The organism is uncultured Chloroflexus sp., assembly GCF_938091255.1.
Lineage (GTDB): Bacteria > Chloroflexota > Chloroflexia > Chloroflexales > Chloroflexaceae > Chloroflexus.
In genome coordinates this window covers 1-56,347 of the sequence record NZ_CALLJH010000059.1, presented here as the reverse complement: position 1 = coordinate 56,347, position 56,347 = coordinate 1, and the positions used below count along the sequence as shown (strand labels likewise).

Sequence of the window (56,347 nt, the reverse complement as noted above, 5' to 3'; positions counted from 1 at the left end):
GCGGAGCAGGCAAGATGCGCTGCGCCGGATGACGACGGGCCATTTGGTGCGGAGCGTGCCACGTGGGCCGTCCTCCGTGTCAACCGCGATGCGATTGACGATGGGGAGTATAGCAACTCTTGCCCGATTTGTCAAGCGGCTCGAGTCGCCGGAGATGCGTAGCCCTTTTTTGCTTTTCTAGTCAGCGAAAACGCTTTTGTTTCACTCGTGTTTCGGTCCAGTACGATCACGCAATGTTAATGAGATCTCGCAGGTACACCCTCTTTGCAGCTCATGCTATAATATATGGCAATAACGCCACTGTGAATAAAATCACCAGCAGACGCGCGCATATGCGCCAAGTGAAAGCGTAGGGAACAGTGAAAGAGTTCTTCCGCCTCAGCCGAAAAGGGTTTACCGGGCCCGATGATCAAGACAATGCCCAAATCCCGGACGATCTGTGGGTAAAGTGCAGCGAATGTCGCGAGCTGATTTACAAGAAACAGCTCAACGACAATCTCAAAGTCTGCCCGAAGTGCGGTCATCATATGCGCCTCAGCGCCCACGAGTGGCTCGGTCTGCTCGATGTCGGATCGTTTCGCGAGATGGATGCCAACCTGTTGCCGACCGACCCGCTCGGTTTTGTCGCTGCTGATGAAAGCTATGCCGCCAAATTGGCCAAAGCCCAGCAACGTACTGGTATGGCTGATGCCGTGATTTCTGGTGTCGGTGCGATCAGTGGTGTGCAACTGTGTGTCGCCGTAGGTGATTTCTCGTTTATGGGAGCGTCGATGGGCAGCGTCTACGGCGAGAAGATGGCCCGCGCCGCCGAGCGCGCCGCTGAGCTGGGGGTGCCGTTGTTGACGATTAATACGTCAGGCGGCGCGCGCCAGCAAGAGGGTGTGATCGGCTTGATGCAGATGGCTAAGGTGACGATGGCGTTGACCCGCTTGGCGGCTGCCGGCCAACCTCATATCGCTCTGTTGGTTGACCCATGCTACGGTGGTGTGACCGCTTCCTATCCGTCGGTGGCCGATGTTATTATCGCTGAACCGGGCGCTAATATCGGTTTTGCTGGCAAACGCCTGATCGAGCAGATTATGCGCCAGAAGTTGCCTGCTGGTTTCCAGACGGCTGAGTTTATGCTCGAACACGGGATGATTGATATGGTGGTGCCGCGCAGTGAGATGCGCGATATGCTGGCTCGCCTGCTTAAGCTCTACCAACAGCGGCCAGCTCCGGCAGCTAGGACCGATCAGCTCGCGGCGCGCCGCGCTACTCTCCCGCAGCCGATTATGTAAGATCACGCGAGGCACGGTATGGAAGAGACTCCTCCACAACAAACGATGACTCCGTGGGATCGCGTGCAGTTGGCGCGCCATCCTCAGCGTCCGCATACCCTCGATTATATCGCTGCTCTCTGCGAGGATTTTGTCGAATTGCACGGCGATCGGCGGTTCGGTGATGATCCGGCGATGGTCGGCGGGATGGCAACGTTTGCCGGCCAGACGGTGATGGTGATCGGCCACCAGAAGGGTAACGATACCCGCGAGAATATGCGGCGCAATTTCGGTATGCCTCACCCAGAAGGCTACCGCAAGGCGCAGCGGTTGATGCGCCACGCTGAGAAGTTTGGTTTGCCGGTGATTTGTTTTGTTGATACCCCCGCCGCCGATCCGACCAAGAGTTCGGAAGAGCGCGGGCAAGCCAATGCGATTGCCGAAAGCATTATGCTGATGACGACGTTGCGCGTGCCGAGCGTGGCCGTCGTCATTGGCGAGGGCGGCAGTGGTGGCGCGTTGGCGATCAGTGTCGCCGATCGCATTCTGATGCAAGAGAATTCGATCTATTCTGTTGCCCCACCCGAAGCGGCCGCTTCCATCCTCTGGCGCGATGCCGCAAAGGCGCCTGAGGCTGCCAAGGCCCTTAAGCTGACTGCCGCCGATCTCTTCGAGTTGCGCATTATCGATGAGGTGATTCCCGAACCTCCCGGCGGTGCTCATACTGACCGTCTTGCTGCTATCGCTGCGGTTGGTGAGCGGCTCCGCTTCCATCTGGCCGATCTGCAGCAGCGTGATCTTGATACGCTGCTGCGTGAACGGTACCAAAAGTATCGCTCAATGGGCCAGTATCAAGAGCAGCAGATGGATTTCTTTGCCCGCCGATCATGACCCTGAGGACAGCTTCGGCTCGTCTGCCTAACGATCGGGGCAGGGACAACGCAGCACGTTGTCCCTGCACTCTTTCCCCACGCGATCGGGTGCCGTTATCCGGCTTCCCCAATCAGCTCATCTGCTGCCGCCAACAATTGCGCGATCCGTTGTGGCGGCGTATTCTTGCTTTTGAGGTACAGTTCGAGCGCTTGCCGTGGCGTCAATCCCTCTCGCAACGCTTCCGCAACCCCGGCAAAGCGTTGGCGCACCGGTCGTTCCACATCAAATACAATGGCGGCAATTACGGCTGCGCCGGCTTCATGGAGCCACGTCCGCACTTGCTCTTCGCGGAGCAGTGGGGTCTGCTCGCGCCCAAGCTGCACTTCGACGCGCACCACCGCATCACGCACATCGTGACGCTCGATCGCCGTCCGTAATGCTGCCGCCGGATCACTGCTCCGACGAAGATCACGTTCAATGCTGACAAACGGACGCGCGTTTAACGGCACAAAGCGCCAGCGCGCTTGGCCCGGCGCTAATTCCACGAAGACACAGCCTTTTGGTTCGTCGCGCTCGCCAAAATCGATCCGTTCGATACTGCCGGGATAGACGATCGGCGGCTGTTCACCTAACGCTTGATGGCGGTGAATATGGCCCAACGCGACATAATCGACGCCGGGATGGGTTAACGCCGAGCGCGGCAGGCTTAGATCACGGCCAAGAAGCATAGCTCGTTCTGAACCCAACTGGGCGCCTTCCACCGTTCCGTGAAAGGCAATGATGGTAGGCAGGTTGGGGTCGCGTTGAGCTACCGCATGCTCAATAAAATCGGCCAACCGGCGGCTCAATTCGTCCTCGATCGTTGCAAACGACGCACCGGCCATTTCTTCGCGGGCCAGCAACATTTGGCGCGTTACCCACGGCACGGCAATCAATTGCACCTCGCCGTTGCGGGTGATAATCCGGTGTCGGCGCAGCCGGTCGGCTACCGTCACCCCGTCGAGCGCCAGCGTGGCAAAGATCTCGACCGAGTGCGCTTTGCCTTGCGCTGGCGAAATATCATGGTTACCGGTGAGAATGACCACCGCGACACCTGCCTCGCGCAATCGCCGGATGCGGGTGGCAAATTCGCGTTGGACTGTCGGGTTGGGGGTGCGGTTTTTGTAGATATCTCCCGCAATGAGGCAGAGATCGATCTGGTGATCGAGGCCTATACTTATCGCTTCATCAAGCCGGTCGAGATAGTCGATTAGGCGCGAGTGCAGCCCGCGGCGCGGATCAAGTGCGCCGTAGTTTTCGACGCCGAGGTGCAGATCGGCGAGATGGAGCATGCGGATCATCGTGATCACTCCATGCGTTGGGTGAGAGTGACTCACTGCGTCGTTCCTGACATTGTGCTCTGACCTGTCGCTACCCTCTAAAACTGGCCAGCGAAATGGCAGGCGACCCAGTGGCCTTTGCGCTTCTCTTCAAACGCCGGCTCCTGCTCTTTGCAGATGCTCTTGGCGATCCAGCAGCGCGGGTGAAAGCGGCAGCCGCTTGGCGGATTGATCGGGCTCGGCACATCTCCCTGCAACACGATCCGCTCGCGCTTCACCATCGGATTGGGATGCGGGATCGCCGAGATGAGCGCTTTGGTATAGGGGTGTAGCGGCTCGCGGAACAGTTCGGCGCTGGTCGTTAATTCGACCACTTTCCCCAGATACATCACCCCTACCCGATCAGAGATGTGCTCAACCACGGCCAGATTGTGGGCGATGAAGAGGTACGTCAGGCCGAACTCACGCTGGAGGGAGCGCAGCAAATTGAGCACCTGCGATTGGATCGATACATCGAGGGCCGAAACCGGTTCATCACAGACGATCAGCTTTGGTTCCATGATCAGCGCGCGGGCAATGCCGATGCGCTGGCGCTGGCCACCCGAAAATTCGTGGGGGAAGCGGGTCATATGCGAGGCGCTCAAACCGACTTTCGCCAGCACTTCCCGCACGCGCTCGCGCCGTTCAGCCGGTGTGCCGATGCCGTGAATGACCAACCCTTCGGCCACACTCTCGCCAATCGTAATGCGCGGGTCAAGCGAAGCGTAAGGGTCTTGGAAGATAATCTGCATATCGCGGCGCAGCGCTTTCATCGTTCGACCGTTAGCCCGCATCACATCTTGGCCTTCAAAGATGACCTCACCCGCCGTTGCTCGTTCGAGCCGCAACACCGTGCGCCCAGTAGTTGTCTTGCCACAGCCGCTCTCACCCACCAGCCCGAGCGTTTCGCCGCGCTTGACGGTAAAGCTGACATCATCAACTGCGCGCACCTCAGCGATGGTGCGGCGCAAAAAACCGCCTTTGATCGGGAAGTATTTCTTGAGATTACGCACCTCAAGCAGGATATCATCTGCCGGTTGCACCACCGGAGTAGTCATGGTCTCGCTCCATCGTATCGTCATAACCAAGACGTTGTGCTGGACGGCGTCTTGGCGTCAATCTTTATACAGCCAGCACCGCACGCGCCGGTTTGCGCCTAGCTCGATCATCGGCGGCGGCTGGTCGCATTTCTCAAACCGTTTGCTGCACCGCGATGCGAAACGGCACCCTTTAGGCGGATTGATCAAGCTCGGCACCGTACCGGGAATGACCTCCAACTCCTCGCGTTCATCGCCAAGTATCGGCATCGAGTTGAGCAGGCCGCGGGTGTAGGGGTGCTTGGGATCGCTAAACAGCGACTGCACATCAGCGTATTCAACCACTTGCCCAGCGTACATTACCACCACACTATCGGCCATCTCGGCGATCACGCCCATATCGTGCGTAATCAGCATAATCGCCGTCTCGATCTTCTCGCGCAGTTCGCGCATCAGGTCAAGGATCTGGGCCTGAATCGTCACATCAAGCGCGGTGGTCGGCTCGTCAGCGATCAGTAATTCAGGGTTGCAGGCTAGGGCCATCGCGATCATCACGCGCTGGCATTGCCCACCCGATAGCTCATGAGGATACTGGCGCATCCGTCGCTGCGGGTCGGGTAACCCCACCATCGACAGCAGCTCGATACAGCGTTTTTGCGCCTCTTCGCCCTTGAGACCCTGATGGATTTCGAGTGTCTCGATAATCTGGTCACCCACCCGGAAGACCGGATTGAGCGCTGTGGTCGGCTGCTGGAAAATCATTGCAATCCGGTCGCCGCGGATCTTGCGCATCTCTTCGGAGTCAAGGTCGAGCAGATTAACTCCGTCGAAGATAATCTTGCCTTCGACAATCCGGCCGGGCGGGCTTACTAAGCGCATAATCGAAAGCGAGGTCACGCTCTTTCCTGACCCCGACTCACCGACGATGCCGAGGGTTTCGCCGCGGCGCAAGGTAAAATCTACCCCATCGACCGCTTGCACGATGCCATCTTCGGTAAAGAAATAGGTTTTCAAACCTTCCACGCGCAGCAGTTCAGCGCCACGCCGGCCGGTTGGGCGCGCTGCGCCCGCTACAACACGAGACTCGGTTGCCACAGGTACTCCGTATCATTATCTTGGGCGTGCCCGTTGCTTAGCCGCGCTGGCGCGGATCGAGCGCGTCACGCAGACCATCACCAATATAGTTAATCGCAATCGATGCGATCAAGATCGGCATCGCCGGAATGAGCGGCATCCACGGGTACTGGAACATATAGCTTTGGGCATAGTCCAACATATTGCCCCACGTTGGCGTTGGGTCTTGAATGCCGAAGCCAAGGAAGCTTAGCGCCGACTCGGCGACCAGCGTGCCGTTCACGCCGAGGGTAAAATCGACGATCATTGGCGGTAGGGCATTGGGGAAGACATGGCGAAATAGAATGCGCGCATTGCTCGCGCCGAGAGCGCGGGCCGACTCGATGTAGACATTCTCGCGCACCGAGAGCACCATGCCGCGCATTAGCCGGGCCGTGCCGGTCCAACCAAAAAAGGCGAGCACCAGAATCACGGCGAAAATAATGCGCGCCTCACGTTCTGACACTGCGAAGAGAAAAGCAAGGAACGAGGCCCCCCCCGCTGGTAGTGGGACTGCATTGATATTTTGTACCAAAATAGACGACAAAATGAGTAGTAGTAAGAGTGTCGGAAATGTAGCAACAATTTCTAGAAAGCGACTGATAATCGTATCAACCCAGCCGCCAAAATATCCGGCTAGCATTCCCAACAAAATGCCAATTGTTGAGGCAATGAGCGTTGCGGTAAACGCTGTACCGAGTGACACGCGCGAAGCGTATAGTAAACGAGTGGCATAATCGCGACCAAGGTGATCGGTGCCGAGAATATGCAAACCGTCATCGGCATCGCGGCCCATCGGTGTGAGAAAGCGCCCGGTAAGATTTGGCTCATCACGCTCGTAAGGCGCAATCAATGGAGCTGCCGCCGATAGCAACAGTAAAACGGCAAGCAACCCGACACAAAACATCGCTAGCCGGTGGCGGCGAAAGCGCCGGAAGACAATTGCCCACTGCCCTTCCGATCGTCGGGGTGCAGCCTCTTCAAGTGGCACGGCAGTCGTGCTAGTGGCCATGCAACTTCTCCTCGTGAACGTCTTGATTACCGGCGATAGCGCCGGCAAAACATCATTAGGTCAAGCGAATGCGCGGATCGACCACCGTATACAAGATGTCGGTGATCAAAATGCCAATCAACAACAAAACGACGTTGATGATCAACAACGCCATCACCACATTATAATCATTGCGGCCAAGGGCATCGATAAACAGGCGCCCAATTCCCGGCCAGTTAAATACGGTCTCGGTGATCAGCGCACCGCTGAAGAGCGCAACCAGAATGCCGGCCAACAAGGTGACAAACGGGATGAGTGAATTGCGCAGGGCGTGCTTCAGAATCACCACCCGCTCAGCAACGCCTTTCGCCCTTGCCGTGCGCACATAATCGAGGCTCAGCACCTCAAGCATACTCCCACGCACGAAGCGGCTCCAGCCGGCGATATTGATAAAGGTTAATACGCCACACGGCATCAGGAAGCGTAAAAATCGATCAAGAAATGATCCGGCTTGCACAGTGCCGATCAGCGGGATTGTATAATCACGTACTCCTACTGCATCACCGGGGGGGAGGTAGGGCAATCCAGCGTTCTTAGCTAACACCGAGAAGAGCAAGATCGCGAAGATGCCAAACACAAAGCTTGGAAGTGATGCGCCAATGAAGGCCAGTGTCGTCATCACATAGTCAAAGCGCGAGTATTGGCGTACCGCTGAGTAAACGCCAATCGGTACCGCAATGAGGATCGAGAGCAAGATCGATGCCCCCATCAGGTAAAGCGTATAGGGCAAACGGGTCATAATCAGATCCGCAACCGGCCGTCCGCGCAGCATAACCTGCGATGTACCAAAATCACCAAAGACGATCCCACGACTCACCTTGCGCCCTTCAAGGTCAGCCATCGTTACCGGCACCTCACACCCCTCTTCGCGTACCTCCACCCGTCCATCCGGGTAACGCAGACGCACTTGGCCGGGCACAGCACACCCAATCTGCCAATTGGCTCCAATACCGCCGGGCAGTGGCCCCGCTGGCCAGCCGATAAGCCAACGAGTAAAACGGAAGGGCAAATAGATATCCAATTCAAATCGCTCGCGCACGCGGCGAATATCTGCTTCTGTAATTCGATTTGGCCCGGCATTTTGTCGTTCGGCCAGCAATTGATCAATCGGCCCGCCGGGCACCAAATACAACATGCCATAGGCGCAAATTGCCGCTACTAGTGCCACCAAGAACATTTGCATAAAGCGGCGGGCAAGATAACCTGCCATAGTAATACTCCTGAACGTTGGGGAACGATCGATCGTGGCCGGCTGCGCGAGGTCACGATTGTCAAGCAGCTCTCGTTAGTCGCATTGCGCCGTTGTGTTCACCCATAGAGCAGGCGCGGCGATGGGCAACGATCTGCCCATCGCCGTGCCGGTTACCGGCCAATTCAATCGCTTACTTGGTGAAGAGGTTCATGTCGATGTGCTCCCACGTCGGGCTGGGCACCACGAAGGCTTGGATCTCGCCGCGGTTACCGGCCTCGATCACGGTCTGCACTTCAGCGCCGGCACCTAACGTCTCGCTGCCTAGCACGTCAACTTCGCCGGTCAGCAACTGGGCCACCGCCTGATTAGTATCGGCGATGAACTTGATGATCACCCGCTTGATCTTGACCTCGCCCTTGTAGTAATTGGGGTTGGCCTCAAACGTCATGCTCTGGCCCTTGGCCCACTCCTTGAGGACATAGGGGCCAGTGCTTAGCGGTCGCTCGATAATCTCGGGCAGGGTCTGCCACTCTTCCGCCGGCACATCTGCCAGCTTGCGGCCGTCACTCAACACCTGATGCGACGGGTAGTAGCCCAACGAACCGGTGAAGTAGGTCGGCCACTGCACACCGGGGTGGAAGGTGACGGTGTACTCGGTGTCGCTGATGAAGTCAACCTTAGCGATCGACTCGCAGAAGGTCAGCGACGTAGCACCCGACTTCGGATCACAGTTGATCTTGTAGGCAAGTTCGAAGTCAGCTTTCTTGAGCGGCTCACCGTCTTCCCACGTGATGCCCGAAATCCACTTGTCAGTGACGGTCAATTGCTTCATCTTGACCGTGCCGCCCTGATACGTGATCGTCTCGCCATCGGCAGTCGTGATCTCAATGCCGGGCGCCAACGGCTTCGCTTCACCATCGGTCGTCCAGACAATATCACCCTCTTTGACTTCGACATCGACGTTAGTAGCGCGGCCGTTCTCGATCGTCGAGAGACCATCGAGACCCACCGGCTGGTAGTCATAATCGTAAGAGGTGGTCGACGGCACGCCAAGCAGGTTCACCGCGACACGCTGCACCGCTGCGCTCTCGATCAAGCTCCACATCGTCTGCGGCTCTTGGGTGAAGCCGAGCACAATGGTGTCGCCGCCATCAGACAGCTCCCACTCATCAGCATTGGCAGTGTAGTACTCGGTCGGATTCGGCTTGAAGTTCACCAGCCGTTTGCTGGCGGCATACGCCTCAAGCCGGTTGAAGAGCGGCAGGCTCACCATGTCTTTGGTGAACTCTTCTTGCACGATTGCGTACTGGCGGATGCGCTCGGCGCGGTCGAGCGTGTTGTTCGCGGCGATAATCGCACGGCTTGCCCGCTCATTGCACCAGCCCATGTAGTTCTGGCCGTTCCAGTTATTAGAAGCCAGCGGAATCTGGTTGCAAGAGTACAGTGTCTGACCACCCGGATCGGCTTGACCAACCCACGCGAAGGCGCCTAGCTCAAAGTCGCGGCGGCGTAGGCCGGTGCTGCTGCCGAACCACCACGAGGCTGGAGCGTAGGTTGGAATAACCTGAATACCACACGCCGCCATCTGGCGAATGAAGACAGCCGACCACGTCTGGCGGAATTGGGCATTGGTGGTGGTGAAGCTCAATGCCAGCGGTTCGCCGTTAGCATTGGTGCGGATCGGGCTGCCCGTCCAGCCGGCTTCCTCGAGCAGGGCCTTGCCTTTGTCGGGGTCAAACGGGTAGACCGTGATGTTCTCCTTCGCCGCCGCCCAGTGTGCCTTCGGCAGGAAGGTGTCCATCAACAGCTCCTGCTGCTGCTCGGGCGTCAGGTAAGGATAAACCGACTGAATCAGCTCGGGGCGATTGGTGCAGTAGGCAATCGCCTGTCGCACGCGCACATCGCTCAGAATCGGGTGCGGGGTGGTGTACTGCTCAGCCTTGACCTCCTCGGTCACGACGACCGTCTCACGGACTGTCTCGCGCACCGGCTCGGCCGTCTGCAAGACTACCACCGTCTCGCGGATGACCTGCGGCTGGGCAGTGCCGCCACAAGCCGCCAGCATCGGAACTATCATCGCCATCACCATCGCGACGGCAACGATTCGCTTGGTAAAGCTAGCCATCTGTCTGTGTCCTCCTTAAATCTGAGGGCAACGGAACGAACGATTTCCAATCTCTTGCCAAGCATCGCTATCGAACGGCCGCGCCATTGCGTTCATTCTTCGCCGCATCACCTCCTTTCTCCATCCTCCACGCCATTTGTCCGATAATCATATCAGCCCGCGGCTGATGTACGAGCGAAGGCTATGTAAGCCAGCATACGTGGACCAGAATAGCATGAGGCGAGGTGCGGCGACGATCGACAGGTGTTGGTAAGAAACTGTACATCGTTAGGCGGGATTATAACGGTTCTGTAAGCGACTGTCAACTTTATCAACGAATTGGTAACCAACCAACGAACGGCGCTAGTGCATGCTCTTCTTTCGCGCAATCTTGCGCGACACCGCTGGCCATGTTATGATCGAGGCGCTGACGGCTCAAAGGATAGCGATATCAGGATTGGTATGCCCGCCTCGTCGTCTCACCCGCTCATTCTTGCTTCTGCCTCACCCCGCCGGCGCGAGTTGCTCGCCTACCTTGGCGTGGAATATACGTGTCTAGCTAGCCCGGCTGAAGATCATCCTGTGCCGGCACCGGCTGATCTAGTGGCGGCTTTGCCGCCGTTGCCGGAACTCTTGCCAATCGATGCGCATCCCACACTCGTTGCTTGGCGCAAAGCGGCTGATATTGGCCGGCGTCATCCTGATGCGATCGTGCTGGCGGCCGATACCGAAGTGGTGATTGACGGGATGGTGTTGGGCAAACCGCGTGACGAAGACCATGCCTGTGCAATGATCCGGCGCTTGGCCGGGCGCGCGCACACGGTTCTGACCGGTTTGTGCCTCTTGTTGCCCCAAGCAGCCGATTGTAGCGGGGTGGTGTATGCTGGGCGGCAGATCTTGTTTGACCTTGTTGCCAGTCGGGTGCGTTTCCGCGCGCTGAATGATGACGAGATCACTGCCTACGTAGCCCTCGGCGAGTCACTGGATAAAGCTGGCGGTTATGGTTTACAAAGCGGTGGCGCGGCATTGATTGACTCAATTGAAGGCAGCTATACCAATGTGGTAGGATTACCGCTGCCGGCAGTGGCGCGCCTGCTCCGCGCTGCCGGGATGGAAGTGCCCGTTGAGCCGGTTGAAGCATATCTCAGATGGCTGCGCAGTCAGGGAAAGGAACCGGCGCCATGGCCAACCCAACCGTAAAATTGTTGATCGTGGATGACCATCCGCTGTTCCGACAGGGGGTGCGCTGGGCGTTATCCCACGAACCGGGCATCCAGATTGTAGGTGAAGCGGGTAATGGTGAAGAGGCGTTGCGCTGGCTGGCGCAAGTTGACCCCAATCTCGAACCAAATGTAATGCTGGTCGATCTCAATCTGCCGGGCATGAGCGGTTTGGAATTGACCCGGCAGGTGCGCCGTCAGTACGCTAGTATTGCCGTCGTGATGCTGAGCATGCACGAGAGCGATGAAGCGGCGTTTAACGCTTTGCGCGCCGGCGCTGCCGCTTACCGCTCGAAAGATATCAAGCCGGCCGCTTTGGCCGATATCCTGCGGCGTGTGGCGCGCGGCGAGTATGTGATTAATGATGTCTTAACCGAAGAGCCGCGTGTCGCTAGCCGGATCCTCTCGCAGTTTCGCAGTCTGCCCGAAGTGCAGATGGTTGCCGAAGATCTTGGCTTGCAAATTTTTACGCCGCTAAGCGAACGCGAGATCGAGGTGCTGGAGCGCATCGCTGCCGGCAGCAGCAACAAGGCGATTGCCGATGAATTAGGCATTAGCACCCAGACGGTCAAGAATCATATTTCGTCGATTTTGCGCAAATTGTCGCTCAATGACCGCACGCAGGCGGTGATCTTCGCCCTGCGCCGCGGCTGGATCGAGACGCCGCAAAACATTCAGCCGGGTGAACCAGAAGCGTAAATCGGCTTGCAAATATGGGTGGCATCCATACCGGGCGCCGCTGCCTCGTCAAACCGCATTAGAACACCGACGTCCGCTCGGCTAATTTCTGATTGATAGTATTTTGAATCGTCTCGCGCACCTGTTCCGACAGTTCCAGCACTGTGATCGGATCATTGGCAGCATCGGGGCCGTAGCTGGTTGTATCGATCGGCGGGCAGAAGGTAATCGACCAGCGCGTTGGCAGCGGAATGACGCCCAGCAAGCCGAACCACGGAAAGAATGGGGTGAGCGGAAAGTAGGGGAAACCGAGCAGTTTGGCGATCCCTTCGGCATTGGCAAACATCGGATAGATCTCTTCTGCGCCGACTACGGCGACCGGCACAATCGGCGCTTGGGTGCGGAGCGCGGCTTGCACAAAGCCGCCGCGGCCAAAGCGGGCCAGCTTGTAGCGATCTTTGAAGAGCTTACCTACCCCCTTTAACCCTTCGGGAAAGACACATACCAGCTCATCGTGCTCGAGTAGGCGAATGGCATTTTCTGGAATGCCGGGTACTTGACCTAATGCGGCGAGCGTTGGCGCAATCACTGGCAGGGTCGTGAACCAGTGCAGGTGGAGCGAGCGCACAATTCGCTCGTTTTGGGCTGGATGGTCATAAACGACAGCGGTCGCGATCATCGCTCCATCCCACGGCAATACGCCGCTGTGGTTAGCGACCAACAACGCCCGACCTGCAGCCGGCACATGCTCCAGCCCGCTGGCCTGTACCCGCCACCACGTATGGTACATAAACGAGAGAAATGGCCGAGCGATCTCGATAATCTCGCGATCCATGCCGAAGGGATCGGTTGTGTACTCGCCCCGCTGCCGGCGCTGAATAAAGTTGATCTGTTCGTCAATCTGATACCGCAGCACCATCCCGATCCCCTTCCAAAAATCGGGATCGAGGTAATCGCGCAGGTCAACCCCCTGTAACAGACTATTGACCCGCTCGACCTGTTCATTGGTCATGCGCTGGAGATTCTCGCCAATCAACCGTACCACGCCGGCGGCGAAATTGCCAAGGGCGGCTTGCGAGCCGGATTGCTGTTCGCTCTGCTGGCGAATATCAATCTCGACCTCAAATAACTGTTCAGCCGAACGGCGTGAGGAGGTCGACTCATCCCATCCGATCGCCGTTGGTGCCGGATCAACCGGATCGGCGGGAGTTGCATGCTCATGCGGAGCGCTGATGGGTGGCGTTTCGACCGGATCGGTGGACGCTGCGTGCTCAGGCGGAGTGCCGGTGGGTGGCGGTGTCTCGATTTCCATCTCAACCGCCACCGATCGCGCGCGGCCCCGGCGGGGACGGCGTGGCTCTCCCGGATCGCTGGTTGGCGGAGTAACCGGCTCGTCGTTCATTCTACCCGTCTCCTGCGGTTGAGAAACTCGTTCAACGCGCGCGAAGCTGCGGCGTATTCTTCTTCCGGTGACAGCGGCTTGAGGGTGTCAAGCGCGGTTACCATATCATACTTCGCCGCCCATCCCAACTGACGGCAAGCGCGTTGCGGATCGATAGTGCAGTGGTAGCGCAAGTAGTCAACCTCAAATGGCCAGCCCGGCGGCGGTTGATTATCGAACAGCGGTCCTATGGTCGCTGTTGGTTGCTTCCCTAACCGCCGGATCACTTGGCTCAGCGGCATTGGCTGTTCAGGCGCGAGATTAAACGCCCCCCCGACCGGTTGGTTCACAGCGGCGACCATGGCGTAAGCGGCATCATCGACGTGCAGCAACTGGATCATGGGATCGAAGCCAAACAGCAACTGGGGTGATGGCGAGCGCAGATACTTCATCACTGGGCCATCTTGGCTTAGCAACGGCGCATAGCGTAACACTGTCACCGTTATCTGGGGATGGCGCGCGGCAAAATCGGCCACGACTTGCTCGACTTCGCCGAGGGTGCGCAACAGACCACGGCTATGGATCGTCTTGATGGGGCGTTCTTCGGTGATCAAGAGCGGATTGAGCGGGCTAGCGCCATAGATCCAGCCGTGGCTGCGCACCATAACATGGCGCACCCCTGCTGCCCGGCAAGCGCCAAGCAGCTCCATTGTCCCGATCACATTCTGCTGCACGGTCGTCTCGTGATCGGGCAATGGCCCATCAAAACCGAGCAGATCAAGATGGATCACGGTCTCAATGTGCTCAGTGCGCAGCAATTCGAGCATCTGCTTGCGATCAAGGCGGGCCACAAGCCAATCGGCGTGCCCGATAGGCCCTTCGGGCGGTCGTCGGCCCAGCACAATCACCTCATGCTGCTGGCTCAGCAATTGCGCTGCCCGCACGCATAACATTCCAGTCGAGCCATTAATCAGCACCCGCGTCATGGCAACATTCCACATTCTCGCGCAGCCAGCGCTCAAGCTCTTCCCGATCCATATCACCGTGACTCAACGCGTGGAACACCCAGCCAATCTCATCAGGCCCGACTTCGGGCCGCAAACTCGCGCCATTCAGGGCGAGGAAGCGCAACAAACTGACAAAGGCTGTCGCTTCATTGGCCGAATTGAACGGATGGTGCTTCACAAGCATAAAGGTGAGCACTGCGGCCTTACTGCACAGATCGGGGTAGAGTTCCGCCCCAAAGAGGATCTGACGCGGCGCATGCAACACCATCTGCAACCGATCTTGGCTTTTGATACCGAGCAAACCGCCATATCGCTCGATCACAAAGGTATGTAAATCGAGCACATCGTCTTGAGTAAGATAGACGATCGGGGTCGCTTCTTCGTCCAACATAGCGCTCATCCCATCGTCCTGCGCTGATTGACGCGGCTAGCGCCGATCCAAACTGGCCCGGCGCAATGATGCCGTTCTGCCGCATCAATCGCTACACCCTCAGATACCGACAATCTGCCGGAAGGCCCGATCGTACTGATCGCACACCGCCTCGGCCCAAGCGCGCAAATGTGGACTCATAGGCCGGCGGATCAGCAACTCGCGTTCGGTAAAGACCAATTCGATCACCTCTTCTTCGCCGAGGCCAATCGCCTCGATCCAGCGTTGCACTACCGCCGGCAAACTCTCACGCTCGACCGTAAACGAGCGGGGCATACGCGCCTCCTTTCCGGTTACGGTTTGCCAGCACCGCTCACTCAATCGGATCGTTCCCGCAAATGCGGGAAAAGGATCACTTCACGAATCGTCGGCTGGTCAGTCAGCACCATCACCAGCCGGTCAATCCCGATGCCAAGGCCGCCGGTGGGGGGCATGCCATAGCGCAGCGCATTGATAAAGTCTTCGTCCATCTGGTGCGCCTCTTCATCGCCGGCGGCGAAAGCGCGCAACTGCTCGCGGAAGCGTTCTTCCTGATCAAACGGATCGTTCAGCTCGGTGAAGGCGTTGCCGATCTCCATCCCGGCGATAAAGGCTTCAAACCGTTCGGTGAAATCGGGCCGGCCGGGAATGCGCTTGGCCAGCGGTGACATCGCCACCGGATAGTCAATGATAAACGTGGGTTGGAAGAGATGGGGTTGAACGAATTCAGAGAAGAGTTCATCAACCTGCTTAGCCCACGATGCCTTGCGATCCACGCGCAAGCCGCGATCAGCGATTGCCGCGTGCAGCGAGGCCAGATCCGGATGCTGAGTAATATCGATCCCGGTGCGTTCGGCGATCGCATCAGCCATTGCAAGGCGTGGCCACGGCGGGCGAAACTCAAGCTCGCGGCCCTGATAGGTGATCGTGGTCGTACCATGCACCGCATAGCAAATCTCATCCAGCATCTCTTCGACCAGCGCCATCATAGCGTGATAATCGGCATACGCCTGATAGCACTCCATCATCGTAAACTCGGGGTTGTGCGAGCGATCAACCCCCTCGTTGCGGAAGTTTTTGCCGATCTCGTAGACGCCGGGGAAGCCGCCGACAATCAACCGCTTGAGATAGAGCTCAGTCGCGATGCGCAGATAGAGATTCTGGCCGAGCGCATTGTGATAGGTAACAAACGGACGCGCGGCAGCGCCGCCGTAGAGCGGCTGCAAGACCGGCGTCTCTACTTCAAGAAAGCCGCGTTCGTCAAGCACACGGCGCATCGTACTGATTATGCAGGCGCGGGCGCGAAAAATATCGCGCCGCTCACGATTCACAATCAGGTCAAGGTAGCGTTGACGATGGCGCTCTTCCACATCTTGCAGACCGGCCCACTTTTCCGGTGGCGGGTTAATCGTCTTTGCCAGAACCGCCAACTCACGCACAAACAGCGATCGCTCGCCGGTTTTCGTGCGGCGGAGCGTACCGGTCGCTTGGACGATATCAAACGTGTCGAGCTGATCGCGAAACCGCTCGAACCACTCATCGCCGATGTCAGCCCGGCTGAGCCAGAGTTGGATTTCGCCACTCCCATCTTCAATATGGGCAAAAGCGATCTTGCCCATGACTCGTCGCGCGCCGATGATGCGCCCGGCGAGAGTAATCACCGTTTCGGCAGCGGCCAATTCATCAAACGCAGCCAATGCAGCGCCAATGGTATGGCTGCGGTAGCAGCGGGGCGGAAAGGGATCAATTCCGGCGGCGCGCAACTGTTCAAGCTTGGCGGCGCGTTGGGCTTGTAAGTCGTTTAATTCCATACTGAAAGAATCGATACCATTTTACCGGCGCATTCCGCCAGCACCGGCGCTCCTCTCCCCATTATACCGGAAAACAGCACGGGCGAGGCCTGCCTCGCCCGTGCCCAGCCGGCGTACAATGGCTGCTAACGCACCTTAAGGATCGTCAATTTCATCACGCCAGAAGGAGTATGCACCGTCACCTTATTGCGGGCGCGCTTGCCAAGCAGCGCAGCGCCGAGCGGCGACTCGTTCGAGATGCGGCCTTGGCGCGGGTTGGCTTCGGCGCTGCCGACAATCGTCCACGTCTCTTCCGAGCCGTCGTCTTCAAACCGGACGGTTACGGACGAGCCGACCCGCACCTCGCCGTTGCTCACCTGATCTTCATCGATCAATTCAGCGCGCGAGAGTAGGTGCTTAAGTTCGCGAATTCGACCTTCGAGCAAGGCTTGCGCTTTCTTCGCGTCTTCGTATTCGCCGCTCTCAGAGATGTCGCCCAATTCTTTGGCCGCGGCAATCCGCTCAGCGATCTGCTTGCGTTCCACAGTCATTAGGTACTCAAGCTCCGCTTCAAGGCGGGCGCGACCTTCGCGAGTCAGGTACGTCGGCTTGTCTGTCATCACTACTGCCTCTACACTGCCCATTCCGCACAGCCGGGCGGACGGGGAATCTCAATATAAAAAGAATAACTGAGAGCATATCTCTCAGTCGTGGCTGGGAGTGCTTTCGCAGCCTACCCCATACCTTGCCACAATTATATGTGGTTGCGCGCAATTTGTAAAGACGGTTTGCATATCATGGAATACTCGCACAGATATGCTATAATCGAATGGTAGATCATAGGTGTTGGGGAACTGAGGAGCAATGGCTTCACGCAGCGGCAACAAATCAACCGGCAAGCGGCGCGCTACAGGCAGCCGCAGCCGCAAGAGCGGTGCGAGGGCGAGCTGGGCCATCTCGTTGCGCCCCGAACATCAGCGTGAGCTGTTTGCGCTGGGTCTGATCCTGATCGCTGTCGTTACAATTATTTTTGTGTTCACCGGTGAAGCCGGCGGGGTGGGCAGCCTGTACCTCAACGGTGTACGCTCGTTGTTCGGCGCCGGAGTTTTCTTTGTGCCGCTCACCCTCTTTTTAATCGGGATCGCCATCCTCTGGCAAGAGCGGATGAGTGATGCTAGCCTGAGCGGGGCCAATGTGTTGGGCACCATACTGGTGCTGTTAGCAATGCTTGGTCTGCTCGAAGTGCCGGTGCATGATATTCTGATCGCCGATCGCTTTAATGAGGGCGGCGGCTTGATTGGGTATTGGCTGCTCGAGGCGTTGCAGTTTGCCATTGGCCGGATCGCGGCGGTAGTGGTGATTTTGGCGTTGGGGTTGGCCGGTTTGCTACTGACCTTTAATTTGACCGTGCGCGAACTGGTGTTGGGGATGGTCGAGCGCACCGCTGCCTTTTGGCACATGCTCTGGAGCGCGCCGCGCCGTCCGGCTGCCCCTGTCAACATGCCGCGCCGTTCGCTGGCCGATTTAATCTTTACGCTACCGCCCCAAGGCGAGGCCGATGATATTGTGCCGACGCCGATTGCCGCCCGTCCGACGCGGGCGAGCCTGTTTAAGCTCCCTACTCCGGAGTTACTGCCCCCTGCCGAACCGGCGAAACCGGCCAGCGCGCCAGCGGTGAGGACATCGCCAGCCAAGCCGGAACCGGTGCAAGAGGTGGTGCAAGAGGCGCTTGACGGCTTCGAGATTTCGCCAGTGCGGCGGGCGTGGCCGTTACCGTCGCTTGATCTACTACTCGAGCGTTCGAGTGAAGGCGGCATTACCGACGAAGAACGTCGTCTCAAAGCGCGCGTGATCGAGGAGACATTGGCTAGCTTTAAAGTAGAAGCGCGGGTGGTGGGCGTCAATACCGGCCCGGCCGTGACCCAGTTTGAGCTGCAGCCGGCGGTTGGGGTGAAGGTGGCTAAGATTACCACGCTCGAACGCGATCTGGCGCTCGCACTGGCGGCACCGTCGATCCGGATCGAGGCCCCCATTCCGGGTAAGAATGTCGTCGGTATCGAGATTCCCAACAGTGCGATCTCGACGGTTTCGCTGCGCGAGGTGCTCGATAGCGAGGAGTATGAGTTGCACCGCGGTCGGCTTAAGTTGCCGCTGGGTAAGGATGTCAGTGGCACGCCGGTGATTGCCGATTTGACCAAGATGCCGCACCTGTTGGTAGCCGGCGCCACCGGTTCGGGCAAGTCGGTGGCGATTAATGCGTTCTTGTGCGGCCTATTGCTGAAACATACGCCTGACGAGCTGAAACTAATCTTGATCGACCCCAAGATGGTCGAGATGATTGTCTACAATCGCATTCCGCACCTGCTGTCGCCGGTCGTCACTGAGGTGGAGCGGGTGGTACCAACGCTCAGGTGGGTGACCCGCGAGATGGAACGCCGCTATAAGGTGTTTGCCAAGCATGCATGCCGGAACATTGATAGCTATCGCCAATTGATGCGCAAACAGGCCGATCTTGAGCCAATGCCCTACATTGTGATCGTGATCGATGAGTTGGCTGATTTGATGATGATGGCTCCCGATGAAGTTGAGACGTATGTCTGCCGTTTGGCGCAGATGGCCCGCGCCACTGGCATTCATCTGATTATCGCCACTCAGCGCCCGTCGGTTGATGTGATTACCGGCCTGATCAAGGCAAACTTCCCTTCGCGCATCGCCTTTGCTGTGACCTCGCAAGTCGACAGCCGGGTCATTCTCGACGTTCCCGGCGCTGAACATCTGCTTGGCCGTGGCGATATGCTCTACATGGCGGCTGACTCGGCGAAGCTGGTGCGGATTCAGGGTACTTACGTCGCCGATCGTGAGGTTGAGCGGATCGTTGATTTTTGGCGCAAGGCGGCGCCGCCCGATGAGGCGAAGCTGGAGGAGCTGAAGCCGAGCGCAAGCGAGACTCAACCCGCCGCCAGCGGTGAGAGCTTCCAACCCCCCGCCGAGTTCCTCTCGACCGCCGAGCAAGACGAATTGCTGCCGCAAGCGATTGCGCTCGTCTCACAACATCAGCGTGCATCAGCCTCGCTCTTGCAGCGCCGGTTGCGGATCGGCTATTCCAAAGCGCAGCAATTGATCGATCTGCTCGAACAGCAGGGCTACGTCGGCCCGCCTGATGGCGGGCGTTCGCGCGAGGTGCTGCGCCGCGATGGGACGCCGCCGTGACGGTTTGGCGATAGCCGCGTCGTAAGAACGTGGCGCCGCAACGATCCGGCCTGCCGGCGCGTCTAACCGGCAATCAATCACCCGTCTCGCTTAGGAGGAAGCTGCGATGGCGATCGAAGATTTTTATACTGGCGCGCGCCGGATTTTGGCGAATATGCTGGAAGAGACGCCGAAGGCTGATCGCGAGCAACTGCTCGACGCCTACGCCGAATTGCTTACCCGCTTGCATGCTGAAGAAGCGCATCGAATGCTGACCGAGGTGATTGAGGATGCGCGCACCCGGCTTGATGCCCGCCTTTCGCCCGATCCAATCCGGCAGACAATTGCCGGCGTGCAGACGACGTTGCAAGACTTGTGGAATAGCCTCTGGCGGTAGGCCCGTCCCCCCGGCCCCCGCTCCTACCGGACGGTGGGGCGGGGGAGTCGCGTGATTAGCGGGAAAGGCACGGTTGAGCGAAACACTGCGGCGCCCCTCGCCCACGCCAGTGAGAGAGGGACTAGAGGTGAGGGGGGACATTGTGAGTACCGTAGAGGACGCGGAGGGCGCAGAGGATGATCACCATCCCAAATACCTTTGCGCTCTCTGCGTTACTTTGCACCTTTGCGCTTTACCACTCTGCGCCGTGGCTCGCTTTGCCGTTTGGGTTTGCCCTCACCATCTCCAATCCCCTCTCGGTTATCAAGCTCGCCGCCGATCCTCTTACGCTACTGGTACACTGCTGCTACATGGTCGATTTGCCAACTTTGATAATGGAGCGCCACGATGGATCTGTACCACGAAAAGTTACACCAAGCCGGAGAATTGCTCGATGCGCACGACCTTGACCTCTGGTTGATCTTGGTGCGGGAGACGGCGGAACACACCGACCCAGCCCTGAAACTGCTCGGCCACTTTTCGTTGACGTGGACGACGGCGATTGTAGTCACCCGCAGTGGACGAGCCATCGCGTTAACCGGTTTGGGTGATGATGAAGCGGTGCGCCGCACTGGTCTGTTTGACGAGGTGCGACCCTACACCCAAAGCATCGGCCCGGAATTGGTGAGCCTGTTGCAGAGCTACGATCCGCAGCGGATCGGGATTAACATCAGCCGGAGCGACGTCAGCGCCGATGGCTTGACCTATGGGATGTATCTGAATTTATGCGATTACCTTGCCGGCACTCCGTACCGTGAGCGGCTGGTATCGGCGGAGCATTTTGTCGCCGCACTGCGCAGCCGCAAGACGCCGCAGGAAGTGGCACGTATGCGTGCTGCCGCTGAACTAAGTATGCGCATCTTCACTGCCACCGGTGACTTTCTGCGTCCCGGCGTCAGCGAGCGCGAGGTGGCAGCCTTTGTCCATGCTCAAACCCAATTGGCCGGTGCAACCACGGCGTGGGATCCTGCTCATTGCCCCGGTCTCAACGCTGGCCCCAACTCGCCGTGGGGCCACACTGGCCCATCGGATGAAATTGTACGGCCGGGCGAAATCTTCCACATGGATTTTGGCGTCCAGCTCGACGGCTACTGCTCGGATCACCAACGGGTCTGGTACTGTCTACGGCCCGGCGAACACGAACCGCCAGCGGAAGCGCAGCATGCCTTTAACGCGGTCAAGGCGGCGATTCGCGCCGCCGCGGCGGCCATCCGGCCCGGCGTGGTGGGGTGGGAGATCGACGCGATTGCGCGTCAGACAATTACGGCTGCTGGCTACCCAGAGTACCCTCATGCGCTCGGCCATCAGGTCGGGCGCGCAGTGCATGACGGTGGTGTGGGCTTCTACCCGCGTTGGGAGCGCTACGGCGATAAACCCTATGGCACGATCGATGCTGGCATGGTATTGACCCTCGAACTCGGCGTGCGCACGCGCTACGGCTACATTTCGCTTGAGGAAGAGATACTGGTAACGCCTGAAGGCTGCGAGTGGATTGGTTCGCCGCAAGAAGAGTTGTGGCTGATTCGCTGAGGGTGAGCAGTGACATGCACTGCCGATACAGCTCAGTGTCAACCCGAACAGAGGCACTGTGTGATTGGATGCCTGCTCGTTTGAGGGGGGATGTTGCCATAAATGCTCGAAAGGCAAGACCTGAGGAACGTCCGATGGGCCTCGGAATATCACCGATAATAGATGGAGATCGTTATCATGGTATTATGCTCCTACCGTGCTGGTTCAGCAGTGAGAACGCCGGTTGCCTATGACCGATCGGATGCTGGGACGCATCAAACTCGAAGGGTACACCACCTTTCGCGAACTTGATCTAGATGTACGACCAATGAACGTCTTGATCGGCGCGAACGGCGCGGGCAAATCACATCTGATCGCGCTGTTTACCATGCTCAATCAGATGATAAAGGAACTGTATGTCGCTCGCGCCGGTGGCGCTGACCGTATCTGGCACTATGGTCGCAAAACAACCGAGCGGAGGGTGGTAGCGTTGTGGTGGAACGATACCTAGCAGCCGCGAGCGAATGGATATCGGTGTGAGTTGGTACCCGTGCGTCATGAGCTATGGCTGGCTTGCGAGGCGACCTTTTTTCACGACCAGACGTATCCCCATCCCCTCCGACATCGCGTGTCCCAGCAGTTGCGCCTTGAGTCGCTGGTGCCGCAATGGGCATCCAAAAAGGGTACGATTGATAGATTCGTGTATCGGGCTATGATCTCGTGGCGGCGCTACCACGTTCACGATACTGGTGCCTCAGCGCGGGTTAAGCAACCGTGCTCGCTCCGCGATCATCGCTTTTTGCATGCCGATGCGGTCAATCTGGCGGCCTTCCTCTGGCATTTACGCGAGGGGCACCCGGATGCATACCGGGCCATTGTCGAAACCGTCCGCCTTGTTGCACCGTTCTTTGGCGATTTTGTGCTCGAACCGCAACCACGTCAGCCTGATCACCTCATGCTCGAGTGGCGTGAGCATGGTGCGGATGGTAGTGTTGGTCCCGATGCGTTGTCTGGCGGTACCCTACGGTTTATCTGCTCGGCAACCCTGTTCCTCCAACCGGCAGCGTATCTACCGGCCACGATGATTATTGATGAACCAGAATGAGGTCTGCATCCGTATGCTATCACCGTACTAGCCGAGTTTGCGCAAACAGTAGCGACAAAGCGGCAAGTAATCCTCGCTACTCAATCGGTGACACTGGTCAATCAATTTGCCCCAGAAGATATTCTGGTGCTTGATCGGCACGAAGGAGGTTCTACCGTGCGGCGTCTTAAGAGAGACGCGATCGAGCATTGGCTGACCGGCTATGCACTAGGTGAACGATGGGAACAGAACGTGCTTGGAGGCAGGCCACGACGATGAAGCGGATCTTGATCGTGTGCGAGGGTCAAACGGAAGAAACGTTTGTAACCCTTGTCTTAAATCCGCATTTGGCTACGTGTGGGCGATGGGTTACGCCAATCCTACTAGTGACTAAACGCGTCTCTTCGGCCCAATAATATCGAGGCGGAATTACATCTTACGACAAAATTCGTCAGAATATTATCCATTTACTGCATGATAGCGGCGCAGTCTGTGTAACTACAATGTTCGATAACTACGGTTTACCCGCTGACCTTCCCGGTAAAATTAGCTTGCAAGGTGTGAATCCATCTCGTCGGGTAAATAGACTTGAGCAGGAGTTTGCTAATAACATTAATAATCAAAGATTTTTGCCTTTTTTGCTATTGCATGAGTTTGAAGAACTGTTGTTTTCCGCATCGAACATCCTGATTGAACAGTTACGGCTATCTTCTCAACAACCGTTTGGTCAAATCGAACAATTTTCGACACCGGAAGAGATAAATGATGGTAGCGAAACCCATCCGGCAGCTCGTATTTTGCGCAGTAAGCCCGATTACCGGAAGCCACTCGGTGGAGTGAAAATTGCTGAGGCTATCGGCTTGGACATCATCCGATCGCGCTGTCCACACTTCAATCAGTGGGTTACTCGTCTAGAAACGTGTTGAGTTAGGCATCGTACATAGTACTGTACGCGATATTTTCTGATATGGATAAGTGCATCGTTGACCGAAAGTATCGGCCAAGCTTATACCAGTATTCGTACCAAATCCACCAGTGAATGTTTCATTCCGTTCCTCTCTTGTATGACTGTTGCAGGCGAGTCGCTTGCGCGTCTATCGCGCTCTCGTGCGCACGGAAGGTGATAGTAGGCAAGCCACCTGCGCGCCCGGTTGCAATAGGCTCGCTGACTGCTTAGGTAAGGGAAGGGTGGGTGCCGACCCCTCTCCCCAGCGGGGCGGGGCTGGGGGTGGGGGGGATGCACCCGGTGCCCCTCACCCCCCTGCCCCCCTCTCCCACGCGGGGAGAGGGGGAGGCCCCCCCTCCCACACGGGGGAGGGGGCGAGGAGAGGGTAGCTACCGCGCTGAGCGGACTAAGATGGGCGGAAGAAATTCCGCCCTCCAGATAGCGCACCCCTTCCCCGTGTGGTGGCGGGGCTGGGGGTGGGGGGGATGCAGGTTGAGGGGGAGGAAAGAGGGATGGTGGGGCATACAGCCGCGTGCCCATACATCATGGTGTGGTAGGCAGGTTTCAAACCCGCCTCTACCGCATCGACTCGCTGCGTTTAGCAGATGGCTGATAATTCTACATTTCCCTCATTCTCCGTGCCTTTCCCCACAATATTCCGCGAAAGGATTATGGTATACTACTGCTAAATTAATGCACAGTGTGATGTCTACAGGCCACGATGCCAATGACTTCTCTTGACCTTGTTTGGTTGAAGCGTTGCGACGCGAGACGGCTGGCTTAATCAGCCTCTCGCTGGTCGCTACTCATCACTAGTGAGCCAACCTGTTAGGAGGAGTGTTCAGGTGAGCGACTCGATCGCGATTGAACTCTGCGATGTCGTCAAGCGGTTTGGCGACGTGGTTGCGGTCGATCACGTCAATCTCCAGATCCGTGACGGTGAATTTTTCTCATTGTTGGGGCCGAGCGGTTGCGGCAAGACTTCAACGTTGCGCATGATCGCCGGCTTCGAGCTGCCCACTGCGGGCAGCATTCTCATCCATGGCCGTGAGATGGGTATTACCCCGCCCCATCTGCGCCCGGTGAATACCGTGTTTCAATCGTATGCCCTCTTTCCCCACATGACGGTGGCCCAAAACGTGGCCTTCGGCCTTGAGATGCGCAAGACACCGAAAGCCGAGATTGCCCGCCAAGTGAAAGAGGCGCTCGAATTGGTGCGCTTAAGCGGATTGGAAGATCGGCGTCCCCGCCAGCTCTCCGGCGGGCAGCAGCAGCGGGTAGCGCTAGCGCGCGCGCTGGTGAACCATCCTGAAGTGCTGTTGCTGGATGAGCCGCTGGGCGCGCTTGACCAAAAGCTGCGCAAAGAGATGCAACTCGAACTGAAGAGTTTGCAGGCTCGTGTCGGCATTACCTTTGTCTTCGTGACCCACGATCAGGAAGAGGCGCTGACGATGTCTGATCGAATTGCGGTCATGAATAAGGGGAAGCTGCTACAAGTCGGCACGCCCACCGAGATCTACGAACGGCCCAATTGCCGCTTTGTGGCCGACTTTATCGGTGAAACCAACTTTATTGACGGCGTTGTAATTGGGCGTGATGGCAACTACACCGTGCTCGAAACGCCGGAAGGGTTGCGCCTCCGCGGCTTGGCCGCGCGTCCACTCAGTGATGGCACCGCAGTCACCTATTCGATTCGTCCAGAAAAGGTACGGCTGCTCGCACCCAACGGTGAATTGCCTCCGAACGGGCTGGCCGGTACCGTGATGACAGTCAATTATATCGGAAGTGATACCCGCATTACGGTACGAATCAACGACCAGCGTACTATCGATATCTGGGAACAAAATACCCGTTCAACACTCGATCGTGATGAGTATTGGCAACCGGGTGAAGCGGCGGTAATCGTCTGCCCGCCCGACAATGCGCTCGTGCTGAGCGAGTAAGGAGGGGGTGATGGCGACGATCCAACAACAGCAACAGCGCCGCGACCGCATCCGGCTGGCGCTGCTACTCACCCCCGGCCTGCTCTGGCTGCTGCTCTTTTTTGCCCTGCCGCTGGTCATTATCTTTCTCTACAGCTTCATGACCAATGACGCGCTGGGCCGGGTGGTCTACGAGCCGACGCTGAATAACTATATCACCATCTTTACCCAGAGCTTGTACGTTAACGCTTATTGGCGCTCAATCTGGACGAGTGTGTTGACGACGGTGATCTGTTTGTTGATCGGGTATCCGCTGGCGGTATTTATTGCTCGCAGCCCGCAGCAATGGCGCATGCCGTTGCTTATGCTGATCCTTATTCCATTTTGGACTAATTTCTTAGTGCGGATTTATGCGTGGCAGATTATTCTCGCCAACAACGGCATCATTAACAGCTTCCTTGAAATTATCGGCATTGGCCGGCTGACTCTGCTCAACACCGAAGGCGCAACCTTGATCGGCCTCATTTACGGCGAGTTGCCGTTTATGGTCTTACCGCTCTACGCCGCCATTGACCGGTTTGATTTCACACTTATGGAAGCTGCCGCCGATTTGGGGGCGAATAAGGTGCAAGCGTTTCTGCGCATTATGTTGCCGATGACAATGCCCGGTATCGTGGCTGGTTCGGTGTTGGTCTTCATTCCTACCCTCGGTCAATTTGTGGTATCAGAGCTGTTAGGCGGGGCGAAGGTGGACTACCTCGGCAATCTGATCCAGCGTCTCTTCTTACGCGCCAACCCAATCAATTGGCCGCTCGGTTCAGCAATGGCGGTCTTGATGATGTTAGTGCTGCTCGTGCTGATTATGATGTACTTCCGCGTCACGTCGGAGGAAGAGCGATGATCAAGACGGCACCTGCCACCACTGCATCGGCGCGCATCCGCGGTGCCTTTAGCGAGGGCCGGCTGACGTGGAGCGGTCTGGCGCTCACGGTATTTTCCATTCTGGTCTACCTGTTTCTCTATGTACCGATCGTTATTCTCGTTATCTTTTCGTTTACCCGTGACGAGTTCGGTGTACGGTGGACTGGTTTTACGTTTGATTGGTATATCCGCTTGTTCAATAACCCGCGCATGATGGGGGCAGCGTGGAACACGCTGGTGGTAGCCACTGTCTCAACGATTGTCTCAACGATTATCGGTACCTTGCTCGCTATGGCGATGGAGCGCTATCGCTTTCGCGGGCGCAATGCAATCGAGGGATTGATCTATTTGCCGATTGTGGTGCCCGAAATTGTGATGGCAGTGGCGCTGCTTGCTTTCTCGGCGATTATCTTCGACGTAATCAGAATGGTAACTGGCGAGGTCTTGCGTCGCAATCTGGCAACGGTGACAATTGGCCATATTGCTTTTAGCATTTCGTTTGTGGTCGTGGTGGTACGCACCAGTTTGAAGAATTTTGACCGCCGGCTCGAAGAAGCCGCCGCCGATTTAGGCGCTGACAGCTGGAATATTTTCTGGCGTATCACCTTTCCCCTCATCTTGCCCGGCATCATCGGTGGCGCGCTGCTGGCCTTTACCCTCTCGCTCGATGATTTCATCATTTCGTTGTTCCTCTCTGGGCCGGGTACTTCACTCTTGCCGGTGGAGGTCTATAACCGGGTGCGGCGTGCCATCACGCCAGAAATTAACGCGATCTCAACGCTCATGCTAATCTTGTCGATGGCGCTGGTTGCGCTGTCGCAAGTGCTACAGCGCCGGCGATGAGAGCATAGCAAAAGGAAGGGAGAACTGAGATGCAGATGCTTCGGGTGCTTGTGGTGGCGCTGCTGCTGGCGCTGGCCTTGACGGCCTGTGGCGGCGGTCCGGCGGCGAGTCCGGGGAATGAGTACGGCGCTAGCGGTGGTGAGGTGACGGCGCCGAGTGATGGGGTTGATCGCAGCCGACTAGCGCGCCAGCTCTTCTTCTACAACTGGTCAGATTACATTGACCCAGCCGTTCTCGAACAGTTTGAGGCGGAATATGGGGTGCGCGTGGTGGTTGATACCTATGACAGCAATGAAGACATGCTGGCTAAGGTGCGCGCCGGTAATTCGGGCTACGATATTGTCGTACCATCTGATTATGCAGTGCAGATCATGATTGCTGAAGGGTTGGCTGCACCCATTGATAAGGCGTTGTTGCCCAATATAGTCCATCTCGATCCTAACTTGCTCGATCAGTATTTCGATAAAGGCAACATGTATTCAATTCCGTACATGTACGGCATTACTGGCATTGCCTACAACACCAAATTCTTCCCTAATGGAATCGATAGCTGGGCTGCAATTTTAGAGCCGAGCCAAGTCTCTCAATTCGCCGGCAAATTTAGTATGCTTGACGATTCACGTGAGACACCGGGCGCTGCATTACGCTACATCGGTCAATCGCTCAATTCGACCGATCCGGCGGCACTCGCGCGGGTGAAAGAGATTCTGCTGGCGCAGAAGCCGTATCTGGCCGCGTACAACAGCTCGGATGTGAACCGCAAGCTGGCTAGCGAAGAGTATGTGCTGGCGCATTCGTGGAGCGGTTCGGCGATGCAGGCCCGCAATGGCTTAGGCGATGAGTTTAGCGGCAATCCTAATATCGCCTTCGTGATTCCGAAAGAGGGCGGGATGATCTGGATGGATAATATGGTGATCCTGAAAGATTCGCCGAACGCCTACACTGCGCACGTGTTTATGAACTTCCTCCTGCGACCAGCGATTGCGGCTCAGATTACCGAATATGTCGGCTATTTGACACCGAATAAAGATGCCTTAGAGCTGCTGTCGCCCGAGATTCGCGAGCTGTACGCGCAGGGTTTCGCACCTGACGAAGAGATGTATAAGCGGCTTGAGTGGGCGGTGCGCAACGAAGGCACTACCGCTTTCGATGATCTATGGACGGAGATTAAGGGCCGCTAGCGGAGGCCGTTGGGCGACGCCGCGCGTTACGATATGAGAGCAATGATTGGGGCGACGCATTGGCGTCGCCCTTACAATTTGTCTCCGCTTTGCGTTTATTATGGTATCCTGCGCTCATCCGCTGGTTATGGATGCGCAGAGGAGGGTGGCATGGAGATCCGCGATCGCCCCGACCATGACCCGGTCGCCGATATGTTGTTAGTTGATGCGTATATGCGGTGGGCGTTGTTAGCGGCAGAGGAGGTCATCGGGCGGAACGGGTTGGCGGTTGTGTTGCGGCAGGCTGGGTTGAGCCAATTGATCGGCAACTATCCGCCTGAACAACTGAAGGCGACCAGCGGTTTGACCTTTTACCATTACGCTTCACTCAACGCTGGACTACTTAACTTCTTTGGCCGCTCGGCACGAAGCATGGTGCTGCGGATTGGCCGCCAGACGGCGCGGTTGGCGATTGAGCACCAGAGTGCGTTGTTCGGTACCGCAGCTTTGATCGCCTCAAAGGTGTTGCCGTTTGCGACCCAAGTGAAGCTTGGTTTGTCGGCGATGCAAGCTGGTCTGCGCCGGCTGAGCCAAGCGGTTAACCAAGATCGCCGCTTGGCGATTGAGGATCGCGGCGAGGCATGGGCGTATATCGACTATACCTGCTCGATGTCCGCCGGCAAGCAAGCCGATGAACCGATTGGCTACATTCAGTGTGGTGTGCTGCAAGAGGCGTTACATTGGCAGACCGGCCGTGAGTTTACGGTCGAACAGATTGCTTGTCGTTCAATGGGTGCGCCGGCGTCAATTTGGCTCGTGTCTAAGGTACCATCATTGCCTGTCAGTTGATGTATATAAGGAGGGCCGTATGGCCGACCTGACTCCCGATCAGATCTACGATTTGCTCAACCGGCCCGGCCCGCTCTGGTTAGTCGGTGCGAATCTGAATGGCGCTAACCTGAGTGCGGCGAATCTCAGCCACGCCAATTTGAGCGAGGCCCAACTGAGCCGGGCCCGGCTCACCGACGCTAATCTGTTTCGGGCCGATCTAAGCGTTTGTGAGTTGGGCAGTGCGAATCTGAGCTGGGCCAACCTGCGTGAAGCAAAGCTGAATTGGGCGCAACTAGTGCGGGCTGACCTCAGCGATGCCGATTTGCGCAAAGCGGATCTGAGTTGGGCCAATCTTGAATTTGCCACGCTGGTTGGGGCGAATCTCCGTGGGGCTAACCTCAGTGCTGCTGATTTTAGCGGTGCCAACCTCTATGGCGCTAACCTTAGCCTTTGCAACCTGAGTGGGGCCGATCTCCGCGATACAATCATGATTGGCGCTAACCTCAGCGAAGCCCAACTGCGTGAGGCGCAATTGGTCAATCTAAGCGGGGCAAATCTGAGTGGAGCGATATTGCTTCGGGTGAGCCTGAATGGCGCCAACCTCAATGGTGCCAATCTCGCGGGTGCTAATCTGATGCATGCAAACTTGCGTGAAGTCACGCTTGACGAAGCGAACTTCATCGGTGCTAATCTGAGTGAAGCGAATTTGGGTGAGGCGAGTCTGTGCAACGCCGATTTTAGCGAGGCTAATCTGAGCGGTATTTACCTCAGTGGGGCTAATCTGCGCAATGCTATCTTGACCCGCGCTAACCTGTCGCGCGCCAATCTGAGCGGGGCCAATCTGCGTGGTGCTAACCTGCGCGGCGCTAATCTGCGCGAGGCAAGCTTGGCCGACGCCGACCTGACCGATGCCGATTTGTCGGAGGCTGATCTGCGCGATTGCGATGTGACCGGCGTGAGGGGGTTAGCGATGTAGATGTGGCGAAGACGGCCCATTGGGCCGTCTTCATTACTGCCTAATCGACGTATACCTGCGTTTCTGTCCCGCCGGTTGCCGCCACCGGTGCGAGGATTTCGCGCAAAAACCTGCCGGTATGCGACGTAGGATGGCGGGCAACCTCTTCCGGCGTACCTAGCGCAACCACCTCGCCGCCACCGTCGCCGCCTTCCGGCCCCATATCGATCACGTAATCAGCCGTCTTGATCACGTCGAGGTTGTGCTCGATCACCACCACGGTGTTGCCGGCATCAACCAACCGGTGCAAGACCTGTAACAGATGCTGAATGTCGGCGAAATGCAGGCCAGTGGTTGGCTCATCGAGGATGTAGATCGTGCGCCCGGTAGCAACGCGGGCTAATTCCTTAGCCAGTTTCACCCGCTGCGCTTCGCCACCAGAGAGGGTGGTGGCCGGTTGGCCCAGTTTGATGTAATCGAGACCGACATCGTGCAGGGTCTGCAAGATGCGCCGCACCCGCGGCACATTGGCGAAAAACTCCAACGCCGTCTGCACGTCCATGTCTAACACGTCGGCAATTGTCTTACCCTTATACTTGACCTGCAACGTCTCACGGTTGTAGCGTTTGCCTTTGCATTCGGCGCAGCGCACCCAGACATCGGCGAGGAATTGCATATCGATCTTGATTTCGCCGTTGCCCTCGCAGGCTTCACAACGCCCGCCGCGAATGTTAAAGCTAAACCGTCCGGGGCCGTAGCCGCGCAATTTGGCTTCCGGCGTCTCGGCGAATAGCTCGCGCAGCAGATCGAAAAGCTTGACGTAAGTTGCTGGATTTGAGCGTGGCGTGCGCCCGATCGGTTGTTGGTCAATGTTGATCACCTTATCGAGCCGGTCGAGACCGTGCAGCGATCGAAAGGGGCCGGGCTTGAGTTGAGCACGGTTGAGCCGGTTGGCTAGCGCCGGGTAGAGCGTTTCGGTGATCAGCGAGGATTTGCCCGACCCAGACACGCCGGTGACGGCGATGAAACAGCCGAGCGGGAAGCTGATGGTGACATCGCGTAAGTTGTTAAGCGTCGCCCCTTCCAGCGTCAGCCAACCTTGTTTAGGTTGACGGCGCGTGGCGGGTGTCTGAATCGTCAGCCGACCCGATAGATATTGGCCAGTGAGCGAGGTCGGGTGTTGGGCCACTTGTTCCGGTGTACCGGCGGTCACTACCTGCCCGCCTTTGACGCCAGCGCCGGGGCCGAAGTCGATAATCCAGTCGGCGGCCTGCATCGTTTCGAGGTCGTGCTCGACGACGATCAGCGTGTTGCCGAGATCGCGTAGCCGCAACAGTGAATCGAGCAGCTTGCGGTTGTCGCGCTGGTGCAAGCCGATGCTTGGCTCGTCGAGGATGTACATCACGCCGACTAACCCCGACCCGATCTGCGAAGCGAGGCGGATGCGCTGCGCTTCGCCGCCGGACAGCGTCGGCGCGGCGCGATCAAGGGTGAGGTAGTGCAGGCCAACGTTGTGTAGGAAACCGAGCCGTTCGCGGATCTCTTTCAGCACATCGCCTACAATTGCCCGCTCGGTCTCGGTGAGGTGGTTGGGCAGCTCGCGCGCCCAATCGAGCGCCTGCGCCACATTCATGCGGGTGACATCGCGGATTGAGCGTCCGGCCACACGTACCGCCAAGCTTTCGGGCCGCAAGCGTGCCCCTTCACAATCAGGGCAGGGTTGCTCGCTCATGTACTGAGTATAGTACTCGCGCATCGTGTCTGAGCCACTCTGCATATAGCGTCGCCGGATCTCGCTGGCCAACCCTTCCCACGCGCGGGAATACTCGCCGCGTGAGCCGCTCTCGTTTTCCCACACAAACCGGATGCGTTCGCTGCCGCTGCCGTAGATAATCGCATTGCGCTGGTGTTCGGTTAATTCATCCCACGGCTTGTCGAGGTCAATCTGATAGTGCGCAGCAATGGCAAGCAGCGCCTTATAGGCCCACGTATCCTGCTTCTTGCGCATCTCGCCCCAGTACGTCACTGCTCCCTCGTGGATCGAGAGCGCGCCGTTGGGCACCAGCAGCGCCGGGTCAACCTCAAGCCGCGCGCCGAGGCCGGTACAGGTTGGGCAGGCGCCTTGCGGCGAGTTGAATGAGAACATCTGCGGGGTGAGTTCGGGAAATGAGATGCCGCACGATGGGCAGGTATTGCTCTCGCTCATGAGCCACTCGCGGGGTTGAGCAGGATCAGCCGGCTCGTCGGCGAGACTAATGATCACCTTTCCTTCCCCCACCCGCAACGCCGTCTCGATGCTATCGGTCAAGCGGGTGATAAAGCTATCGAGATCGCCATTGCCGGTAGTGTGCGGCATTGTCAGCCGGTCAATCACCACCTCGATCGAGTGTTTGACCTTCTTGTTGAGTTTAATCTCTTCGTCGAGCGAACGAACCTCGCCGTCAACGCGCACCCGCGCAAAGCCTTCGGCTTTGGCTTCGGCAAAAATATCTTTGTACTCGCCTTTGCGTTGAGAAACGACCGGCGCTAGCACCATAAAGCGGGCGCCCGCCGGTAAGGCCAACACCCGATCAACCATCTGTTGGGCCGATTGGGCGGCGACAGGCTGGCCGCAGCGGTGGCAGTGTTGGTGACCGACGCGGGCAAACAGCAGGCGCAGATAATCGTAAATCTCGGTGACGGTGCCAACGGTCGAGCGTGGGTTTTTGCTCGCGCTCTTCTGTTCGATGGCGATTGCCGGTGATAGTCCTTCGATCAGATCAACCTGCGGCTTCTCCATCTGGCCGAGGAATTGGCGCGCATACGCCGAGAGGCTTTCAACATAGCGCCGTTGCCCTTCGGCGTAGAGCGTATCGAAGGCTAACGAACTCTTGCCCGATCCGCTCACGCCGGTCAGCACGACCAGCCGGTCGCGCGGTATCTCGACATCAATCCCTTTGAGGTTATGCTCGCGCGCGCCTTTGATCACGATGGTCGTCTTGGCCACAACCGTCTCCGCTGAGATACGAACGAAGAGAAAGCGCCGCCCCGTTGGCGACGCTACCAATTCTGTGTTCTAGTATACCACGGTTTGCTAGAACAAACGGACTAGGCAGCCAATGCGATCACGTCCACGTGCGTTGATCAACGAACGGCTTGGCGTCAGGCGGCAACTCGGCAACCACTTCAACTTTACAATGGAGCTTGATCGCCTCGTGCAAGGCCTGCGCCACGGCGTCACGCAAGCGAGCGTGATCGGCATCGCTGGCGGGCACAAGCCGGCAGATCAATTCATCGCGGTGATGTTCGCGCACCACTACCGCTTGATACGCCTGCACCCCCTCGAGCCGCCGGATCGCTTCAGCGATATGGCGTGGATGGACAAACAACCCGCGCACTTTGACACTCTCGCCGCTGCGGCCCAGCCAACCCACCAAGCGCGGCGTCTGAATGACCGTTGGTTCATCGGAGACCATCAGCGCCGACAGATCGCCGACAGCAAAGCGGATGAGGATGTAGTCGCGGCGGAAGAGGGTCACGACTACCTCTCCGGTTTGGCCGGGAGGCACTGGCTCGCCGGTGTTGAGATCGCAAATCTGCACCAGCGCATCTTCCGGCAGGTGCCAGCCGTGCCGTTCAGGGCCGTTGTAACCAAGGTTGCCCGTCTCGGCGGTGCCATAGCCGTCGTAGACCAGAATCCCGTACTGCTCTTCAAACAGCTTACGCAACGAGGGTGGCAGCGGCTCGGCGGCGACAAAGGCTTTGTTGAGCGGCCACGAGCGCGGGTCATGGCCCAATTCCGCTGCCTTTTCGAGCAGCGCCTTGAGATAGCTGGGCAAACCGGCGTAAGCGGTGACGCCGAGATGGGCCATGGCCTCGATCTGTTGGGCTTGATTGCCGATCCCGGCTGGGATGACAGCGCAGCCAACCGCGCGTGCACCCTCTTCAAACATCACCCCGGCGGGGGTCAAGTGGTAGCCAAAGCAATTGATCACCACGTCATCAGGGCCAAAGCCAGCGGCGCGGAAGGCTGGCCCCCACCGCCATGGATCGGGTTCATCGGATTCGGGATCGTAAATTGGGCCGGGTGATTGGAAGATACGGCGCAGCCGTGAGAGCGGCACAGTCAACATCCCGCCCAACTGCGGCCCTTGCCGTTGCAGCTCAACCAACTGCTCTTTGCGCAAAATCGGCAACCGGCTCAGGTCAGCGGTGGTCTGAATATCAGCCGGCGTCAGTCCAGCAGCTTCCATCCGTTGGCGAAACGCTGGCGAATGCTCGTAGCCAAACGCAACAATCTCGCGCACGCGCTGATCAAAACCGGCGTAAAAGGCTTGCATGTCCATCTCCGTCACCTCGTGCTTCAGACAACGACGCGCGGGCGCAACGGTCTTCCGGCGCTCGCGCAGCGTTGCGGCGTCATTGGCCTGCGAACCGCAATATGCGCTATCCTTGCCCGCTCGTAAGGGTGATTGGTAGTCAGCATTGTACCGCATTCTCACCCAACAACCAACTTCGTCAACGCCAAGGCGCAGAGGACACCACGGGGGTGAACGCCAAGGCGCAGAAGATGCCACGGGGCTTGGAATCGGAGCAAGCTCCGCGCTCTCGGTGTCTGCGGCGTGAGCAACCTACAACTCCCTCCCCCAGAGGGGGAGGGTTGGAGTGGGATACGACCCATCGGGGAGAGGAGCGAGTGCGTATTGCGTACCGTGTCACGACAGCCAGCGTTTGCGGCGCTTGTAATGCTTCACGTCGCGATAACTCTTGCGGCTGCCAATCTCGTTAAGGCCAAGATAAAACTCGCGCACGTCAGCATTATCTTTCAAATCCGCTGGCGATCCATCGAGCACAATCCGGCCATTTTCCATAATGTAAGCGTGGTGCGCCGAATCTAACGCAAGGCGCGCATTTTGCTCAACCAGCAAAATGGTTGTTCCCTGTTCGCGATTAATCCGGCGGATAATCTCAAAAATCTCGGCCACCAGCAGCGGGGCCAACCCCAACGATGGTTCATCGAGCATAATTAATTTAGGATGGGCCATTAAGGCGCGCCCGATCGCCAGCATCTGCTGTTCGCCGCCGCTGAGAAAGCCGGCTACTTGATTGCGCCGCTCTTTGAGACGGGGAAAATAGTTATAGACCAGCGCCAGATCCTCGCTAAACCGGCGTATTGGCTGAGTGTACGCGCCAGCGCGCAAATTCTCTTCTACGGTGAGGTGCTCGAAGACGCGCCGCCCTTCCATCACCTGAAAGATACCCATACGCACAATCTCGGCGGCGTCTTTCTTGTGAATCGGCTGCCCTTGAAACAGAATTTCGCCATCGGTCACTTCACCGTTTTCTGGCTTGAGCAAGCCCGAAATCGCTTTGAGGGTCGTGCTCTTACCAGCGCCGTTTGAACCGAGCAACGCGACGATACGGCCCTCCGGCACTTCGAGCGAAAGGCCCTTAAGCACCAGCACGACATCGTTATAGATGACTTCGATATTATTGAGTGAGAGCATAGGCGATCGTGTAGGGTCAGGTTGAAGACCTGACCCTACTCTAACACAGTATGATTTACTACCGCGCGCTAATGAAGTCGGTAATCGGCACCCATTTGCCGTTCTCGACCCGGAACATCTTCAGCGACTTAGCGCCAGCATGATCGGTAGAGCTGAACTGCACTGGTAGTGTGACACCTTTGGTATCGATTGCACCCATCGTTTCCAGCGTGTTCTTAATATTTTCGCCGGTCAGCTCCTTGCCGTCAGCCAATGTCTTCTCGATCCCGGCAATCAAAATCGACATCGCCGTCCAGCCTTGTACGAAGGTACTATCAGCACCGCCGTAATCAATATTCTTCGCCTTCGCGAATTCAAGCGCGATCTTGCCGCCCTCCGACTCGTGGTTGAACGGCACGGCGCCGACCACACCCTCGGCATCAGCGCCGGCCAGCTTGATCAAGATCTCGTTGGCGCACCAGTTCAAGCAGACGAACTGGACGTTGTAGCCAAGGCTCTTTGCATTCTTGATCGCCAGCGCTGCCGGGCTCGACACGTTCTGCAAGAAGATGTAGTTCGCGCCATAATCGCGGAGCTGGGTCAACTGCGGGGTCAGATCAGTTGCGCCGCGTGGCGAGGGCACTTCGAGCGGTGTCTCGATGCCTTGCGAGGTGGCGAAGGCGGTGCCGTCGGCCAGTGGAGAGCGGCCAAAGGGGCTATCGTTGATCAAGTAGCCAAACTTCGGCAGCCCGCTATTGCCTTTGGCCTTCCAATCTTCGATCGCCCACTTCATGGCGATGATCAACTGATCCGAGTAGGTCGGCGCGACAAGGAAGTTGTAGGGTGTTTCGGCCGGATTGGCCAACGCTGCCGAGTACGAGGCCGAGATGAACGGAATCTTATCTTCGGTGATCTTGGGCCGCAACGCCTCGGTATCGCCGGTGCCCCAGCCCGAGAAGACCAGCACCTTGTCTTGGGTTACGAACTTAGTGTACAGCTCTTCCGCGCGCGGAACCTGATAGGCATAGTCTTCGCTGAACAACTGCAACCGCCGCCCGTTGATGCCGCCCTGCTCATTCTTCCAATCAATAAAGGCAATCTGTCCTCGTGCATAAGGCGTACCCACGTCAGCCGTCGCGCCGGTCAAGTCAAAGATCGCTCCCACCCTGATCGGTTCCGTAGTCGTTCCACCGCCGCCGGTGCCGCCGCCCGTACCGCCGCCACCACCACAAGCGGCCAGCAACGTGGCAAAAAGGACTAGCGTCACCAACCACCCGAACGTCCATCTCCTCCTGTGCATGCCATCCTCCTTCTAGACGCTTCAATAACTGAACGGCCACAGCCGGAAGTAATCTTTGACATTGCGCCACATCTTCACGATGCCTTCTGGCTCGAAGATCAGGAAGAGGATAATGGCCAGACCAAACGCGCCCTGCTGCATATAGGGCAGATAGGAGTTAATGTTAGGCACGACATCGCTAAGAGCGCGGGCCAGATTTGAGAGTAGTGCTGGCAACAGCGTCATAAACGCAGCGCCATAGATTGAACCAGAGACGCTGCCCATGCCGCCGATAATAATCATGGCAAGGTAGAGAATGCTGGTATCAATCGTGAAGCGTTCCCACGAAATCACGCCGCGATAGTGGGCAGTGAGCGCGCCGGCCAGCCCGGCGAAGAACGACGAGGTAGCGAAGGCGAGCAGTTTGTAGCGGAAGAGATCAACCCCGATCACCTGCGCTGCGATGTCTTGGTCGCGAATGGCGACAAAGGCTCGCCCGGTGCGGGTGCGGAAGAGATTGCTCACAAAGATGACGGTCAGGATCAGCGCCACAAGGCAGATCCAGTAAAAGGCGAAGTCGTTATTACCGAGCCACTCCATCGGCAACCCAAACAGGTTGTTGCTCGCCCGCGGCAGCGAGAGCGATTCCCCAATACCGAGCAGTTTGCCGTGTGTTAACACCCAAATAATGATCTCTTGCGAGGCAAGGGTGGCAATGGCGAGGTACAATCCCTTGAGCCGCAGCGATGGCAGGCCGAAAAACGCCCCGACGACTGCGGTAAAGAAACTCGCCACCGGGATCGTAATCCACATTGGTGTGCCAAGATTCACCGCCATCAACCCGGCCGTATACGCGCCAACAGCGAGAAAGCCGCCGTGACCAATGCTAATCTGGCCGGTGTAGCCGACCAGAATGTTCAAGCCAATCGCGCCGATCGCAGCAATCGCGATCGTGTTGGCCAAATTGAGCCAGTAACGGTCGGCAAACCACGGAAAGATCAGTGCCAATGCCAGCACGATCACGATCCGGATGCGTTGCGGCCAATAGGGGCGCAAACGAACATCGCTCGCATACGTGGTATGAAACGTTCCGCTCTGCATAGCAAACCCAATCTTGTTATCGCCAATCGCTGCTTACACGCGCTCGATAATTCGTTGGCCGAAGAGACCGTATGGTCGCACCAGCAGAATCAGGAGCAGGACGACAAAGGGGGCGACTTCACCCAATCCCCATTCCGGCGGCAGCAAGCCGCCAGCGAACGACTGGAGCAGGCCGATGATCAGACCGCCGATGATTGCGCCGGGAATGCTATCAAGGCCGCCCAAAATCACCACGGGGAAGACGAGCAGACCAACCCGGCCAATCGTGCCTGACAAGCCGCCAAAAATGCTCATCAACAGAATGCCGCCCACTGCCGCCGTAATCGCGGCAATCGCCCACGCTACAGCCCATACCTTCTTGACGCTAATCCCCATACTAAGCGCCGCTTGTTGATCGTCGGCCACCGCGCGCATCGCGATCCCTTCCCGGCTAAAGCGGAAGAAGAGCGTAAGCAGGGCAAAGAGCGCAATGGCTAACACAAAGGCCCAGATGCGATCAACGCCGACATTTGCGCCAAGGATTGTCACCGTATCGGTGGGCAAAAACTGCGGCGCTGGCCGTGGCGTCACCCCCCAGATCGCACCTACCATCGCGCGCAAGAGTGATGACAAGCCAATCGTGACCATAATCACCGAAATGGCCGGCTCGCCGATCAGAGGTCGCAGCACGAGTTGCTCAATCACAACCCCGACCGCTGCGGCTAACACCACGGCTATCACAACGCCGATTGGCCACCAGAGACCAAACAGCTCGACCATCGTGTAGGTGAGGTAAGCCCCGATCAGCAACAACTCGCCTTGGGCGAAGTTGATCACGTCGCTGCTTTTGTAGATCAAGACAAAGCCAAGCGCCACCAACGCAAAGATTGCGCCATTGGCAATCCCGCTCAGCGCCAGTTGAATAATCCGATCCATGCGCGTCTCCGTCGTCGCCGAATTGAACAATGCATGCCAATATGGAATGGGGCCTTAGAAATGTGATCCTGCACTCTAACGTGCCACGGCTCGCGCTGCCGGGGCTGGTGACGGCGCCGCCGGGTCGTGCAATTCCTCAATACGCAGGCGGGTCTTGATCAGAGCCGTGCGCCCATCTTGATAGGTAATCGTCGTCTCGATCTCAAGCATGTCTTGGTCGCCGTAGAGCGCATCAACAATCTCTTGGTAGCGTTGAGCCACCAACCGCCGGCGCACCTTGCGGGTGCGGGTCAGCTCGCCATCGTCGGCGTCAAGCTCTTTATGGAGCAGCAGAAAGCGGCGGATGCGCGCCGCCGGCGGCAGATCAGCATTCGCCCGCTCGACATCTTTGCGGATCAGAGCGTAGACCTGCGGCTTCTGCGCCAGATCGGTGTAGGTAGTGTACGAGATTTGCGCATTCTCGGCCCATTTGCCGACATTGGCGAAGTCAATATTGATCATTGCGGTCACAAAGGGCCAATCGCCGCCAAACACCACCGCTTCCTTGATATAGGGGCTAAACTTGAGCTTATTCTCGATAAACTGGGGCGAGAACTTGGTGCCGTCGTGCAGCGTCATCACGTCTTTCGCCCGGTCGATCACGATCAAGTGGCCATCCTCGTCAAAATAGCCGGCATCGCCGCTATGCAGCCAGCCATCTTCCAGCGCCTCGGCAGTCGCTTCCGGGTTTTTGTAATAGCCAACAAACACCGACGGGCTTTTCACCAGAATCTCGCCGTTCTCAGCAATCCGGATCTCAGTATTGGGTAGGGGCGTGCCAACTGTTTGGAACTTAATCTGGCCATCGCGGTGGATCACGCTCAAGCCAGAGCTTTCGGTCTGGCCGTAGACCTGCTTGAGATTAACACCAATGGCGTGATAAAAGCGGAAGACATCGGGGCCGAGCGCAGCGCCGCCGGTATAGGCCCGTTTGAGGAAGCGCAAACCGAGATGGTCTTTGAGCATCTCGAACACGGTGATGCGGGCTAGCCAATAACGCAGGCGCAGCCCAAAGCTCGGCTGCTTGCCGCTAAAGCGGGTATCGGCCATTTCGTAGCCTTGCTTCATCGCCCACTCAAACAGCGCCCGTTTCAAACGGGTTGAGTCTTGCATTTTGACTTGCACCTGCGAAAGCATATTTTCCCAGATGCGGGGCGGCGAGAACATCACCCGCGGCCCGATCTCGCGGATATTCTCTTGCACGGTGCTAGCCGATTCGGGGAAATTGATCGTAAACCCGCACTGCATACCGGCGGCGACCGTCACCATCTGCTCGCCGACCCATGCTAGCGGCAAGAAACTGACAAACTCATCGTCAGGGCCGAGCGGATCGACCGAGAGCAGGCCGGCGCCTTGGCTGATCAAATTGCGGTGGGTGAGCATTGCCAGCTTGGGCTTGCCGGTGGTGCCGGAAGTGGTGGAAAGGATGGCGACATCGTCGGGCTTGCCAGCGGCCAGTTCGGCTTCAAACAGGCCGGGATGAGCGCGATCGTAGATGCGACCTTGTTCTTCGATATCGGGGAAATGGGCAAGGTAGGGTTGCCGGTAATTACGCATCCCCTTTGGTTCGTAATAAATAACTTTCAGCACCCCTTCCAGCCGCGGCCAAATCTCGATAATCTTATCGACCTGTTCTTGGTCTTCGGCCACAATCACCCGCGCTTCAGCCGCCGAAACGACGTAATACACCTCTTCGGCCACCGAGTCTTGGTAGACGCCAATCGATATTGCGCCGATGGCTTGAGCGGCAAATTCGGCGTAGAGCCATTCCGGGCGGTTATCGCCAATGATGGCAATGATATCGCCGCGGCGCACGCCAAGCGCATGCAGCCCCATCGCAAACGCGCGCACGTGCTCGGCAAACTGTCGCCACGTCACCGTTTGCCAGATGCCAAGATCCTTCTCGCGTAGCGCCACCTTATCGCCGAAACGTTCAGCATTCTGAAACAGCAAGCGTGGCAGGGTTGTCTCAGGTATCTGTATCATTGCGTCACCCAACTGTGGGACCGGCAGACAGCGCCGGAATATTTTCTTTATGTGTATGGAAGCGCATGCTCACGCCCAAGATAAGCGTCTATCACTTTCGGATCGCTGCGCACTTCAGCCGGTGTGCCATACGCGATCAGTTGGCCGAATTCGAGCACCGCCACCCGATCGCTAATATCCATCACCACTCCCATATCGTGCTCGATCAGCACAATCGTTGTGCCGTACTCTTCGTTAATATCAAGGATAAAGCGGGCCATATCCTCTTTTTCTTCGGTATTCATGCCGGCTATCGGCTCATCGAGCAGTAAGAGGCGTGGATTCATGGCGAGGGCACGGCCCAACTCCACCCGCTTTTGCAGGCCATACGAAAGTGCGCCGACCATCTTCTTGCGGATCGACTGGATTTCGAGCAGATCGATCACCTGCTCGACAAACGCGCGGTGTTCGACCTCTTCGCGCTGTGCCCGCCCCCAATACAACCCGCCGCTGAAGACTCCGCTGCGCATATGGATATGACGGCCCAGCATCAAGTTGTCGACAACCGTCATGTGACGGAAGAGCTCGATATTCTGGAACGAGCGGGCAATGCCGAGGCGCGCGATCTGATGGGGCGGCATGCCAATAATGTTGCGCCCTTCAAAGCGGATTTGGCCCTGTTGGGGGCGATAAAGACCGCTGATACAGTTGAGGAGGCTCGTCTTTCCGGCGCCGTTGGGGCCGATAATGGCCTGAATGGTGCCGGGATAGATATTGAAGGTTACGGAAAGCAGCGCGCGCACCCCGCCGAAGCTCAACCCGATGTTATCGATCTCCATTTGCGGGGCTGGTAGTGTCACCGAATCACGATGCGTCATGCGATCCTCATTGACAATGCACGAAACAGGTACGCACCGCTCACGAGTCGATCATGCGCATGAAGTCTAGAATGCCGCCACTTCGATCGCTGTGATCAACTAATGACGTATCACAAACTATGGGGAATACTTGCGGTTTATTATAACGAAGGTCGCAGAATTGCGCAAATGGGAGTTGGGTTATGGCACGTATCGTGCGCCATACAGACAGAGGCCAGCCAAGGCCAGCCACAACCAATGCCATAACCCAAACGGTTGCAGGAAAGCAACCACGATCGAAATAACCACGCAGATCAGACCGAGGAGGGCAAGCAGAGCGCGTCGATAGTGAACTGGCATCACGATCCCTCACGCACGACAAAGAAGGCGAGCGCGAACAGCGCCGCGGCGATGAACAGCAGCAACGAAAAGGCGAGGTTGCCGGTGGCGCTGATCAAGAAGATCGTCATCGCAATTACAATAATCGCCATCATAATACAGCCGCGGCGCACACGACGCACACTGGCAGCGACATCGGGCTCTTCGGGAGTCTGAGACATGATCGTTTCCGCTGCTACATGCTTCTCGCCTTATCTTAGCACATCCGTAGCGCGCGGCGTGCTGTATGTAATGGTACTGCAATCATGGTTTAGTACTAAAGTACTGTGCAATCCATAGCCAATATGCTATATTACAGATGTAGGCGAAGCACAAGCTTGGCTGCAATGGCGCATGGAGAAAGGAGCTACCGATGTTTGACCGCGAGACGTGGCGGCAACGGGTAGCCGAACGGTTCAATAACTTTGCTCGCAACCCGCGGCAGGAGATCCAAGTAGCCGGCGTCAGTACAGTGCTCGGTTTCCTCGCGCTACGCTCGCTCGAACCCTTTCTCGAAGCCTTTCAAGACGAACCGGTAGCAGCGGTGCTGGCATTGGCCGAGATTTCGCGTGGTCCCGGCGCGAATCATATTGTGCGGCGGGCGAGCCATTGGCGCTACCAGTTAGCGCAATTGATCGAGCGCGAACTGCGCTCGCGCCCCGAATTGCGCCTCACGATCGAAGAGATTTTAGTGGCGCTGAACGTTATTCACCTTGCGCGCCAGCGGCTGAATAGTTCGCGGGATGAATGGTTTCGCCTAACCCTCATCGCTGAAATCGGGACGTTCGAGAACGGTGATTTTGAGCAATTGCGCCGCCAGTTGCACGATCCCGGCTGGCAGAGCCGGTACGAAGCGATTCGTCGCCTGCGGGTGCGCGAAGGCCATTTTACCGCCGCCGATCTGGTGCTGCTCCACGATGGCTTAAGCGATAGCGACTCCCATGTGCGAGCTGCCGCTGCTCGCACGCTGGGTTTGATCGTCGGCACACCGCCGCAGCCTTTGGTCAAGACGTTGATCCGGTTGGCCATTCACGATTGCGATTTAGAAACCCGTTTCGCCGCCGCCCGCACGCTGGGCTTGTTGCGCGACCGGATCGCGTCGCCGCAATTGCTCGACCATCTGATCGAGTGCCTTGGCGATCCTGACAGTTTTGTGCGCTCGGCGGCGGCGCTGGTAGTCAGCCAATTGGGTGAGTTGGCCGGCACCGGCCCGATGATCGAGCACCTGCTGGCAATGATGGCCGATAGCGATGCCTATGCCCGTGAAGCTGCTGCCCGGGCCTTGGGCCGCCTCGGCGTAGCCGCAGCGACATCTCAGGTGCTCAATGCCTTGGCGCAAGCAATCGATGATACCGATCCGAATGTCCACGAAGCGGCGGTGGATGCGATCACGCGCCTGCGCAAATTGCGGGCTACTCTGCCGCTTGGTCAGAGCCGCCATCCGACCGAGCCGCTGGCAGTGTAGGTGGGCGCATGCGGCGGCAGATTGCAGTTTTTGCTGATCAGAACGCTATAGCCTCTCTCTTGGCCTTCAGCGATGAGCTGGAGGCCAGTTGGCGTTTGCCGCCCGATTATGGGTATTTGTTGCGGCTGGTGATCGAAGAGGTGGCTACCAATATCGTCAAGTATGGCTACCACGATCACAACCGTGACCAGATCCAGCTCGCTTGCGAGTACGAGCAAGGGGTACTTACGGTGACCATTCGTGATCGTGGCCAGCCATTCGATCCGCGCGAAGCGCCGCCGCCGGACATCCATGCGGCTGCTGATCAACGATTGATTGGCGGGCTTGGTCTCTTTTTCGTCCGTGAATATGCCGATACGCTGACCTATCACCACGATCCGCGCAGCGGCTGGAATGAGTTGACGGTAACGAAGGCGATGAGTATGCTCGATCGGCTGCGGGCCTTGCCGATCTTTCAGGCCGTGCCGGAAGCGGTGCTGGCCGAGCTGGCTCCGCGGCTGGCGGAATGCCGTTTGGCCGCTGGCGACGTGTTGTTCAATCAGGGGGACTCCGGCGCCGAATGCTTTGTCATTCTCGACGGCGCGGTCGAGGTAATTACATTCGTGAACGGCGCCGAGTTGCGGCTAGAGGTGTTCCATCCCGGTCAGATCATCGGTGAGATGAGCTTGATCGATCGCAGTCCCCGTTCGGCGACAGTGCGTGCGATCGAGCCAAGCCGGCTAGTTGCGTTGAACGAAGCGGTATTTGCCACCCTGATTGGTTCCAGCCCGGAGCTGGCGATGACAATGCTGCGTAGCATCGTCAGCCGGGTGCGCAACACCAACCAGCGCATGATCCATGACCTCGAACGCAAGAACGCCGAGCTGGTGGCCGCCTATCAACAATTGCAAGCCGCCCAAGCCGAACTGATCCGGCTCAACCGGCTCGAAGAAGAGCTGGCAGTTGCGCGCCGCATTCAGCAATCGTTTTTACCCCGCGTCTTGCCGGAACCACCCGGCTGGCGCATTGCGGCATTTAGCCGGGGAGCACAGGCGGTTGGCGGTGACTTCTTTGATACCATTACCCTTCCCAATGGCCAGATCGGGCTGGTGGTCGCCGATGCCTGCGGCAAAGGCGTCACTGCTGCGCTCTTTGTCGCCCTCAGCCGGTCGCTCTTGCGCGCCGCTTCCCAAGCTGCCGGCAGCGTCCAAGGCGATGGTGATACCAGCGCGGCGATTCTGCTGCCCGCCGTAAGCCTGACCAATGATTATATCTGCCGTGAGCATGGTGAATCGATGATGTTTGTGACCCTCTTTTATGGCTTGCTCGATCCGGCCACCGGAGTGATGCAGTACATCAATGCCGGCCATAATCCACCGTTGCGAATCGGGCGCGATGGCGCGGTGATTGAGGAGTTAAGCGAAGGCGCGCTACCGATTGGCATCGTGACCGGGCAAACGTATGAGGTGCGCGCGTTGCGGATTGCTCCCGGCGAGAAGTTGGTTGCATTTAGCGATGGCATTACCGAGGCTATGAACCCGGCTGGGGAATTGTTTGGCGATGACCGTCTCAAAGCGTTGTTGCGAGCGCAGGCGCAGGGTACGGCGGCTGAGTTGGTGGCAGCAACGGTGTCGGCAGTGGATGCTTTTGCGCAGGGTGCGCCCCAAGCCGATGACATCACCCTCTTGGTGGTAGAGCGATTGCCGGCGGATGGGTAAACCCGCGCCACTACCGCCGGCAGCCGAAACCCCTGAGCGAGCCGTGCTATAATGACCGCATCCTTGATTGCATAGCGGGCCATCACCTGCTAGAAAGGGGTTTTTCGGCGTGAAAACCGAGCAAGTAGATGACGTGCTCATTATTGAGCTGCCAGCACGCCTCGATGCCGCCGGCGTTGCCGCGATCGAACAAGATTTGGCGGCCGCGATTACAAACCACGGCGGTAAAGTATTGGCCGATATGACCGCAGTGACCTTTGTCGCCAGCTTGGCGTTGCGCATGCTGCTGAGCAATCTGCGCGCTGTGCAACCGTTAGGGGGGGATGTGCGCTTGTGCGGGTTGCAACCGCAGATCGCCGAAATCTTCCGTAAGAGCCGCTTTGATACGCTCTTCAAGATTTACCCCGACCGCGAAGCGGCGCTGGCGTCATACCGCGATCGGTAAGGTGCGATGCAATGGGGCGAGACAGCTCTCGCCCCGCTGGTTATGCCGATCGCTCGTTCACCAGCATCATGGCCATTGCGGCTGCCGACACCGCCAGTAAGACCAAGGCCGGCGCCGCGGCTTGGGTAAACATCGCTTCGCTGGTGGCGCTCCAGATCATTGTAGCAAGGGTCGGGAAGCCGGTCGGGCTGAGCAGCAACGTGGTCGGCAATTCCTTGATCGAGGTGAGGAAGACCAGCGCTGCTGCCGAGAGGAGGCCGGGAGTCATCAACGGAAAGGTGACGCCGGCAAAGACGGCAAGCGGCGAGCGACCCAGCGAGCGGGCGGCATCTTCGACCCGCGGGTTCATCTGCTGCAATGTGGTGCGGAGGCTACCGATCGCCTGCGGCAAGAAGCGGATAGCCAATCCGAACAACAGCATCGGCAGAGTTTGGTACAGCCACGGCGCATAGTTGGCGCCGAAGAAGACGAGCGCCAGCGCAACGACAATCCCGGGCAGCGCGTAGCCGGTGTACGCAGCGGCATCGAGGATGCGGCTCAGCCGGGAGGGAAAGCGGGCCGCCAGTAGCGCAATCGGAATGGCGGCCACAACCGACAGCGCCGCTGCACCGCCGGCAGCGAGCAGGGAATTGGCCATAGGTCGCCAGAGCACATCGAGCGTCTGCCCATTGAGCAAGCCGCGGATCAACCAGTAGCTAAGCGCCAACAGCGGCATCCCGATGCCGAGCAAAGTCAACAAGGCGGCGTATAGCGCCGCTAGCCAGCGCCACGGCCCAATGTCAGCCAGCCGGCGTGGGCGAGCCACGGCGCAGGTGGTGCGGCTCATGCTAGGCCGGCCACGGATAAGCTGCTCGATCCCGATCAGGCTGAGTGTCAGCCCAATCAAGACGAGGGCCAACAGGGCGGCGCCGCTGCGATCAAACGATCCGCGATACTGCACGTAAATCGAACGGGTGAAGGTCTCGAACTGCAAGAGTGACACCGCGCCGAAATCGCTCAAACTGTAGAGTGCAGCCAGCAGTGCGCCAATCGCAATCGCCGGGCGCACTTGCGGCAAGAGAATGCGCCAAAAGACGCGCCACGGGCTATCGCCCATGCTGCGGGCAGCATCTTCCACTGCCGGATCACACCGTTGCAACGCTGCGCGCGTATTCAGCAACACATACGGATAACTGCTGAGGGTGAGGGCCAAGACGGCGCCGCCGAAGCCATATACCGGCGGCAACCGCTCAACCCCCAACGGCGCGAGCATCTGTTGCAGCAACCCTACCGGCCCTAACACTACAATGATCGCAAAGCCGTTGATATATGACGGCACAGCTAGCGGCAAGGCGGTCGCGATCGCCCAAAAGCGGCGACCGGGAATATCAACGCAGACTGTCAGCCATGCTAACGGTGCTGCGATGAGTACGCTGAGCAGCGCCGTGGCGAGGGCCAGACCGATACTATTCGTCACGACCCGCAGCGTGCGGGGGCGAAGCAAGGCCGCCCATGCATCAGGCCCGGCTTCGAGGGCGCGCACCAGTAAATAGCCGATCGGTAGCAACACGAGTACAACAATGCCGAGACTCAGCCCGATCAAGACCCACGGACGCGCGCGGCGTTGGGGAGTGGCAACGGCTAGTTCAGAGAAGGTGACGCGACGGATCATAGGCTTGGAATGATGGACGCCGCGATCATGCACGATCGCGGCGCATACACACGGTTATAACGCTCCGACATCGCGCAGCAATTGCAAGGTGCTTTGCAAATCGCGCAGTTGATTAAGATCGATAGCAGGTGTTTGAATTTCCGACAGCGGCTTCAGGCGTGGATCAGGTTGCACATTACCGGCTAGGGGGTACTCGAAGGTCTTTTCTGAGAAGTATCGCTGACCTTCGGTTGAGAGCATGTAGTCAATCAGACGCTGTGCCGCCGAGGGGTTCTTCGCCGTCTTGAGAATGCCAACGCCGGCAATGTTGATCAACGCGCCAACGTCGCCATCGGCGGGGTAATAGTTGGCTGCCGCTAACGTATTGCCCGACTGGCTCTGCAATTGGTAGAGATAGTAGTGATTGACGAAGCCAACGTCAATCTCGCCAGCAGCAACTGCTTGCACGATTGCCGCATTCTTCTCGTAGGTCTTGACCTCGTTGGCGATCATCCCTTCCAGCCACCGCCGGGTCGCCTCTTCGCCCAACTGTATCCGCATCGCGGTGACAAACGCTTGGAACGAGCCATTAGTCGGCGCCCAACCAACCCGACCCCGCCACTGCGGATCGACAAAACCGGTGATCGAACGCGGCAAATCGGCCTCGGTCAGCTTATTGGTATTGTAGACCACTACGCGGGCGCGGCCACTGATGCCAACCCACAAGCCATCAGACGAGCGGAAGCGCGGTTCCACCTGATTGAGCGTTTCGGCAGGCAAGGGGGCCAGCATGCCGGCAGCCGCCAACGCGCCGAGCGCGCCAGCATCTTGGGCAAAGAAGAGGTCGGCGGGACTATTGGCGCCCTCTTCGAGGATGGTAGCCACCAACTCAGCGGTATCGCCATAGCGCACTTCAACTTGAATGCCGGTAGTTTGAGTGAATTGGGCAAAGAACGGCCCAACGAGGCTTTCGCTGCGGCCGGAATAGACGACAATCTTGGCTGGCGTATCAGTTGGTGCAGACGCTTGGGTGGGCGTGCTAACAGTTTGATTCCCACAGGCGGCCAATGTGGATGCCGCCAATGTCAACAGCGCGAACAGGCGCAGAAAGCGATTCACGGTTTCTCTCCTCGACTACGTCGATTCTTCGTGACAACGACCACAACCTTGCGCAAGGTTGACGTTAGTATATCCTAACCTTTTCCGAAGGTCAAGCTAATTTACGAACATTTTGGTTGAGATATTTAGAAAAAGGTTGTGAAATAGGTGGGCAAGCGCGGGGGCTACGTCCACAGCCGGTCGAGCGTCTCAAGCAACAATTGGCTATGGCGGCTCAGATCGGCAAGGGCGATATGCTCATCGGGGGCGAACAGCGCACTGATCGCCGGCGTCAAGCCGAGGCTAACGGTAGGGATAGGCTGGCCGCCGGTGAGCAGGCTGAGCGGCGCCACATAGGGGCCAGCTGGTACTATTGGGAGGGGACGTTCGCACACAGTGGCACCGATCGCTGCGACTCGGCTTACGATCGGATGATCAGTGGCAGTAATCCAAGGCGGATAACCGCCGGGCAATCGTTCAAGGACGAGATCAGCAAACCCTTTATCGTCAAGATGGCGGCGTACTAACTCATAGATAGCATCAGGCTGCTGGCCCGGCACTAATTGGAGATCGAGCAGGGCCGAGGCGAGGGCAGGGATGACCGGCGTGTCGCTATGAGGTTCAACGGTCAATGAACTGACATTACAGGTTGGGAGTGTTACTTCTGTGCGGCTGAGAGCCGCGCCGTCGATTCCAAACAAAAACTGGTCGATCTGCCATGCTTCCCGGCGCGCGGCGGCGGCCAGTTGTAATTGGCGAATCGCGGCATTATCAGCGCGGGAAGGGCCTTCAACCGCATCGTAGAAGCCCTCGATGCGCACATCTTCATCATCACCCTTCAGGGCGGCAAGCGCCCAGATCAGGCGCCAGAGCGGATTCGCGACGCTGGTGGCAAAGCCGGCGGGTAACGGATAAGCTGGGCCGCGGGCAGTCAAGCGTAATCGGAGCCAGCCCTTGCTGCCGCTCGTGCAGATTGGCGTGCCGTGCGCGTCGCGATCACCGATGCTGGCCAATACCGCATCGCATCGCACCAGATCGGTGTGGGCTGGCAATGCTTCAGCTAATCCCGGACTGCCAATTGTGGCGGCGCCCTCGATGACAAGAGTCACACCGCACGGCAACCTGCCTTCACGTTGCACAATCGCTTGCAAGGCGGCGAGGTGGGCAGCGAGCGCTCCCTTGCCGCCGGCGACGCCACGCCCGAATATCTTGCCGTCGCGTTCGGAGATAGCGAACGGTTCGTGCGACCAGTAGCGCCAAGGGCCGGTTGGCGGCGTATCATAGTGATGGTAGAGCAACAGCGTTTGGGGGCGTCGGCCAGAGCGGTGGGCAATAATCACCGGCGCCGCGCTAGTCGTGGCGATGCGCACATGCATACCGAGCATGCGAATGAAGAGCGCGATCTGTTCAGCCGCAGCGCGCAACTCTTCGATATGCCCAGTCGTTGATGGCAACCGGCAAATGTGGTGCAGCACATGCACGAGCTGTTCAGTTGATGGCGGTGCGTGAACAGTCACCCAGATTGCTCCCGTTGTAGTGCAACATCGGTATTTGGTGAACGAATTATAACACGGGGTTTACTCCAGAGAGGGTTAAGGCCATGCTAGAATAAAGTGCGAAATGTCACATTATTCTTGCAATCCGCGACAGCCGGTCGCGGCTGGAGGTTATGGCATGGATTCCCGGTACCGCGCATTTGTGAATTTTGCATGGCTGAATGTTGGCTACAACCTGCTGGTGATTATGTGGGGCGCATTTGTGCGTGCTACTGGTTCGGGCGCCGGTTGTGGCGATCACTGGCCGCTGTGTGATGGGCAAGTTATTCCACGCGCACCGGACACGGCACAGATGATCGAGTTTTCGCATCGGGTTACAAGTGGAATTGCTCTCTTGCTTGCAGTTGCATTGCTCGTTTGGGCCTTACGCTTGTTTGCAGCCGGGCATCCGGCACGGCGGGCGGCAATTGCCACGATGGTCTTTATGGTTGTAGAGGCGCTAATTGGCGCGGCATTAGTGCTCTTCCAATTAGTGGCACATGATGCCTCACTGACCCGGGCGCTGTCACTCGGTCTGCACCTGATTAACACCTTCTTGCTGATTGGCGCGATGGCATTAACCGCATGGTACGCTAGCGGTAAGCCAGCGCCTGAATTGCGCGGCAAAGGGGGGTTGCTTGGCATATTGATCGCTGCGCTAATTGGCACGGCGCTGGTTGGTTCAAGCGGCGCAGTGACTGCGCTGGGTGATACACTCTTGCAGTTGGGCGTGTTGCCCGGCGGCGTATCGCAATCGATCAACCGTGACAGTCACCCCCTCGTCTGGATGCGCATTATCCACCCGGTGCTAGGCACGCTGGTGGGTTTAGCAATGATTACCTTGGCTCAGCGCGCTGTGCGCTACGATCCTGCTCCGTCCACGCGGCGGCTAGCATGGGCTACTGCTGCCATCTTTGTCGGTCAAATTTTTCTTGGTGTGGTAAACGTTCTGCTCAAAGCACCGGTGTGGATGCAGTTGGTGCATCTGCTCTTCGCCGATCTAGCTTGGTTAGCGCTGGTTTTGCTCAGTGCGACGTTGCTAGCGCGGCCAGCGACAGTGACTGTGCCGCATGCGCCGGTCGTTTCCGGGTCGCCGGCCCGTTAGCCGGTTTGGCATGCGATGGGTTGTAGTTTGGCCTATTGCACAACGGGACTAGGGTCATCTTGTGCGCTAAGCGGCGCTATGGTATAACCAATAACGAAGGGTCATCCTCACCTCATCGCTCTCTTGCATAGGAGGCCCGCGAATGGCGCTGCATGGATCGTTAGAGCAGGTATCATTGCGCGAGCTAATCGATCTCGCGACCTATAGCTCACTCACCGGATCGCTCGATATCGTTGGCGAGCGATCCGGTCGTATCTTTCTCTTTAATGGCCAAATCTACCATATTGAATGCGAAGGGCAGATTGGCGTCGAGGCGCTTGGGATACTGCTCAATGTGCAGAAAGGGATGTTCAACGTCACAAGTGGCGCGCGCAGCGAGCAGCAGTCAGTGTGGGGCGATCTCGAGACGTTGCTGCGCAATGCCGAACGCACAGCGTTACGCTGGCGCCGGCTGTGGCATCAGGTGCCTTCGCTACATTTGACGCCGGTACTGGCAATGCCGCGGGAAGTGGCGAAAGAGCGTGCGAAGGTAACGGAGCATCTGCTCATTGATGCGATCGATGGGCGCAAGCGAGTGGGCGAGATTGCGGCTGAGTTGCACTGGCAGGCAATTGATGTGGTTGAAGGCATCGACCATCTGGTAGCGCAACAGATTGTGCGGCTCGAAGCAGTGCCACTGGCGCCGCACGATCCTGTGCCAGAGGCGCAACCGCAACCGGCACCGCCGGCAATCCCCGCTATTGACCGGCTATTAGCGATTTTGCGGTCGTGATCTCAATTAAGATGGCGTAGGGTGGTAGGGGCGCAGCTATGCTGCGCCCCTACTGTGCGTTATACTATATGCATTCGCCAATACGCAAAACGATGGGGGTTGCGATGGAAGTGACTCTGCCTACCGGCGTGCAAATACGCTACGATGATGTGGGGAGCGGGCAGCCGGTCGTGTTGTTGCATGCGTTTCCACTAAGTGCGGCGCTCTGGCGCGCGCAATTGACTGCGCTCACCGATCGGTTTCGTATGATTGCGCCCGATCTGCGCGGGTTTGGCGGTTCGCCACCCGCACCTCTACCGCAATCGCTTGACGATTATGCCGATGATGTGCTTGCCTTGCTCGATGCATTACAGATTGAACGGGCGATCATCGGCGGGCTATCAATGGGTGGCTACATCGCGTTTGCCTTGCTCCGCCGGGCGTCTGAGCGGATCAGTGGCTTGTTGCTGGCCGATACCCGTGCGACTGCCGATAGTGATGCAACCCGCGCGACCCGCGCCGCTAACGCTGAGATTGCGTTGCGCGAGGGTAGTGCGGCGTTAGCGGAACGATTGCTGCCGAATCTGCTAGCGTCGCAAGCGAGCGAGGCGCTGCGGGCCGAATTATTGGCCATTGCCGCCGCTAATCCGCCTGCGGGAGTGGCTGCGGCATTGCATGCGATGGCGGCGCGCCCTGACTCAACGCCGCTCTTGAGCCAGATCCGCGTGCCAACGACCGTGGTGGTCGGTGCGGAAGACACGCTGACCCCGCCGAGCGAGGCGCGGGTGATGCACGAAGCGATTGCCGGCAGCCGGTTTGTCGTGATTCCCGGCGCCGGCCATCTCAGCGCAATCGAGCGTCCGGCTGAATTTAATCTGGCGCTGGTTGAGCTGGTGATGCAGGTGGCTGCAACCAATACGAAAGAATAGGCGTCACCACTCTTGGCAGTGGGCCGCCGGCCCAGAGATTTCCTGCCCAAACAATCGCAGCGGCGCATGCGCCGCTGCGGTTCTGCTGCACAAAGTGTCTTAGTTCTGGGTCGTTTCTCGCCGCTCGCGGATACGGGCCGCCTTGCCGGTACGACCGCGCAAGTAGTACAGCTTGGCCCGGCGAACCTTGCCGCGCCGAATAACCTTGATTGAATCGATACGTGGCGCGTGGAGCAGGAAGGTACGCTCGACACCGATCCCGTGTGACGCAATCCGGCGCACGGTAAAGTTCTCATTGATGCCCTCGCCGCGCCGGCGAATGACGACCCCCTCAAAATCTTGCACTCGTTCGCGGTTGCCTTCAACCACTTTGACGCCGACTCGCACCGTGTCACCGACGCGAAATTCGGGAATGTCGGTGCGGTATTGGCGCCGGCCCAATTCTTCGAGTAATTGCTGCGACACGGCGTCGCTCCTTTCGGATCGTGCCGGCAGGCGCCCGCATGGCAGCGGGACTGCACGGCGTGCTAACACACAAATTTGGCAGGCGGATGGTTTGCCGCCTGCCAGACCGGCTCTGTTCCGCTGCTGATTATACCATAGCCGTGGTATGTCGGCAAGCGGCGAGCGTATCTCAGCGGTACGTAGCTGCGGTGTATGGGCGAGGCAGCTAGAATTGATTTTGTTAATGCGCCAAGCCGTGCTATAGTTCGGTACGTAGCTGCGGTGTATGGGTGAGGCAGCTAGAATGGCGACGCTCGATGCTGCGCCGAAGAGTGAGGTCTATGGCGATGGCGTGAATAACGCGAGGCGTGTCTTCCGTGCCCAAGACGACGAAGGCTGTGTCAACACCGGTGCGACGTTCTGCCCTGCGGCACCACGATGGGTATGATGATCACAGTTATGGCATAAATGCATTGCTATTCTTTTGTATATTCACTCCTAAACTGCTAAACTACAAGGCATATTGCCGCGTATAACAATCTTCTAGGCTGGGGGGCAGTGATTGAGGAGGAGCGAACAGTGACATCAGAGTTAACGATCACAATGGAATCGGTGACGCCGCTGTTTTTGGGCGGGGCAAACCCGCGCGGTGCGCCGGAGCTGCGGCCGCCGAGTTTTCGCGGGGCGATGCGGTATTGGCTGCGGGCAGCGCTGGGAGGGGTCTGTGGTGACGATGAAGCTGGGTTGTCTGTAGCGCGCGAAGCTGAGGCGCGTGTTTTCGGCAGCACAGACGAGCAATGCGGTGGGGCATCGAGTATCACTCTTCGGGTCAAAGGCGACTTGTCTAAGCCAGAAGAGTATCAGCGTGCCCCGGCCGTGTGTGTAGAGAAAAACGGCGAAAGGTTACGCCAACCTACTGGCCGCGATTACCTGTACTGGTCTATGCCGGGCTTCGGAGGGGAGCCTAACCGGAAATATTACCCGGCGGGTTATAAATTCTCTCTGAACTTGAGTGTACGACCGGGTGTTATTGATGGCAGAGCAGTATTTCAGCAGGCCATAGGTGCGTTATGGCTACTCGTTCAATTAGGGGGTATTGGATCACGATCACGGCGCACAGCCGGTAGTCTGAGCGTGGTTGAACCATTGGCCGTAGAGGGCTTGTCGTTCGCTTTGCATTCAAGCGATTCAAGCGGGATCGTTCAGGAACTGAAAGAAGGCTTAAACAACGTACGGAGGCTGTTCCAAGAGCATATTAGCCCAAGGAGATTGGCACAGCCAGCCGAATTTGATGTCTTGCACTCAGGCGTGTGCAAGGTCTGGGTCTTGGGCATCTGGCCTTCCTCTCAGCAAGCCGTCGAGGCGATCGGTGCGGCTATGCGCGATTTTCGCACCTATCGTGAACCTGACCATTCACAAGTGGCAAAGTGGCTTAGTGGCACGACAATTCCAACGGTTGAACGGGCTGTCTTCGGCTTGCCCCTTCCATTTCGCTATTCCAACAACGGCCCGAAAGGCGTCGTTCAAGGACGAACCAAACCAAAAGAGCAAGCCATTGATCGGCGAGCTTCACCTTTGTGGCTTAAGATCTCCAAAACGCAGACAGGGGCCTTCGTTGGTATAGCCACTCTATTCAAGTCGCGCTTCTTGCCTGAGGGTGAGAAACTACATGAACAGAATGAAAAGGGCCTTCCATTACCTCTGCCGTCGAGTTATGCCCTGATTGAGCAGTTCATAAAGGAAGGATTTTCTGCGCAGGAGGTTACTTTTGACTGACGCCGTCCTCATCTTCACCTTCAGCCCGGTGCAGTCCTTCATCGCCGAGGCGCGGCGGGCGGCAGACCTGTACGTGGGCAGCCGCATTCTGTCTGAGCTGGCAAAAGCGGCGGCGCAGGCCATCGGCGCAGTCAACCTAGTCTATCCCGCTTCGCTCAACGGCAGCGTGCCCAACGTGATCGTCGCGCGCGTGCCGGCCGTCGAGGCGAAGCAGATCGCCGAACGCGCAGAGCAGGCGCTGCGCAAAACGTGGAGCGAAATCAGCCAGACAGCGCACAATCAATTCGCCGCTTGGAAATTCACCGATTCAGTGTTTGACGCTATCTGGAAACGGCAGGCCAATCACCTGTGGGAGGTCTTTTGGGCCGCCGCTGAGGAGGAGACGTCCGGCTACCGCGACGCCTACGAGCGGGCGCGCGCCGCGCTCGACGCGGTGAAGCGCAGCCGGCTCTTCGCGGCCTGCGACGAACCCGGCATTAAGGACACCCTCTCCGGCCGGCGCGAGGCGCTGCACCAGCATGGACAGACGCACTTCGCGCAGGTCAAGGGTTTCTGGGCGCAAGTGGGGAAGCGCACGACCGCTGCCAAACTCCGCCCCGACGGCCGCGAGCGGCTGGACGCCATCGGCGCGACCAAGCGTTTTTGCGATCTCGCCAGCCAGCAGTTCCCCTCCACCAGCACTATCGCTGCGTTAGACTTCATCGAACACGCCAAGCAAGTGGCGGCAGAAGCACTACACACTTACCGCGATGTCGTCGCCCCGCTTGGCGTCTACCGCGTGTGCGACGATGACGATTGGCCCTACGACGGCGACCTGCTGTTCGAGGAGACGCTGACACCAGAGCGTCTGAAGGACAGCTACGGCATTCACCAACCTGACAAGCAAGCGCTAGAAAAGGCGTGCCAAGCGCTTAAGGCATTGCACAACGCCGCAGGCGGCGCGCCCTCGCCGTACTATGCCGTGCTGGTGCTGGACGGCGACAGCATGGGCAAGCGCATTAGCGCGTGCTTGGGGCAGGACGATCCGAAAGGCGCCCACGCCAAGCTGAGCCAATCGCTCGATGCCTTCGCGCAACAAGTTCAAAGCATTGTCCCTAAGGACTGCCTGATCTACAACGGCGGCGACGATGTGCTGGCCTTCCTGCCGCTGAGCTGGGCGCTCGACACAGCGCATAAGCTGGCGCAAGCCTTCGAGCAAGTCGCCC

51 protein-coding genes are annotated in these 56,347 nt (G+C 58.1%); 25 read left to right on the top strand and 26 right to left on the bottom strand.

Features of this window, described 5'->3' with window-relative positions:
* Positions 1-359: 359 nt before the first annotated feature.
* Both accD and Q1A00_RS16990 read left to right on the top strand, forming a co-directional pair.
* Complete coding sequence (accD, locus tag Q1A00_RS16995; RefSeq protein ID WP_298402598.1) at positions 360-1,280, top strand: acetyl-CoA carboxylase, carboxyltransferase subunit beta; 921 nt, start codon at positions 360-362, stop codon at positions 1,278-1,280.
* Between the two features lie 18 nt (positions 1,281-1,298).
* Entirely contained in the window at positions 1,299-2,150 is an 852-nt protein-coding gene (locus Q1A00_RS16990) for an acetyl-CoA carboxylase carboxyltransferase subunit alpha (RefSeq protein ID WP_298402597.1), read from the top strand.
* A 95-nt stretch (positions 2,151-2,245) separates the two neighbouring features.
* On the opposite strand, the gene Q1A00_RS16985 is transcribed toward Q1A00_RS16990, so the two are convergent.
* The 6 genes from Q1A00_RS16985 to Q1A00_RS16960 all read right to left on the bottom strand — a co-directional run bounded on the left by Q1A00_RS16985 (position 2,246) and on the right by Q1A00_RS16960 (position 10,008).
* A complete protein-coding gene (locus Q1A00_RS16985) occupies positions 2,246-3,472 on the bottom strand; it encodes an exonuclease SbcCD subunit D (protein ID WP_298402596.1) in 1,227 nt (408 codons plus the stop codon).
* 77 nt (positions 3,473-3,549) lie between these two features.
* The gene (locus tag Q1A00_RS16980; RefSeq protein WP_298402595.1) at positions 3,550-4,548 is read right to left on the bottom strand and encodes an ABC transporter ATP-binding protein; all 999 of its coding nucleotides are present in this window, start codon (positions 4,546-4,548) and stop codon (positions 3,550-3,552) included.
* 57 nt (positions 4,549-4,605) lie between these two features.
* Complete coding sequence (locus Q1A00_RS16975) at positions 4,606-5,622, bottom strand: ABC transporter ATP-binding protein (protein WP_298402594.1); 1,017 nt, start codon at positions 5,620-5,622, stop codon at positions 4,606-4,608.
* 37 nt (positions 5,623-5,659) lie between these two features.
* Complete coding sequence (locus tag Q1A00_RS16970; protein ID WP_298402593.1) at positions 5,660-6,652, bottom strand: ABC transporter permease; 993 nt, start codon at positions 6,650-6,652, stop codon at positions 5,660-5,662.
* Between the two features lie 55 nt (positions 6,653-6,707).
* Positions 6,708-7,901, bottom strand: a complete 1,194-nt coding sequence (locus Q1A00_RS16965) for an ABC transporter permease (protein WP_298402591.1) — start codon at positions 7,899-7,901, stop codon at positions 6,708-6,710.
* Positions 7,902-8,073: 172 nt separating this feature from the next.
* A complete protein-coding gene (locus Q1A00_RS16960) occupies positions 8,074-10,008 on the bottom strand; it encodes an ABC transporter substrate-binding protein (protein WP_298402589.1) in 1,935 nt (644 codons plus the stop codon).
* Positions 10,009-10,449: 441 nt separating this feature from the next.
* Between Q1A00_RS16960 and Q1A00_RS16955 the strand changes: the two genes are divergently transcribed.
* Together Q1A00_RS16955 and Q1A00_RS16950 are read left to right on the top strand one after the other, a co-directional pair.
* Positions 10,450-11,187, top strand: a complete 738-nt coding sequence (locus Q1A00_RS16955) for a nucleoside triphosphate pyrophosphatase (RefSeq protein ID WP_298482441.1) — start codon at positions 10,450-10,452, stop codon at positions 11,185-11,187.
* Positions 11,169-11,906 carry a response regulator transcription factor gene (locus Q1A00_RS16950; protein ID WP_298402585.1) on the top strand — a complete coding sequence of 246 codons (738 nt, stop codon included), beginning with the start codon at positions 11,169-11,171 and terminating at the stop codon, positions 11,904-11,906. The genes Q1A00_RS16955 and Q1A00_RS16950 overlap by 19 nt, the downstream gene beginning before the upstream one ends.
* A 58-nt stretch (positions 11,907-11,964) precedes the next feature.
* On the opposite strand, the gene Q1A00_RS16945 is transcribed toward Q1A00_RS16950, so the two are convergent.
* From Q1A00_RS16945 to greA, 6 genes are all read right to left on the bottom strand, one after another.
* A complete protein-coding gene (locus Q1A00_RS16945) occupies positions 11,965-13,287 on the bottom strand; it encodes a lysophospholipid acyltransferase family protein (protein WP_298402583.1) in 1,323 nt (440 codons plus the stop codon).
* On the bottom strand, positions 13,284-14,252 hold the full coding sequence (locus Q1A00_RS16940) for an NAD-dependent epimerase/dehydratase family protein (protein WP_299757978.1): 969 nt from the start codon (positions 14,250-14,252) through the stop codon (positions 13,284-13,286). The genes Q1A00_RS16945 and Q1A00_RS16940 overlap by 4 nt, the downstream gene beginning before the upstream one ends.
* Positions 14,233-14,673: a type II toxin-antitoxin system death-on-curing family toxin gene (locus tag Q1A00_RS16935; RefSeq protein WP_298482439.1), complete on the bottom strand. Its 441-nt coding sequence runs from the start codon at positions 14,671-14,673 to the stop codon at positions 14,233-14,235. Before Q1A00_RS16935 ends, Q1A00_RS16940 begins: the two co-directional genes overlap by 20 nt.
* 90 nt (positions 14,674-14,763) lie before the next feature.
* Positions 14,764-14,979, bottom strand: a complete 216-nt coding sequence (locus tag Q1A00_RS16930) for a hypothetical protein (protein ID WP_298402577.1) — start codon at positions 14,977-14,979, stop codon at positions 14,764-14,766.
* Between the two features lie 41 nt (positions 14,980-15,020).
* Positions 15,021-16,493, bottom strand: coding sequence for a lysine--tRNA ligase (gene lysS / locus Q1A00_RS16925; RefSeq protein ID WP_298402575.1), 1,473 nt, complete (start codon positions 16,491-16,493; stop codon positions 15,021-15,023).
* A gap of 125 nt (positions 16,494-16,618) precedes the next feature.
* Positions 16,619-17,092 (bottom strand): transcription elongation factor GreA, encoded by a 474-nt coding sequence (gene greA, locus Q1A00_RS16920; protein ID WP_298402573.1) that lies wholly within the window; start codon positions 17,090-17,092, stop codon positions 16,619-16,621.
* 244 nt (positions 17,093-17,336) lie between these two features.
* Between greA and Q1A00_RS16915 the strand changes: the two genes are divergently transcribed.
* The 12 genes from Q1A00_RS16915 to Q1A00_RS16860 all read left to right on the top strand — a co-directional run bounded on the left by Q1A00_RS16915 (position 17,337) and on the right by Q1A00_RS16860 (position 30,289).
* On the top strand, positions 17,337-19,682 hold the full coding sequence (locus Q1A00_RS16915) for a DNA translocase FtsK (protein WP_298402571.1): 2,346 nt from the start codon (positions 17,337-17,339) through the stop codon (positions 19,680-19,682).
* 106 nt (positions 19,683-19,788) lie between these two features.
* Positions 19,789-20,058, top strand: a complete 270-nt coding sequence (locus Q1A00_RS16910) for a hypothetical protein (protein WP_298402569.1) — start codon at positions 19,789-19,791, stop codon at positions 20,056-20,058.
* Positions 20,059-20,445: 387 nt separating this feature from the next.
* Complete coding sequence (locus Q1A00_RS16905; RefSeq protein ID WP_298402568.1) at positions 20,446-21,627, top strand: Xaa-Pro peptidase family protein; 1,182 nt, start codon at positions 20,446-20,448, stop codon at positions 21,625-21,627.
* Between the two features lie 229 nt (positions 21,628-21,856).
* The gene (locus Q1A00_RS16900) at positions 21,857-22,117 is read left to right on the top strand and encodes a DUF2813 domain-containing protein (protein ID WP_298482436.1); all 261 of its coding nucleotides are present in this window, start codon (positions 21,857-21,859) and stop codon (positions 22,115-22,117) included.
* Positions 22,118-22,318: 201 nt separating this feature from the next.
* Positions 22,319-22,711, top strand: a complete 393-nt coding sequence (locus Q1A00_RS16895; RefSeq protein ID WP_299645284.1) for a hypothetical protein — start codon at positions 22,319-22,321, stop codon at positions 22,709-22,711.
* Between the two features lie 407 nt (positions 22,712-23,118).
* Complete coding sequence (locus tag Q1A00_RS16890; RefSeq protein WP_366917436.1) at positions 23,119-23,616, top strand: DUF4276 family protein; 498 nt, start codon at positions 23,119-23,121, stop codon at positions 23,614-23,616.
* An 865-nt stretch (positions 23,617-24,481) separates the two neighbouring features.
* Positions 24,482-25,579 (top strand): ABC transporter ATP-binding protein, encoded by a 1,098-nt coding sequence (locus Q1A00_RS16885; RefSeq protein WP_298402564.1) that lies wholly within the window; start codon positions 24,482-24,484, stop codon positions 25,577-25,579.
* Positions 25,580-25,589: 10 nt separating this feature from the next.
* On the top strand, positions 25,590-26,459 hold the full coding sequence (locus Q1A00_RS16880) for an ABC transporter permease (RefSeq protein ID WP_298402563.1): 870 nt from the start codon (positions 25,590-25,592) through the stop codon (positions 26,457-26,459).
* Positions 26,456-27,322 (top strand): ABC transporter permease, encoded by an 867-nt coding sequence (locus Q1A00_RS16875; RefSeq protein WP_298402561.1) that lies wholly within the window; start codon positions 26,456-26,458, stop codon positions 27,320-27,322. Before Q1A00_RS16880 ends, Q1A00_RS16875 begins: the two co-directional genes overlap by 4 nt.
* 29 nt (positions 27,323-27,351) lie before the next feature.
* Positions 27,352-28,503, top strand: coding sequence for a spermidine/putrescine ABC transporter substrate-binding protein (locus tag Q1A00_RS16870; RefSeq protein ID WP_298402559.1), 1,152 nt, complete (start codon positions 27,352-27,354; stop codon positions 28,501-28,503).
* A 150-nt stretch (positions 28,504-28,653) separates the two neighbouring features.
* A complete protein-coding gene (locus tag Q1A00_RS16865; protein ID WP_298402557.1) occupies positions 28,654-29,331 on the top strand; it encodes a 4-vinyl reductase in 678 nt (225 codons plus the stop codon).
* 19 nt (positions 29,332-29,350) lie between these two features.
* Positions 29,351-30,289, top strand: coding sequence for a pentapeptide repeat-containing protein (locus Q1A00_RS16860; protein WP_298402555.1), 939 nt, complete (start codon positions 29,351-29,353; stop codon positions 30,287-30,289).
* Between the two features lie 40 nt (positions 30,290-30,329).
* Here the strand turns inward: Q1A00_RS16860 and uvrA are convergent, their stop codons facing one another.
* The 10 genes from uvrA to Q1A00_RS16810 all read right to left on the bottom strand — a co-directional run bounded on the left by uvrA (position 30,330) and on the right by Q1A00_RS16810 (position 42,449).
* Entirely contained in the window at positions 30,330-33,254 is a 2,925-nt protein-coding gene (gene uvrA, locus Q1A00_RS16855; protein ID WP_298402553.1) for an excinuclease ABC subunit UvrA, read from the bottom strand.
* A 118-nt stretch (positions 33,255-33,372) separates the two neighbouring features.
* Positions 33,373-34,593, bottom strand: a complete 1,221-nt coding sequence (locus Q1A00_RS16850) for an AMP-binding protein (RefSeq protein ID WP_366144866.1) — start codon at positions 34,591-34,593, stop codon at positions 33,373-33,375.
* A gap of 369 nt (positions 34,594-34,962) precedes the next feature.
* Complete coding sequence (locus tag Q1A00_RS16845) at positions 34,963-35,754, bottom strand: ABC transporter ATP-binding protein (protein ID WP_298402549.1); 792 nt, start codon at positions 35,752-35,754, stop codon at positions 34,963-34,965.
* Between the two features lie 58 nt (positions 35,755-35,812).
* Complete coding sequence (locus Q1A00_RS16840) at positions 35,813-37,033, bottom strand: ABC transporter substrate-binding protein (RefSeq protein WP_298482435.1); 1,221 nt, start codon at positions 37,031-37,033, stop codon at positions 35,813-35,815.
* 21 nt (positions 37,034-37,054) lie between these two features.
* Positions 37,055-38,113, bottom strand: a complete 1,059-nt coding sequence (locus Q1A00_RS16835; protein WP_298402547.1) for a branched-chain amino acid ABC transporter permease — start codon at positions 38,111-38,113, stop codon at positions 37,055-37,057.
* Positions 38,114-38,146: 33 nt separating this feature from the next.
* Complete coding sequence (locus Q1A00_RS16830; RefSeq protein WP_298402546.1) at positions 38,147-39,028, bottom strand: branched-chain amino acid ABC transporter permease; 882 nt, start codon at positions 39,026-39,028, stop codon at positions 38,147-38,149.
* 75 nt (positions 39,029-39,103) lie between these two features.
* A complete protein-coding gene (locus Q1A00_RS16825) occupies positions 39,104-41,053 on the bottom strand; it encodes a long-chain fatty acid--CoA ligase (protein WP_298490564.1) in 1,950 nt (649 codons plus the stop codon).
* Positions 41,054-41,100: 47 nt separating this feature from the next.
* Positions 41,101-41,910 (bottom strand): ABC transporter ATP-binding protein, encoded by an 810-nt coding sequence (locus Q1A00_RS16820; protein WP_299757963.1) that lies wholly within the window; start codon positions 41,908-41,910, stop codon positions 41,101-41,103.
* 180 nt (positions 41,911-42,090) lie between these two features.
* Positions 42,091-42,249 (bottom strand): hypothetical protein, encoded by a 159-nt coding sequence (locus Q1A00_RS16815; protein ID WP_298402543.1) that lies wholly within the window; start codon positions 42,247-42,249, stop codon positions 42,091-42,093.
* Positions 42,249-42,449, bottom strand: a complete 201-nt coding sequence (locus Q1A00_RS16810) for a hypothetical protein (protein ID WP_298402542.1) — start codon at positions 42,447-42,449, stop codon at positions 42,249-42,251. The genes Q1A00_RS16815 and Q1A00_RS16810 overlap by 1 nt, the downstream gene beginning before the upstream one ends.
* 191 nt (positions 42,450-42,640) lie before the next feature.
* Between Q1A00_RS16810 and Q1A00_RS16805 the strand changes: the two genes are divergently transcribed.
* The 3 genes from Q1A00_RS16805 to Q1A00_RS16795 all read left to right on the top strand — a co-directional run bounded on the left by Q1A00_RS16805 (position 42,641) and on the right by Q1A00_RS16795 (position 45,874).
* Positions 42,641-43,732: a HEAT repeat domain-containing protein gene (locus Q1A00_RS16805; protein WP_298402541.1), complete on the top strand. Its 1,092-nt coding sequence runs from the start codon at positions 42,641-42,643 to the stop codon at positions 43,730-43,732.
* A gap of 8 nt (positions 43,733-43,740) precedes the next feature.
* Positions 43,741-45,429: a SpoIIE family protein phosphatase gene (locus tag Q1A00_RS16800; RefSeq protein WP_298482434.1), complete on the top strand. Its 1,689-nt coding sequence runs from the start codon at positions 43,741-43,743 to the stop codon at positions 45,427-45,429.
* Between the two features lie 109 nt (positions 45,430-45,538).
* The gene (locus tag Q1A00_RS16795; RefSeq protein ID WP_298482433.1) at positions 45,539-45,874 is read left to right on the top strand and encodes an STAS domain-containing protein; all 336 of its coding nucleotides are present in this window, start codon (positions 45,539-45,541) and stop codon (positions 45,872-45,874) included.
* A gap of 40 nt (positions 45,875-45,914) precedes the next feature.
* On the opposite strand, the gene Q1A00_RS16790 is transcribed toward Q1A00_RS16795, so the two are convergent.
* The 3 genes from Q1A00_RS16790 to Q1A00_RS16780 all read right to left on the bottom strand — a co-directional run bounded on the left by Q1A00_RS16790 (position 45,915) and on the right by Q1A00_RS16780 (position 50,119).
* Complete coding sequence (locus Q1A00_RS16790) at positions 45,915-47,525, bottom strand: iron ABC transporter permease (protein WP_299757957.1); 1,611 nt, start codon at positions 47,523-47,525, stop codon at positions 45,915-45,917.
* A 54-nt stretch (positions 47,526-47,579) separates the two neighbouring features.
* A complete protein-coding gene (locus tag Q1A00_RS16785; RefSeq protein ID WP_298408354.1) occupies positions 47,580-48,623 on the bottom strand; it encodes an iron ABC transporter substrate-binding protein in 1,044 nt (347 codons plus the stop codon).
* A 164-nt stretch (positions 48,624-48,787) separates the two neighbouring features.
* A complete protein-coding gene (locus tag Q1A00_RS16780; RefSeq protein WP_299757954.1) occupies positions 48,788-50,119 on the bottom strand; it encodes a M20/M25/M40 family metallo-hydrolase in 1,332 nt (443 codons plus the stop codon).
* A gap of 157 nt (positions 50,120-50,276) precedes the next feature.
* Here Q1A00_RS16780 and Q1A00_RS16775 point away from each other — a divergent pair, with 157 nt between their 5' ends.
* From Q1A00_RS16775 to Q1A00_RS16765, 3 genes are all read left to right on the top strand, one after another.
* Entirely contained in the window at positions 50,277-51,242 is a 966-nt protein-coding gene (locus Q1A00_RS16775; protein ID WP_298408328.1) for a COX15/CtaA family protein, read from the top strand.
* Positions 51,243-51,384: 142 nt separating this feature from the next.
* Positions 51,385-52,014, top strand: coding sequence for a DUF4388 domain-containing protein (locus Q1A00_RS16770; RefSeq protein WP_299757951.1), 630 nt, complete (start codon positions 51,385-51,387; stop codon positions 52,012-52,014).
* 104 nt (positions 52,015-52,118) lie between these two features.
* Positions 52,119-52,922, top strand: coding sequence for an alpha/beta fold hydrolase (locus tag Q1A00_RS16765; protein WP_298408323.1), 804 nt, complete (start codon positions 52,119-52,121; stop codon positions 52,920-52,922).
* Between the two features lie 99 nt (positions 52,923-53,021).
* On the opposite strand, the gene rplS is transcribed toward Q1A00_RS16765, so the two are convergent.
* On the bottom strand, positions 53,022-53,387 hold the full coding sequence (rplS, locus tag Q1A00_RS16760; RefSeq protein WP_298408321.1) for a 50S ribosomal protein L19: 366 nt from the start codon (positions 53,385-53,387) through the stop codon (positions 53,022-53,024).
* A 283-nt stretch (positions 53,388-53,670) separates the two neighbouring features.
* Between rplS and Q1A00_RS16755 the strand changes: the two genes are divergently transcribed.
* The 3 genes from Q1A00_RS16755 to cas10 form a co-directional block, all read left to right on the top strand.
* Positions 53,671-53,814 carry a hypothetical protein gene (locus Q1A00_RS16755; RefSeq protein ID WP_298408318.1) on the top strand — a complete coding sequence of 48 codons (144 nt, stop codon included), beginning with the start codon at positions 53,671-53,673 and terminating at the stop codon, positions 53,812-53,814.
* 131 nt (positions 53,815-53,945) lie between these two features.
* Positions 53,946-55,142, top strand: a complete 1,197-nt coding sequence (cmr1, locus tag Q1A00_RS16750; RefSeq protein ID WP_299757947.1) for a type III-B CRISPR module RAMP protein Cmr1 — start codon at positions 53,946-53,948, stop codon at positions 55,140-55,142.
* Positions 55,135-56,347 (top strand): type III-B CRISPR-associated protein Cas10/Cmr2 (gene cas10 / locus Q1A00_RS16745; RefSeq protein WP_299757944.1); only part of this gene is annotated, 1,213 nt, incomplete at its 3' end. The genes cmr1 and cas10, both read left to right, overlap by 8 nt.

What these genes read in the sequence shown, in the direction of transcription:
- Q1A00_RS16940 (WP_299757978.1), bottom strand. Translation starts at nt 14,252, where the DNA reads ATGACGCGGGTGCTGATTAATGGCTCGACTGGAATGTTATGCGTGCGG.
- Q1A00_RS16900 (WP_298482436.1), top strand. Translation starts at nt 21,857, where the DNA reads ATGACCGATCGGATGCTGGGACGCATCAAACTCGAAGGGTACACCACC.
- Q1A00_RS16865 (WP_298402557.1), top strand. Translation starts at nt 28,654, where the DNA reads ATGGAGATCCGCGATCGCCCCGACCATGACCCGGTCGCCGATATGTTG.
- Q1A00_RS16770 (WP_299757951.1), top strand. Translation starts at nt 51,385, where the DNA reads ATGGCGCTGCATGGATCGTTAGAGCAGGTATCATTGCGCGAGCTAATC.
- Q1A00_RS16960 (WP_298402589.1), bottom strand. Translation starts at nt 10,008, where the DNA reads ATGGCTAGCTTTACCAAGCGAATCGTTGCCGTCGCGATGGTGATGGCG.
- Q1A00_RS16755 (WP_298408318.1), top strand. Translation starts at nt 53,671, where the DNA reads ATGGCGACGCTCGATGCTGCGCCGAAGAGTGAGGTCTATGGCGATGGC.
- Q1A00_RS16980 (WP_298402595.1), bottom strand. Translation starts at nt 4,548, where the DNA reads ATGACTACTCCGGTGGTGCAACCGGCAGATGATATCCTGCTTGAGGTG.
- Q1A00_RS16870 (WP_298402559.1), top strand. Translation starts at nt 27,352, where the DNA reads ATGCAGATGCTTCGGGTGCTTGTGGTGGCGCTGCTGCTGGCGCTGGCC.
- Q1A00_RS16775 (WP_298408328.1), top strand. Translation starts at nt 50,277, where the DNA reads ATGGATTCCCGGTACCGCGCATTTGTGAATTTTGCATGGCTGAATGTT.
- Q1A00_RS16915 (WP_298402571.1), top strand. Translation starts at nt 17,337, where the DNA reads ATGGCTTCACGCAGCGGCAACAAATCAACCGGCAAGCGGCGCGCTACA.
- Q1A00_RS16970 (WP_298402593.1), bottom strand. Translation starts at nt 6,652, where the DNA reads ATGGCCACTAGCACGACTGCCGTGCCACTTGAAGAGGCTGCACCCCGA.
- Q1A00_RS16965 (WP_298402591.1), bottom strand. Translation starts at nt 7,901, where the DNA reads ATGGCAGGTTATCTTGCCCGCCGCTTTATGCAAATGTTCTTGGTGGCA.
- Q1A00_RS16850 (WP_366144866.1), bottom strand. Translation starts at nt 34,593, where the DNA reads ATGGACATGCAAGCCTTTTACGCCGGTTTTGATCAGCGCGTGCGCGAG.
- Q1A00_RS16945 (WP_298402583.1), bottom strand. Translation starts at nt 13,287, where the DNA reads ATGAACGACGAGCCGGTTACTCCGCCAACCAGCGATCCGGGAGAGCCA.
- Q1A00_RS16985 (WP_298402596.1), bottom strand. Translation starts at nt 3,472, where the DNA reads ATGATCCGCATGCTCCATCTCGCCGATCTGCACCTCGGCGTCGAAAAC.
- Q1A00_RS16820 (WP_299757963.1), bottom strand. Translation starts at nt 41,910, where the DNA reads ATGACGCATCGTGATTCGGTGACACTACCAGCCCCGCAAATGGAGATC.
- Q1A00_RS16815 (WP_298402543.1), bottom strand. Translation starts at nt 42,249, where the DNA reads ATGCCAGTTCACTATCGACGCGCTCTGCTTGCCCTCCTCGGTCTGATC.
- Q1A00_RS16910 (WP_298402569.1), top strand. Translation starts at nt 19,789, where the DNA reads ATGGCGATCGAAGATTTTTATACTGGCGCGCGCCGGATTTTGGCGAAT.
- Q1A00_RS16835 (WP_298402547.1), bottom strand. Translation starts at nt 38,113, where the DNA reads ATGCAGAGCGGAACGTTTCATACCACGTATGCGAGCGATGTTCGTTTG.
- Q1A00_RS16935 (WP_298482439.1), bottom strand. Translation starts at nt 14,673, where the DNA reads ATGAGCGCTATGTTGGACGAAGAAGCGACCCCGATCGTCTATCTTACT.
- Q1A00_RS16840 (WP_298482435.1), bottom strand. Translation starts at nt 37,033, where the DNA reads ATGCACAGGAGGAGATGGACGTTCGGGTGGTTGGTGACGCTAGTCCTT.
- Q1A00_RS16895 (WP_299645284.1), top strand. Translation starts at nt 22,319, where the DNA reads ATGATCTCGTGGCGGCGCTACCACGTTCACGATACTGGTGCCTCAGCG.
- Q1A00_RS16825 (WP_298490564.1), bottom strand. Translation starts at nt 41,053, where the DNA reads ATGATACAGATACCTGAGACAACCCTGCCACGCTTGCTGTTTCAGAAT.
- Q1A00_RS16800 (WP_298482434.1), top strand. Translation starts at nt 43,741, where the DNA reads ATGCGGCGGCAGATTGCAGTTTTTGCTGATCAGAACGCTATAGCCTCT.
- Q1A00_RS16860 (WP_298402555.1), top strand. Translation starts at nt 29,351, where the DNA reads ATGGCCGACCTGACTCCCGATCAGATCTACGATTTGCTCAACCGGCCC.
- Q1A00_RS16880 (WP_298402563.1), top strand. Translation starts at nt 25,590, where the DNA reads ATGGCGACGATCCAACAACAGCAACAGCGCCGCGACCGCATCCGGCTG.
- Q1A00_RS16930 (WP_298402577.1), bottom strand. Translation starts at nt 14,979, where the DNA reads ATGCCCCGCTCGTTTACGGTCGAGCGTGAGAGTTTGCCGGCGGTAGTG.
- Q1A00_RS16845 (WP_298402549.1), bottom strand. Translation starts at nt 35,754, where the DNA reads ATGCTCTCACTCAATAATATCGAAGTCATCTATAACGATGTCGTGCTG.
- Q1A00_RS16805 (WP_298402541.1), top strand. Translation starts at nt 42,641, where the DNA reads ATGTTTGACCGCGAGACGTGGCGGCAACGGGTAGCCGAACGGTTCAAT.
- Q1A00_RS16810 (WP_298402542.1), bottom strand. Translation starts at nt 42,449, where the DNA reads ATGTCTCAGACTCCCGAAGAGCCCGATGTCGCTGCCAGTGTGCGTCGT.
- Q1A00_RS16990 (WP_298402597.1), top strand. Translation starts at nt 1,299, where the DNA reads ATGGAAGAGACTCCTCCACAACAAACGATGACTCCGTGGGATCGCGTG.
- greA (WP_298402573.1), bottom strand. Translation starts at nt 17,092, where the DNA reads ATGACAGACAAGCCGACGTACCTGACTCGCGAAGGTCGCGCCCGCCTT.
- Q1A00_RS16905 (WP_298402568.1), top strand. Translation starts at nt 20,446, where the DNA reads ATGGATCTGTACCACGAAAAGTTACACCAAGCCGGAGAATTGCTCGAT.
- Q1A00_RS16875 (WP_298402561.1), top strand. Translation starts at nt 26,456, where the DNA reads ATGATCAAGACGGCACCTGCCACCACTGCATCGGCGCGCATCCGCGGT.
- Q1A00_RS16830 (WP_298402546.1), bottom strand. Translation starts at nt 39,028, where the DNA reads ATGGATCGGATTATTCAACTGGCGCTGAGCGGGATTGCCAATGGCGCA.
- Q1A00_RS16765 (WP_298408323.1), top strand. Translation starts at nt 52,119, where the DNA reads ATGGAAGTGACTCTGCCTACCGGCGTGCAAATACGCTACGATGATGTG.
- lysS (WP_298402575.1), bottom strand. Translation starts at nt 16,493, where the DNA reads ATGGAATTAAACGACTTACAAGCCCAACGCGCCGCCAAGCTTGAACAG.
- Q1A00_RS16790 (WP_299757957.1), bottom strand. Translation starts at nt 47,525, where the DNA reads ATGATCCGTCGCGTCACCTTCTCTGAACTAGCCGTTGCCACTCCCCAA.
- Q1A00_RS16950 (WP_298402585.1), top strand. Translation starts at nt 11,169, where the DNA reads ATGGCCAACCCAACCGTAAAATTGTTGATCGTGGATGACCATCCGCTG.
- Q1A00_RS16955 (WP_298482441.1), top strand. Translation starts at nt 10,450, where the DNA reads ATGCCCGCCTCGTCGTCTCACCCGCTCATTCTTGCTTCTGCCTCACCC.